This is a genomic window from Pseudoalteromonas agarivorans (assembly GCF_024518735.1).
In the GTDB taxonomy this organism is placed as follows: domain Bacteria; phylum Pseudomonadota; class Gammaproteobacteria; order Enterobacterales; family Alteromonadaceae; genus Pseudoalteromonas; species Pseudoalteromonas atlantica.
In genome coordinates, this window is record NZ_JANIGJ010000016.1 from 1 (window position 1) to 56781 (window position 56781).

The 56781-nt window shown below is 41.5% G+C and carries 54 protein-coding genes; 24 read left to right on the forward strand and 30 right to left on the reverse strand.

What is annotated here, in order from left to right:
- Positions 1-485 precede the first annotated feature (485 nt).
- The 21 genes from NQT65_RS19320 to rpmH form a co-directional block, all read right to left on the reverse strand.
- Positions 486-2279 carry a choice-of-anchor I family protein gene (locus NQT65_RS19320; RefSeq protein WP_256851879.1) on the reverse strand — a complete coding sequence of 598 codons (1794 nt, stop codon included), beginning with the start codon at positions 2277-2279 and terminating at the stop codon, positions 486-488.
- 134 nt (positions 2280-2413) lie between these two features.
- Positions 2414-3772: a bifunctional UDP-N-acetylglucosamine diphosphorylase/glucosamine-1-phosphate N-acetyltransferase GlmU gene (glmU, locus tag NQT65_RS19325; RefSeq protein ID WP_256851880.1), complete on the reverse strand. Its 1359-nt coding sequence runs from the start codon at positions 3770-3772 to the stop codon at positions 2414-2416.
- A gap of 248 nt (positions 3773-4020) precedes the next feature.
- Entirely contained in the window at positions 4021-4443 is a 423-nt protein-coding gene (locus tag NQT65_RS19330) for a F0F1 ATP synthase subunit epsilon (RefSeq protein WP_004588077.1), read from the reverse strand.
- Positions 4444-4456: 13 nt separating this feature from the next.
- On the reverse strand, positions 4457-5842 hold the full coding sequence (gene atpD / locus NQT65_RS19335; RefSeq protein WP_004588076.1) for a F0F1 ATP synthase subunit beta: 1386 nt from the start codon (positions 5840-5842) through the stop codon (positions 4457-4459).
- Positions 5843-5875: 33 nt separating this feature from the next.
- Complete coding sequence (atpG, locus tag NQT65_RS19340; RefSeq protein WP_004588075.1) at positions 5876-6736, reverse strand: F0F1 ATP synthase subunit gamma; 861 nt, start codon at positions 6734-6736, stop codon at positions 5876-5878.
- A gap of 60 nt (positions 6737-6796) precedes the next feature.
- Positions 6797-8338 carry a F0F1 ATP synthase subunit alpha gene (gene atpA, locus NQT65_RS19345; RefSeq protein ID WP_004588074.1) on the reverse strand — a complete coding sequence of 514 codons (1542 nt, stop codon included), beginning with the start codon at positions 8336-8338 and terminating at the stop codon, positions 6797-6799.
- A gap of 14 nt (positions 8339-8352) precedes the next feature.
- Positions 8353-8886, reverse strand: a complete 534-nt coding sequence (atpH, locus tag NQT65_RS19350) for a F0F1 ATP synthase subunit delta (RefSeq protein WP_004588073.1) — start codon at positions 8884-8886, stop codon at positions 8353-8355.
- Between the two features lie 16 nt (positions 8887-8902).
- Positions 8903-9373 (reverse strand): F0F1 ATP synthase subunit B, encoded by a 471-nt coding sequence (atpF, locus tag NQT65_RS19355; protein WP_004588072.1) that lies wholly within the window; start codon positions 9371-9373, stop codon positions 8903-8905.
- A gap of 42 nt (positions 9374-9415) precedes the next feature.
- Complete coding sequence (gene atpE / locus NQT65_RS19360; protein WP_004588071.1) at positions 9416-9649, reverse strand: F0F1 ATP synthase subunit C; 234 nt, start codon at positions 9647-9649, stop codon at positions 9416-9418.
- Between the two features lie 51 nt (positions 9650-9700).
- Complete coding sequence (gene atpB / locus NQT65_RS19365) at positions 9701-10558, reverse strand: F0F1 ATP synthase subunit A (protein WP_256851881.1); 858 nt, start codon at positions 10556-10558, stop codon at positions 9701-9703.
- Between the two features lie 15 nt (positions 10559-10573).
- On the reverse strand, positions 10574-10954 hold the full coding sequence (locus NQT65_RS19370; RefSeq protein ID WP_024032126.1) for an ATP synthase subunit I: 381 nt from the start codon (positions 10952-10954) through the stop codon (positions 10574-10576).
- Between the two features lie 142 nt (positions 10955-11096).
- A complete protein-coding gene (locus NQT65_RS19375) occupies positions 11097-12023 on the reverse strand; it encodes a ParB/RepB/Spo0J family partition protein (RefSeq protein WP_004588068.1) in 927 nt (308 codons plus the stop codon).
- A gap of 20 nt (positions 12024-12043) precedes the next feature.
- Complete coding sequence (locus NQT65_RS19380; protein WP_004588067.1) at positions 12044-12829, reverse strand: ParA family protein; 786 nt, start codon at positions 12827-12829, stop codon at positions 12044-12046.
- Between the two features lie 14 nt (positions 12830-12843).
- Complete coding sequence (gene rsmG, locus NQT65_RS19385) at positions 12844-13464, reverse strand: 16S rRNA (guanine(527)-N(7))-methyltransferase RsmG (protein WP_004588066.1); 621 nt, start codon at positions 13462-13464, stop codon at positions 12844-12846.
- Between the two features lie 15 nt (positions 13465-13479).
- The gene (gene mnmG / locus NQT65_RS19390) at positions 13480-15369 is read right to left on the reverse strand and encodes a tRNA uridine-5-carboxymethylaminomethyl(34) synthesis enzyme MnmG (protein WP_054983815.1); all 1890 of its coding nucleotides are present in this window, start codon (positions 15367-15369) and stop codon (positions 13480-13482) included.
- A 426-nt stretch (positions 15370-15795) separates the two neighbouring features.
- Positions 15796-16245 (reverse strand): FMN-binding protein MioC, encoded by a 450-nt coding sequence (mioC, locus tag NQT65_RS19395; protein ID WP_004588064.1) that lies wholly within the window; start codon positions 16243-16245, stop codon positions 15796-15798.
- 902 nt (positions 16246-17147) lie between these two features.
- Positions 17148-18512 (reverse strand): tRNA uridine-5-carboxymethylaminomethyl(34) synthesis GTPase MnmE, encoded by a 1365-nt coding sequence (mnmE, locus tag NQT65_RS19400; RefSeq protein WP_004588063.1) that lies wholly within the window; start codon positions 18510-18512, stop codon positions 17148-17150.
- Between the two features lie 139 nt (positions 18513-18651).
- Entirely contained in the window at positions 18652-20286 is a 1635-nt protein-coding gene (gene yidC, locus NQT65_RS19405; RefSeq protein ID WP_126008696.1) for a membrane protein insertase YidC, read from the reverse strand.
- Positions 20287-20294: 8 nt separating this feature from the next.
- Entirely contained in the window at positions 20295-20570 is a 276-nt protein-coding gene (gene yidD, locus NQT65_RS19410; protein WP_126008698.1) for a membrane protein insertion efficiency factor YidD, read from the reverse strand.
- A gap of 125 nt (positions 20571-20695) precedes the next feature.
- Positions 20696-21121, reverse strand: a complete 426-nt coding sequence (gene rnpA / locus NQT65_RS19415; RefSeq protein ID WP_029772813.1) for a ribonuclease P protein component — start codon at positions 21119-21121, stop codon at positions 20696-20698.
- Between the two features lie 7 nt (positions 21122-21128).
- Entirely contained in the window at positions 21129-21263 is a 135-nt protein-coding gene (gene rpmH / locus NQT65_RS19420) for a 50S ribosomal protein L34 (RefSeq protein ID WP_004335215.1), read from the reverse strand.
- Positions 21264-21879: 616 nt separating this feature from the next.
- Here rpmH and dnaA point away from each other — a divergent pair.
- The 8 genes from dnaA to NQT65_RS19460 all read left to right on the forward strand — a co-directional run bounded on the left by dnaA (position 21880) and on the right by NQT65_RS19460 (position 32825).
- Positions 21880-23271, forward strand: coding sequence for a chromosomal replication initiator protein DnaA (gene dnaA / locus NQT65_RS19425; RefSeq protein ID WP_004588059.1), 1392 nt, complete (start codon positions 21880-21882; stop codon positions 23269-23271).
- Positions 23272-23284: 13 nt separating this feature from the next.
- Complete coding sequence (dnaN, locus tag NQT65_RS19430) at positions 23285-24388, forward strand: DNA polymerase III subunit beta (RefSeq protein ID WP_029772814.1); 1104 nt, start codon at positions 23285-23287, stop codon at positions 24386-24388.
- Between the two features lie 14 nt (positions 24389-24402).
- Positions 24403-25497: a DNA replication/repair protein RecF gene (recF, locus tag NQT65_RS19435; protein ID WP_024032132.1), complete on the forward strand. Its 1095-nt coding sequence runs from the start codon at positions 24403-24405 to the stop codon at positions 25495-25497.
- A 12-nt stretch (positions 25498-25509) separates the two neighbouring features.
- The gene (gene gyrB, locus NQT65_RS19440) at positions 25510-27936 is read left to right on the forward strand and encodes a DNA topoisomerase (ATP-hydrolyzing) subunit B (protein ID WP_138685633.1); all 2427 of its coding nucleotides are present in this window, start codon (positions 25510-25512) and stop codon (positions 27934-27936) included.
- A gap of 140 nt (positions 27937-28076) precedes the next feature.
- Positions 28077-28979: a glycine--tRNA ligase subunit alpha gene (glyQ, locus tag NQT65_RS19445; protein ID WP_004588055.1), complete on the forward strand. Its 903-nt coding sequence runs from the start codon at positions 28077-28079 to the stop codon at positions 28977-28979.
- Positions 28980-28981: 2 nt separating this feature from the next.
- Positions 28982-31051, forward strand: a complete 2070-nt coding sequence (gene glyS / locus NQT65_RS19450; RefSeq protein ID WP_256851882.1) for a glycine--tRNA ligase subunit beta — start codon at positions 28982-28984, stop codon at positions 31049-31051.
- Between the two features lie 72 nt (positions 31052-31123).
- Positions 31124-31573: an early set domain-containing protein gene (locus NQT65_RS19455; RefSeq protein ID WP_121636762.1), complete on the forward strand. Its 450-nt coding sequence runs from the start codon at positions 31124-31126 to the stop codon at positions 31571-31573.
- Positions 31574-32300: 727 nt separating this feature from the next.
- Positions 32301-32825 (forward strand): REP-associated tyrosine transposase, encoded by a 525-nt coding sequence (locus NQT65_RS19460; RefSeq protein ID WP_126005373.1) that lies wholly within the window; start codon positions 32301-32303, stop codon positions 32823-32825.
- Positions 32826-32948: 123 nt separating this feature from the next.
- On the opposite strand, the gene tusA is transcribed toward NQT65_RS19460, so the two are convergent.
- The 3 genes from tusA to fadB all read right to left on the reverse strand — a co-directional run bounded on the left by tusA (position 32949) and on the right by fadB (position 36771).
- Positions 32949-33188 carry a sulfurtransferase TusA gene (gene tusA / locus NQT65_RS19465; protein ID WP_004588051.1) on the reverse strand — a complete coding sequence of 80 codons (240 nt, stop codon included), beginning with the start codon at positions 33186-33188 and terminating at the stop codon, positions 32949-32951.
- A gap of 249 nt (positions 33189-33437) precedes the next feature.
- The gene (gene fadA / locus NQT65_RS19470) at positions 33438-34607 is read right to left on the reverse strand and encodes an acetyl-CoA C-acyltransferase FadA (protein WP_004588050.1); all 1170 of its coding nucleotides are present in this window, start codon (positions 34605-34607) and stop codon (positions 33438-33440) included.
- Between the two features lie 4 nt (positions 34608-34611).
- On the reverse strand, positions 34612-36771 hold the full coding sequence (gene fadB, locus NQT65_RS19475) for a fatty acid oxidation complex subunit alpha FadB (RefSeq protein ID WP_256851883.1): 2160 nt from the start codon (positions 36769-36771) through the stop codon (positions 34612-34614).
- Between the two features lie 295 nt (positions 36772-37066).
- On the opposite strand from fadB, the gene NQT65_RS19480 reads away from it, so the two are divergent.
- The 8 genes from NQT65_RS19480 to NQT65_RS19515 all read left to right on the forward strand — a co-directional run bounded on the left by NQT65_RS19480 (position 37067) and on the right by NQT65_RS19515 (position 44766).
- Complete coding sequence (locus NQT65_RS19480; protein WP_126005377.1) at positions 37067-38953, forward strand: transglycosylase SLT domain-containing protein; 1887 nt, start codon at positions 37067-37069, stop codon at positions 38951-38953.
- A gap of 184 nt (positions 38954-39137) precedes the next feature.
- Positions 39138-40460, forward strand: a complete 1323-nt coding sequence (pepQ, locus tag NQT65_RS19485) for a Xaa-Pro dipeptidase (RefSeq protein WP_004588047.1) — start codon at positions 39138-39140, stop codon at positions 40458-40460.
- A gap of 86 nt (positions 40461-40546) precedes the next feature.
- Positions 40547-41161 carry a YigZ family protein gene (locus NQT65_RS19490; RefSeq protein ID WP_256851884.1) on the forward strand — a complete coding sequence of 205 codons (615 nt, stop codon included), beginning with the start codon at positions 40547-40549 and terminating at the stop codon, positions 41159-41161.
- A 50-nt stretch (positions 41162-41211) separates the two neighbouring features.
- Positions 41212-42663, forward strand: coding sequence for a TrkH family potassium uptake protein (locus tag NQT65_RS19495; RefSeq protein ID WP_256851885.1), 1452 nt, complete (start codon positions 41212-41214; stop codon positions 42661-42663).
- 29 nt (positions 42664-42692) lie between these two features.
- Positions 42693-43355, forward strand: a complete 663-nt coding sequence (locus NQT65_RS19500; RefSeq protein WP_256851886.1) for a flagellar brake domain-containing protein — start codon at positions 42693-42695, stop codon at positions 43353-43355.
- 462 nt (positions 43356-43817) lie between these two features.
- Positions 43818-44030, forward strand: coding sequence for an EF-hand domain-containing protein (locus tag NQT65_RS19505; RefSeq protein WP_004588043.1), 213 nt, complete (start codon positions 43818-43820; stop codon positions 44028-44030).
- Between the two features lie 129 nt (positions 44031-44159).
- A complete protein-coding gene (locus NQT65_RS19510) occupies positions 44160-44372 on the forward strand; it encodes an EF-hand domain-containing protein (RefSeq protein ID WP_004588042.1) in 213 nt (70 codons plus the stop codon).
- Between the two features lie 178 nt (positions 44373-44550).
- Positions 44551-44766, forward strand: coding sequence for an EF-hand domain-containing protein (locus NQT65_RS19515; protein ID WP_004588041.1), 216 nt, complete (start codon positions 44551-44553; stop codon positions 44764-44766).
- A gap of 86 nt (positions 44767-44852) precedes the next feature.
- On the opposite strand, the gene trkA is transcribed toward NQT65_RS19515, so the two are convergent.
- The 4 genes from trkA to def form a co-directional block, all read right to left on the reverse strand.
- On the reverse strand, positions 44853-46229 hold the full coding sequence (trkA, locus tag NQT65_RS19520) for a Trk system potassium transporter TrkA (RefSeq protein WP_004588040.1): 1377 nt from the start codon (positions 46227-46229) through the stop codon (positions 44853-44855).
- Positions 46230-46304: 75 nt separating this feature from the next.
- Positions 46305-47600, reverse strand: a complete 1296-nt coding sequence (rsmB, locus tag NQT65_RS19525; protein ID WP_256851887.1) for a 16S rRNA (cytosine(967)-C(5))-methyltransferase RsmB — start codon at positions 47598-47600, stop codon at positions 46305-46307.
- Positions 47593-48546 (reverse strand): methionyl-tRNA formyltransferase, encoded by a 954-nt coding sequence (gene fmt / locus NQT65_RS19530; RefSeq protein ID WP_256851888.1) that lies wholly within the window; start codon positions 48544-48546, stop codon positions 47593-47595. Before fmt ends, rsmB begins: the two co-directional genes overlap by 8 nt.
- A gap of 21 nt (positions 48547-48567) precedes the next feature.
- Positions 48568-49074 (reverse strand): peptide deformylase, encoded by a 507-nt coding sequence (def, locus tag NQT65_RS19535; RefSeq protein WP_004588037.1) that lies wholly within the window; start codon positions 49072-49074, stop codon positions 48568-48570.
- Between the two features lie 119 nt (positions 49075-49193).
- On the opposite strand from def, the gene NQT65_RS19540 reads away from it, so the two are divergent.
- From NQT65_RS19540 to hemF, 6 genes are all read left to right on the forward strand, one after another.
- Complete coding sequence (locus tag NQT65_RS19540; protein WP_004588036.1) at positions 49194-50315, forward strand: LysM peptidoglycan-binding domain-containing protein; 1122 nt, start codon at positions 49194-49196, stop codon at positions 50313-50315.
- A 31-nt stretch (positions 50316-50346) separates the two neighbouring features.
- The gene (dprA, locus tag NQT65_RS19545; RefSeq protein ID WP_004588035.1) at positions 50347-51438 is read left to right on the forward strand and encodes a DNA-processing protein DprA; all 1092 of its coding nucleotides are present in this window, start codon (positions 50347-50349) and stop codon (positions 51436-51438) included.
- A gap of 1 nt (position 51439) precedes the next feature.
- Positions 51440-51913: a DUF494 family protein gene (locus tag NQT65_RS19550; RefSeq protein WP_004588034.1), complete on the forward strand. Its 474-nt coding sequence runs from the start codon at positions 51440-51442 to the stop codon at positions 51911-51913.
- Between the two features lie 97 nt (positions 51914-52010).
- Complete coding sequence (locus NQT65_RS19555; protein ID WP_004588033.1) at positions 52011-52586, forward strand: DNA topoisomerase family protein; 576 nt, start codon at positions 52011-52013, stop codon at positions 52584-52586.
- Positions 52587-52607: 21 nt separating this feature from the next.
- Positions 52608-53171, forward strand: a complete 564-nt coding sequence (gene tsaC, locus NQT65_RS19560; protein ID WP_256851889.1) for an L-threonylcarbamoyladenylate synthase type 1 TsaC — start codon at positions 52608-52610, stop codon at positions 53169-53171.
- Position 53172: 1 nt separating this feature from the next.
- Positions 53173-54123, forward strand: coding sequence for an oxygen-dependent coproporphyrinogen oxidase (gene hemF, locus NQT65_RS19565; protein ID WP_256851890.1), 951 nt, complete (start codon positions 53173-53175; stop codon positions 54121-54123).
- 93 nt (positions 54124-54216) lie between these two features.
- Here the strand turns inward: hemF and NQT65_RS19570 are convergent, their stop codons facing one another.
- Positions 54217-54654: a group II truncated hemoglobin gene (locus NQT65_RS19570; RefSeq protein ID WP_029773006.1), complete on the reverse strand. Its 438-nt coding sequence runs from the start codon at positions 54652-54654 to the stop codon at positions 54217-54219.
- A 53-nt stretch (positions 54655-54707) separates the two neighbouring features.
- Here NQT65_RS19570 and aroE point away from each other — a divergent pair, with 53 nt between their 5' ends.
- Positions 54708-55532, forward strand: a complete 825-nt coding sequence (gene aroE, locus NQT65_RS19575) for a shikimate dehydrogenase (RefSeq protein WP_126005383.1) — start codon at positions 54708-54710, stop codon at positions 55530-55532.
- The gene (locus tag NQT65_RS19580; RefSeq protein ID WP_004588028.1) at positions 55529-55789 is read left to right on the forward strand and encodes a DUF1488 family protein; all 261 of its coding nucleotides are present in this window, start codon (positions 55529-55531) and stop codon (positions 55787-55789) included. The genes aroE and NQT65_RS19580 overlap by 4 nt, the downstream gene beginning before the upstream one ends.
- Here NQT65_RS19580 and NQT65_RS19585 read toward each other — a convergent pair.
- On the reverse strand, positions 55772-56308 hold the full coding sequence (locus NQT65_RS19585; RefSeq protein WP_126005385.1) for a gamma carbonic anhydrase family protein: 537 nt from the start codon (positions 56306-56308) through the stop codon (positions 55772-55774). The genes NQT65_RS19580 and NQT65_RS19585 overlap by 18 nt on opposite strands.
- Positions 56309-56781 lie beyond the last annotated feature (473 nt).

Here is a 56781-nt window from a genome sequence, read left to right on the forward strand (position 1 = left end):
CTCAGTTTCAATTGAGACTCTAAATTTGTTTGCCTCACTACCTAAGTAGCTTGGCTGTTAGAACTCAATCTGTACGAGTGCCCACACAGATGATTGCTTTATATTGTTAAAGAACGTTGCGACGTTGTCGCTAGGGATGCGTATAATACATCCTTTATTTTTCGAGTCAACACTTAATTTTAAACTTTCTTTTTAGAAGATTTAAAACCGAAGTTTTACTTAACTCTGTGAGCAGCTCCTGCCTCGCTATGCGCTGGCGTTCCCCGTCTCAGTGGGGTCGCATTATAGGGAGATTCGAGCGGGGGTCAATGTTTTATTTCAGCTTTTTGACAAATAAATGAATTTAGTATGAAACGCATACAAATAAAGGCCTACAGGCTGATTTTAGATTAAAAAACGCGCATGTTAAGTCGCTATTTTACAGCTAATATTTGCGCGTTAGAAAAAGCAGTACATTTAGTAATCGCTGTACTGCTTTGTTGGTTTTAATTTGCTGCAATTTGCCATACAGCTATAGAACCTGAGATCTCATTACCGATTATAAGCAGTGGCTCGCCTGTCGCACTTTGTTCGGCAGGTACAAACACCATGCCTTCGGGTGCAAGGTCGCCGGTTATATCTGCCCCTTCTATTACACCACGGTTATAAAAGTAATCTTCAAATTGCACATCGTAAGGGTTGGTAATATCGTAAACCATAATCCCGCCCATGCGCTCAAGACCTATAAAGGCAAAAGCGCGTTCGTCTATCGTACCTATTGTTAGCGCTTCGGGTTCTGCGCCTTTATCATCTGAGCGTGTGTCACCTTCGTTTTCATCTTCATTGTTATTAAAGGCTTCACCATGAACCGATGCGGTAATACGACCTATGTCATCGCCTGAGTCAAATACCACCAGCCCATTACTGTCCCAAATAGTAAATGAGCGTGCACCATAGGCATAAAGCGATTCGTATTGACCGTCGTCATTCGTATCACCTTTTACAGTGCTTACCTTCAAGCGGCCTATATCGTCATCGTCGTTATTTAAGTAGTCAAAATTAGCTGCAAGCGTTAAATCTTCAACGCGGCTTTCATCTATATAGGCAAGACAGCCATCATCTTCATCGTAATCTAGGCCGCCCTTTGCTGTGCAGTCTGCTTCATCTGTTACATCAAAGAAGTACTCGCGTGCATCACCTTCATTTGCCGATACTATAAAATTTGCGCCTTTCCAGCTAAAGCTTGAAATTGTATCTGGCTGATACATACCATAAAGCCCTGGGTACGATTTAAAATTAACACCGCCGTCTTTATCTGATGCATCTATTTGTAAATCTGACCAGTCTTTAAAGCCTAGCGCTTTTAGCTCTACGCTATTATCTTCTAGGTTAATAATAGCGAGACCGTTATTTTCTTGAATTGATACGTAGGCATATTTGTTATCTTTAGAAATGCTGACGTACTCAGGCTCTAAATCCATAGCTACTGTCGTATTTATTACATTTCCGTTAATAGTGCGCCCTGTAGGGTTAGCAAACACAAATCCATCAGATTCAAGCTCAGCTTGCTGACTATTGTAAGTAGTAAAGTCAATATTAGTTGCCGTATCAGCTACTACACCTTCTACTATATTAATTATGCTCACAGAGCCTTCTGGGTCGATACTGTAATCGCCATTAGGTTCACCTTCGTTGGCTACAACTACTTTTGTACCGTCGTGGTTAAAAGTCACCATGTCTGGTAAAAAGCCCGCTGGTACATTTTTTATGAAGGCGGGTGTATCGCCGCTTATGTCGTAAAATGCAATTTGACCCGCTTCGCCCACATTTTTAGCAGCCATAGCCACAGCTAGCATTTGGTTGTTTTCATCTATTGCTATGCTGTTGGCATCGCCTGGGGTGTTGTCGTTTAAGGTAAGGGTAATGGTTGATCTTAGGTTAGTTGTACTCACTATCCCTTCGTTATCTTGAACAAGGGCCGTCGTATCAAAAGTGTCGGCGGGTATAATATTAACAACGGCTTCATCACCAGAGCTGTTAATGGCGTAAATCCACTTTTTAGATGCTTGATATGCGACTATTTCGGATGCACCTTCGGGGCTTTGGGCATTAAGTACAGCGCGGCCTACTAAACTTATATTTAACGCAGAGTTTGCATTAGTACCGTTAGTACCATTTTGACCCGCTGTGCCTTGCTCCCCTTGGATACCTTGCGTGCCGTCTTGGCCGTCATCTCCATCTAGTGAGCAACCCGTTAATATTGATATGAGTGAAAGTGCTATAAGTGACCTTTTTAACATTGTTATTTTCCTTAGTGTGGTATTGAACAAAATAACAACACACAGGTATGACAAAGCTATGGCACTTTTATTTTCATTAGATTTCGGCAATAAAAAAGCGAGTGTTAAACTCGCTTCAAATAGGTATTAACTTATTATTTTTTAACCGGGCGTTTCCAGCCCGTTAAATTACGCTGTTTAGAGCGTGCTATTGCAAGCTGCTCATCTTCAACTGTACTGGTGATCACAGAGCCTGCACCTACAGTTGCTGTTGCACCAATGTGTACTGGGGCAACAAGTGATGAATTTGAACCAATAAAGGCGTTATCACCAATAATGGTTTTTGCTTTATTAACTCCATCGTAGTTACAGGTAATAGTACCTGCGCCTATATTCACTTTTTCGCCAATTTCAGCATCGCCTAAGTAACTTAAGTGGTTTGCTTTAGAGCCTTTACCTAAGCGGGTTTTTTTCATCTCTACAAAGTTACCAATGTGCGAGTCTTCTTCCATTACCGCACCAGGGCGCAGGCGAGCATAAGGCCCCAGCGTACATTTAGCCGCTACGCTTGCATCTTCAATTAGGGTATTCGCTTTTATTACAACGTTATCGCCTATGGTACAGTTTTTAAGTACGCAGTTAGGGCCAATTTGTACGTTATTGCCTAGGGTTACATTACCTTCAAAAATAACGTTTATATCAATTAATACGTCTTCGCCTGTTTTAACATTGCCACGTACATCAATACGAGCAGGGTCGGCTAGGGTGGCACCATTTAACATTAACTCTTCTGCTTGCCATGCTTGATAAGCACGCTCTAGGCCTGCAAGTTGTACGCGGTTGTTTGCGCCTTCAACTTCCATTGCATGTTCGGGCTGTGCTGAGGTGATTTCTACACCTTCACTGTGCGCCATAGCAACGATATCTGTAAGGTAGTATTCGCCTTGCGCATTATTGTTAGATAGATTGCCTAACCATGTTTTTAAAAGTTTGCCATTTACCGCCATAATGCCGGTGTTTACTTCGCTGATAAGTAGCTGCTCAGCGCTTGCATCTTTTTGCTCAATAATACCTACAAGCTTGCCCTCTTCTCGTAGCATGCGGCCGTAGCCATTTGGGTTAACCAAATTAACTGTGAGTACTGCTAAGCCATTTTCAGGGGTTGCGGCTAGTAAGCGCTCAAGTGTTGATTGCTTTGTAAGGGGTACATCGCCGTATAAAACAAGTACAGTGTCGTCATCATTAATATGAGGGTTTGCTTGTGCTACTGCGTGGCCAGTACCAAGTTGTTCTGCTTGCAGTACCCAGTTTACGTCGTTATCAGCAAGTTGTTGTTGTAATAGTTCGCCGCCGTGCCCGTAAACTAAGTTAGTGGTGGTTGCACCAAGTGCCTTTGCGTTATCTATAACATGCTGCACCATAGGTTTACCTGCCACTTTATGCAGTACTTTTGGTAGAGCAGAGCGCATACGAGTACCTTTACCCGCAGCAAGAATTACTGTTGTTAGAGCCATTAAAACAATTTCCTTTTTCCGTTGTTTTAGTGAGGAGTTAATGAAAGTAGCTTAACTAGATTACGCATGTCACTCCATGTATACATACTCAGCCGTATTATAAAAAATAATGGCTGAATCTATCATAAACAAACTATTCATAATAATTACACTTATTGTAACTAGCTTTGCTAACCGATATAAGTGTAAAGCCAAATTACAGGCACAAAAAAGCCCACATAACGTGGGCTTTTAAAAACCGGATAGGCTTACTTTTTACGTAATTGCTGAATTACGCGAAGTTGTGCAATAGCTTCTGCTAGTTGCATAGCTGCTTTTTGATAATCAAATTCAGCAGCTGACGCATTAGCCATTTGGCTTTCTGCGTCACGCTTAGCTTGCTCTGCGGCTTGCTCGTCTAGGTCTTCACCACGAACAGCTGTATCAGCAAGTACGGTTACTATGTTCGGTTGAACTTCTAGTGTACCGCCAGCAATGTAGATGAGTTCTTCTTCACCATGTTGCTTAACTAAACGTACCATACCAGGTTTAAGGGCAGTTAGTAGTGGGGCGTGACCGGCATTAACACCAAGCTCACCTTCACTACCAGATACTTGAATCGATTCAACTAGACCAGAGAACAAGCTCTGCTCTGCGCTTACTACGTCAAGATGTACAGTCATAGCTGCCATACTACCCTCCTAATTACATGCTTTTAGCTTTTTCTTGAGCTTCTTCGATAGAGCCAACCATGTAGAACGCTTGCTCTGGAAGGTCATCAAATTCACCGCTTAGAATGCCTTTAAAGCCAGCAATTGTGTCTTTTAGTGAAACGTATTTACCTGGCGCACCTGTAAATACCTCTGCCACGAAGAATGGCTGAGATAGGAAACGCTGGATTTTACGTGCACGAGATACAAGTTGCTTATCTTCGTCAGAAAGCTCGTCCATACCTAGGATAGCAATGATGTCTTTAAGTTCTTTGTAACGCTGAAGAACTGTTTGAACGCCACGTGCTGTATCGTAGTGCTCTTGACCAATTACTAATGGGTCAAGTTGACGTGAAGATGAATCAAGTGGGTCTACCGCTGGGTAGATACCAAGTGATGCGATATCACGTGAAAGTACGACTGTTGCATCTAAGTGAGCAAAGGTAGTTGCTGGAGATGGATCCGTTAAATCATCCGCAGGTACGTATACCGCTTGGATTGATGTAATTGAACCTGTCTTCGTTGAAGCGATACGCTCTTGAAGTACACCCATTTCTTCAGCAAGTGTAGGCTGATAACCTACCGCTGACGGCATACGACCAAGAAGTGCAGATACTTCTGTACCAGCAAGCGTGTAACGGTAGATGTTATCTACGAAGAAAAGTACATCGCGACCTTCGTCACGGAACTTCTCAGCCATAGTAAGACCAGTTAACGCTACGCGTAAACGGTTACCAGGAGGCTCGTTCATCTGACCGTATACAAGCGATACTTTATCAAGTACGTTTGAATCGTTCATCTCATGGTAGAAATCGTTACCCTCACGAGTACGCTCACCAACACCTGCGAATACTGAGTAGCCGCTGTGCTCGATTGCGATGTTACGGATAAGTTCCATCATGTTTACGGTTTTACCTACACCGGCACCACCGAATAAACCAACTTTACCACCTTTAGCAAATGGACATACAAGGTCGATTACCTTGATACCAGTTTCTAAAAGTTCTACTGAACTTGATTGCTCTTCGTATGAAGGCGCTGCACGGTGAATAGACATACGGTCTTCTTCGCCGATTGGGCCAGCTTCATCGATTGGCTCACCAAGTACGTTCATGATACGACCAAGCGTTGCTTTACCAACTGGAACTTGAATCGCTTCACCTGTATTTTCTACCGCTGCGCCACGACGTAAACCGTCAGTAGTACCTAGTGCGATAGTACGAACAACACCGCCACCTAGCTGTTGTTGAACTTCTAAAGTCAAACCAGCTAAATCGCCATCTGTTACTTTTAGCGCGTCATATACGGCTGGCACGTTGTCTTGAGAAAACTCAATATCCACAACGGCACCGATAATTTGGACGACCTTACCTAAACTCATGTCTATTCCTCTCGTTAATCTTTGCCTGAAGCATTAAACTGCGGCTGAACCAGAAACAATCTCACTAATTTCTTGTGTGATTGCCGCTTGGCGGGCCTTGTTATAAACAAGCTGTAACTCATCCATAAGGTCGCCGGCATTATCTGTTGCAGCTTTCATTGCAACCATACGGGCAGCCTGTTCAGAGGCAGCGTTCTCAACCACACCTTGGTATACCTGAGACTCAACAAAGCGTACAAGCAAAGACTCTAATATAGCGTCTGGGCCTGGCTCGTATAAGTAGTCCCATGTGTGGGCAGATACTTCTTCTTCAGCTTTTGGCAAAGGGAGTAACTGGTCAATTGTTGGTTCTTGCTTCATGGTATTAACGAAGTTGTTATATACCAGGAATAAACGGTCAATTTTACCTTCTGAGAATGCATCTAGCATAATTTTTACAGGACCAATAACGTCTTGTACTGAAGGCTTATCTCCAAGGCCTGCTTTTTTAGCAAGCACTTGACCGCCAAAACGTTGAAAGAAGCTAGCTGCTTTGCTACCTAAAGTTGCAAACTCAGCGTCCACACCTTTTTCTTTCCACGCTTTAATGTCTAATGCAACTTTTTTAAACTCATTTGAGTTTAAGCCGCCACATAGACCACGGTCTGTAGAGATAACAATATAACCAACTCGTTTTACTTCACGTTCTTCTAAGAACGGGTGAGTAAAATCAAGATTTGCTTGAGCAACACGACCAATTACTTTGCGTAATTTGTCAGCGTATGGACGGCTTGAAGCCACTCGTTCTTGCGCCTTTTTCATTTTAGACGCAGCAACCATTTCCATTGCGCTAGTGATCTTTTGAGTATTTTTAATACTCCCGATCTTGCTTTTAATCTCTTTTCCGCTGGCCATGACTCTCTCTCCGAATCAAGGTGTGCTTTAGTAAACTAAAGCGCACCATTAATAACTAAATTACCAAGTTTGCGTAGACTTGAACTTCTCAAGAAGTTCTTTAAGCTGCGCTTCGATCTCGGCGTTGTAGTTACCAGTTTCATTGATTTGAGCCACAAGCTCTGCGTATGTGCTACTTGCATAAGAAAGTAAAGCTGCTTCGAAATCCATAATTTTAGAGATTTCGATATCTTTAAGATAACCTTTCTCAGCTGCAAATAACGACAAAGACATTTCAGCAACAGACATTGGTGCGTACTGTTTCTGCTTCATTAGCTCTGTTACACGCTCACCATGCTCAAGTTGAGCACGAGTTGCATCATCAAGGTCAGACGCGAACTGCGAGAACGCAGCTAATTCACGGTACTGAGCTAGGGCTAGACGGATACCGCCACCTAGTTTCTTAACGATTTTAGTTTGTGCAGCACCACCAACACGCGATACCGAGATACCAGCATTTACTGCCGGACGGATACCTGAGTTGAATAAGTCAGTTTCTAAGAAGATCTGACCATCGGTGATAGAGATAACGTTTGTCGGTACGAACGCAGAAACGTCGCCGCCTTGAGTTTCAATGATTGGCAATGCCGTCAATGAACCAGTTTGTCCTTTCACTTCACCATTAGTGAACTTTTCAACGTAATCAGCGTTTACACGCGATGCACGCTCTAAAAGACGCGAGTGAAGGTAGAATACGTCACCTGGGTATGCTTCACGACCTGGTGGACGCTTAAGTAGTAATGAGATTTGACGGTAAGCAACAGCTTGCTTAGATAAATCATCATATACGATTAATGCGTTTTCACCACGGTCACGGAAGTATTCACCCATAGTACAGCCCGAGAACGGTGCTAAGTACTGAAGTGCCGCAGACTCAGAAGCAGATGCTACAACTACGATAGTATTTGCAAGTGCACCGTGCTCTTCTAATTTACGTACTACGTTAGCAATAGTAGATGCTTTTTGGCCAACCGCTACGTACACACACTTAACGCCTGTGTTCTTTTGGTTGATGATTGCATCGATTGCTAGTGCAGTTTTACCTGTTTGGCGGTCACCGATTACAAGCTCACGCTGACCACGACCAACTGGAATCATCGCATCAATAGATTTGTAACCAGTTTGAACTGGCTCATCTACAGATTGACGCTCGATTACACCTGGTGCAATTTTTTCTACAGGTTCAAAACCGTCGTTATCTAAAGCGCCTTTACCGTCGATAGGAGCACCTAGTGTGTTTACAACACGACCAAGTAAGCCAGCACCAACAGGAACTTCTAAGATACGACCAGTTGTGTATACTTTTACGCCTTCAGTAAGGTCAGCGTAAGGACCCATAACTACTGCACCAATTGAGTCACGCTCAAGGTTTAGTGCGATAGCATAACGGTTGCCTGGAAGCTCAATCATCTCACCTTGCATACAGTCAGCTAGACCGTGGATGCGGATGATACCGTCAGTAACAGATACGATAGTACCTTCGTTACGAGCTTCACTTACAACTTCGAACTGCTCAATACGTTGTTTGATCAGATCTGAAATTTCAGTGGAATTAAGTTGCATGCTCTTTTTCCCAATTACGATTGTAGTGTTGTGGCTAAGCGGTTTAATTTACCGCGTACTGAGCCGTCGATTACAGTGTCACCCGCCTTAATAATAAGGCCGCCAACAACTGCAGCGTCTTCACTACAATTCAGCTTAACTTTGCGTGCGAAACGTTTTTCAAGTGTCGCTACCAATGACTCTTGCTGCGCTGCAGCAAGAGGGGTTGCCGAAATCACATCTACGTCGATTTCTTTGTCATACTCTGCTTTAAACGCAGCGAATAACTGAGCAACCTCAGGCAGTGCAATCAAACGTCCATTTTCAGCCATCACCTTAACTAGGTTCTGACCTTGTTCGTTGAGCTGCTCAGCACATAAGTTAATAAATAACTCTGCTTGTGCTGTAGCAGTAGGCAATCCAGCTAGAATGGCTGATGCTTGTTCATTGCTGGCAACTTCGCCTGCAAAAAACAACATGTCATTCCAGCTTTCTATCGTGCCTTTTTCAACGGCAAGTTCAAAAGCCGCTTTAGCGTATGGGCGAGCGATAGTAGTCAATTCAGACATGCTCATACCCTCCTAATTACAGCTCAGCGACAAGTTTTTCAACGATGTCACTATGTGCGGCTTGATTGATTTCACGCTCTAAAATTCTTTCAGCGCCAACCACTGCCAGAGTTGCTACTTGCTTACGTAGCTCTTCTGTTACACGGTTACGCTCTGATTCAATTTCAGAGTGCCCTTGAGCAATAATTTTTTCACGCTCTTCTTGTCCACGAACAGTTTCTTCGTCAACAATAAGCACGGCACGCTTTTTAGCTTGTTCAATGATATCAGCCGCTTGAGCTTTTGCATCTTTAAGCTGTTCTGCAGCTTTTTGTTGCGCAAGTTCTAAGTCTTTTTCGGCTCTATCAGAGGCAGCTAAACCATCTTCAATTTTCTTCTGGCGAGACTCAATTGCATCATTAAGTGGTGGCCATACATATTTCATACAAAATAGTACAAACACCGTAAACGCAATTAATTCACCGATAAGAGTGGCTGTTATGTTCACGACCGCTCCTCCTTAAAATAGTAAGCTGTTCAAAAAATAAAATTAAAGTACGAACAGGATTACCATTGCGATACCAACACCGATCATTGCTACCGCATCGATTAGACCAGCTAGGATGAACATCTTAACTTGTAATGAAGGTGCAAGTTCAGGCTGACGCGCACATGCTTCTAGGAATTTACCACCCATGTTACCGAAGCCGATAGCAGTACCGATTGCACCGAAGCCGATAAGTAAAGCAACTGCGATGTACTTAAGACCTAATACTAGTTCCATTTTTTTCTCCAAAGTTTCAATTGTTAAAGTTAAATATAAAAAGTGTATAAATTAGTGATTGTCTGAACTTGCCATGCTTAGGTAAACAATGGTTAGCATCATAAATACGAATGCTTGTAACACGATTACTAAGATATGGAATACAGCCCAAACAAAGTGCAACGGAAGTTGCATAAAACCAACTGCGCCGATAAGTATGAATATCAATTCACCAGCGTATAAGTTACCGAATAAACGCAGTGCTAACGAGAAAGGCTTAGACACTAGAGCGATTGTTTCTAGTAATAAATTACAAGGAATTAAGAAAATCATAGCCACTTTGCTATTAGAGCTAAACGGGTGAAGTGTAAGCTCTTTAATGAAGCCACCAACCCCTTTAATTTTAATAGAGTAACCAATCATCAGAATAAACACACCCAGTGCTAACGCAGCGGTTAAGTTTATGTCTGTGGTAGGTACAATTTTCATGTAAACGTCGTGTGAGTCCATGCCAAAGGCTTGTTCACCAACAAAACCAGCAAGTGCAGGTAAGAAATCAACTGGGATTAAATCCATTAAGTTCATTAAGAACACCCAAACAAAAATTGTTAAGGCTAATGGAGCAATTAATTTGCTTTTACCGTGGTAAGTGTCACGTACGTTGTCACCAACGAACTCAATAATCATTTCAATAAAACATTGAAATTTACCCGGTACTCCGGTGTGTGCTTTCTTTGCGGCGCTTCGGAAGGTCCATAAAAATAATAGACCAAGTCCGATTGACCATGCGAGGGTATCTATATTCCATGTCCAGAAACCACTGTCTGCACACGCTTTGTTGAAGGCAAGACCTGAGTCGGTCATACACATCTTAGCGTTTGTTAAGTGATGCTGGATATGGCTTGATATAGTAACTTCTTCTGCAGCCATGTTATATCCCAAAAGTTAATGTTTAAAAAAAACGGGTGCAAACAATCCAGTAAAGAGCACAAATACGTAAACACAAAAAAACGGCACTAAAACGACCGTGGTTGACTTGAGTATCAGTGCAAACAATACGATTGTTAGCATAAATTTTAATCCGTTACCGCGTTTTAACGAGGTATACGCTTGATTTGCTTTGCTTGCACCCATATATCTGAATGCATAAAGCGCAAATACTAGGTGGGGAAGTATTGCTACGCTGCTACCGGCAAGTGCTGATACGCTGGCGTTTACTCCCCAACCAACAAAAATAATTACTGCAGCTACAAGTGCTACGATACCCTGAAGACAAATTAATTTAAATGCGGCAAGCCTATAAGGTCTTGCTAACTTATTAGTCACGTTTAGTTAACCTTTATGGCGTTCTAATTGTTAGGGTGTGAAAACTGGCGAAATTATACTTAATCCTACCAGTTTTGCAACTTGAGTAGACGCTTTGTAACACAAAATAGCTACAAATGTCTCTTATCGGACATGTAAAATTTTAATGGTCGGTATTGCTGTGATTTATACGATTTAAAATGCCATCAAGCTCATCTAAATTGGTGTAAGAAATAACCAACTTACCTTTGCCTTTCGCGTTATAATTTATTTCTACTTTAGCCCCTAAGTTGTCGGCTAATTTTTGCTCTAAACGCTTAACATCTGGGTCTTTTTCAGGTGCTTCTTTAGCAGCAACCGGCTCTAAAATTGAGCGTACTAACTTTTCGGTTTCGCGAACAGTTAGCGCTTTAGCAACGGCTAATCTTGCAGCGTCAGATTGTGCTTCACCTTCAAGTGCTAATAAACAGCGTGCGTGGCCCATTTCTATGTCGCCATGCTCTAACAGAATTTTAACATCACTATTTAAATTGTTTAATCGTAGTAAATTGGTCACGGTAGTGCGCGATTTACCCACCGCATCGGCAACTTGCTGGTGCGTTAATTCAAATTCATTCAATAATCTGTTTAAAGCGATAGCTTCTTCCATTGCGTTTAAATCTTCACGCTGAATATTTTCTATCAGCGCAATAGCAACGGCGGCTTCATCTGGCACATCTTTTACAATACAAGGTACGCTTTCAAGCTTTGCTATTTGTGCAGCACGCCAACGGCGCTCACCGGCTATTATTTCAAAGCTATTTTCTGCAACTGGGCGCACCACAATTGGCTGAATAATGCCTTGAGAGCGGATAGAGCTTGCTAACTCCTCAAGCGCTTCTTCAGACATATCTTTACGAGGCTGGTATTTTCCTGAGTGTAAAAACTCAATAGGCAGCTTTTGCAATTCATTCGCAACGGGCTGTGCTGCAGTTTGTACAGCTTCAGTCACATTTACTGTGTCTTGTTCCTTGCTTGAGCTCGGCGCTGGTTTTGATGAACTTAAAAGGGCATCGAGTCCTCGGCCTAAACCTCGTTTTTTAGCAGACATGTTATTTTTTTACCTTAAAGTTAGGCGACTACCGGCGCTGTTTTTTCTTTTCTGCGTAGCATTTCGCCCGCAAGTGCTAAGTAGGCTTTTGCGCCACTTGATGCGCGGTCGTAGTACATTGCTGGTGCACCAAAACTAGGTGCCTCGGCAAGACGCACATTACGTGGGATCACGGTGCGGTATACTTTATCGCCAAAATGTTGTTTTAATTGTTCTGATACATCATTTGCTAATCGATTGCGCGGATCGTACATAGTACGAAGAATGCCTTCAATTTGTAAGTTAGGGTTAACTAACTTTGCAAGTTGCGTAATAGTGTCCATTAATGCGGTTAACCCTTCAAGCGCATAATATTCACATTGCATAGGTACTAAAATAGAATCAGCAGCAGCCATGGCGTTTACTGTTAACATATTTAGTGAAGGCGGGCAGTCGATAAAAATAAATTCGTATTTATCTTGTATTTTTTCAAGCGCATTACGAAGGCGTACTTCGCGTGCAAACAATTCCATTAATTTTACTTCGGCTGCGGTTACATCGCCGTTGGCCGCTATCATATGATACTCACCCGAGGTTTCGGTGATTATCACCTCATCCATAGGTTTTTCTTCAATGAGTAAATCGTAAATGGTGGCGACATCGCCGTATTTGTCTACACCGCTACCCATCGTAGCGTTGCCTTGGGGGTCGAGATCTATTAACAGCACTTTACGCTTCGTTGCAGCCATAGATGCAGCGAGATTAACAGCCGTTGTTGTTTTACCAACGCCGCCTTTTTGATTTGCTAATGCGATGACTTTTGCCACTATGTCTCTGATCCCTAGTCTTTAGAAAGAATAATTAAATGTCGTTGTGCATCAAGTTCAGGCACTACTAGCGAGATTTTATCTTCAAATTTTACACCCTCAGGTAGCGACTCTAGCTCTTCGCTAGGAAACACACCTTTAAGCGCTATAAATTTGCCTGAGTGATCAATTAAGTGTGAACACCAATCAACCATATCTTGCAGTGAAGCAAACGCACGACTTAGTACGCCATCTAATTTAACACTTGGTTGATATTCTTCAACTCTTGACTGCACAGGGGTGACATTATTTAGCCCGAGCTCGTGTTTAACTTGCATTAAAAAGCGAACGCGTTTGCCTAAGCTATCAAGCAATACAAATTGCGTATCAGGTAGTGCAATAGCTAATACAATACCTGGTAAGCCAGGACCTGTGCCTACATCAATATAATGATGACCGGGTAAATGAGGTGCAACAACTAAGCTATCCATAATGTGCTTAATCATCATTTCTTCTGGTAAGCGTACAGACGTTAAATTATACGCTTTGTTCCATTTGTTTAGTAACTCAACGTATTTAACTAATTGCTGTTGTTGTTTTTCGGTTAGCGCAATATCAGTTTGCGCTAACAATGTTGTTAATTGTTGCTGTAACACAGTTTACCTTTACCATTACGCAGTTTTGCGTAATAAGCCTTGCTTCTTCAGATACACTAATAATAGCGAAATCGCCGCTGGGGTGATACCAGAAATACGAGAAGCTTGGCCAATAGTGTCTGGACGCGCATCCGTTAACTTAGCAACTACCTCGTTTGATAAACCCGATACCGTTGAGTAATCGAACTCTTTAGGCAAAATGGTTTCTTCATGACGAAGCTGTTTATTGATCTCATCTTGCTGGCGCGCAATGTAGCCTGCGTATTTAGTATGGATCTCAACTTGTTCAAGTGCAGCTTGGTTTGTAAACTCAGATCCAAGCCCATCAATAGCCATTAAATCGTCGTAACGAATTTCTGGACGACGAAGTAGATCCTCTAAACTTGCTTCACGAGTAAGCGGTGTTTTTAATAAGGCGTTTACTTGATCAACCACAGCATGATCTTTGTGGATCCAGGTTTCTTTAATACGCTGTTTCTCTTTTTCGATCACTTCCATTTTTTCGTTAAATGCCTGCCAGCGCTCATCGTTAACTAAACCAAGTTCACGGCCTTTTTCTGTTAAGCGAATATCAGCGTTATCTTCACGCAATAATAAACGGTATTCCGCACGGCTAGTAAACATACGGTACGGTTCTTTTGTACCAAGCGTTGCTAAGTCGTCTATTAGTACGCCCACGTACGCTTCATCACGACGTGGAGTCCATGCATCTTTGCCTTGTACTTGTAAAGCGGCGTTCATGCCGGCTATTAAACCTTGTGCACCGGCTTCTTCGTAACCAGTAGTACCATTTATTTGGCCTGCAAAAAATAATCCGTCGATAAATTTGGTTTCTAATGACTGTTTTAAATCACGTGGGTCAAAGAAATCATATTCAATAGCATAACCAGGGCGACAAATATGTGCGTTTTCAAAACCATCTATAGATTGCACAATTTGTAACTGCACATCAAAAGGTAAGCTGGTTGAAATACCGTTAGGGTAAAGCTCGTACGATGTTAAACCTTCAGGCTCTACAAATATTTGGTGCTTGTCTTTATCAGCAAAGCGCACAATTTTATCTTCTATTGAAGGGCAGTAACGTGGTCCTATACCTTCAATTACGCCAGAGTACATAGGCGAGCGATGTAAATTGTTACGAATAACCTCATGGGTTTTTTCGTTTGTGTAGGTGATATAGCACGGTATTTGCTGTGGGTGATCGCTTTGTTTACCAATAAACGAAAATACCGGTGTAGGCGCATCACCTGGTTGTTCTTGCATCTTGCTAAAATCAACTGTACGGGCATCAATACGTGGTGGAGTACCTGTTTTTAAACGGTCTACTCTAAAAGGTAATTCACGTAAACGATCAGCAAGTGCAATTGAAGGGGGATCGCCTGCACGACCACCTTTAAAATTCTCTAAACCAATATGTATTTGGCCACCTAAGAAAGTACCTACGGTTAATACAACACTAGGTGCGCTAAAACGTAGTCCCATTTGGGTTACTACGCCAACAACTTTGTCGTTTTCAACGATAAGATCATCACACGATTGTTGAAATATTTTTAGGTTTTCTTGGTTTTGTAATGTGTTTTGAATTGCTGCTTTGTATAAAGCGCGATCAGCTTGTGCTCGAGTTGCACGAACAGCAGGTCCCTTTGAAGAATTTAAGGTACGAAATTGAATACCGCCTTTATCAATAGCCTGTGCCATAGCACCGCCTAGCGCATCAATTTCTTTAACCAAATGGCCTTTGCCTATGCCACCAATTGCAGGGTTGCAAGACATTTGACCAAGTGTATCCATATTATGAGTTAGCAGCAGGGTATTCATCCCCATACGTGCAGCAGCCAATGAGGCTTCAGTGCCTGCATGTCCACCACCTACTACGATAACGTCAAACTTTTCGTGAAAAATCATTAATGGGATCCTACTTAATCAAACCAGTAAACTTCAAAAGGGAGCGTATTCTACCTAGAAATTAGCAGAAGATAAATGATTAAACAGTGGGCAAGATCTAAGTCACTGATCACTTATAATATAAAGGATCTTTTAAAGAGATCTTTTAATACTATTACTACTAGTGATCGGGTTTTCTGTTGATAAGCTCTATTTATTCATTTAAAACATAAAATTAGATCAGATCTAAAGGTGTTAATATGATCGGATCATCAGGCAAATAAGCTCTGATCAAAAAGGGGGTTTATACACAGCCCAATATCGATTGGATCTTATCCCATGGATAAGCATGCTTAAAAACGCAGTTTGATCAGCGGTTATCCACAAAAGCTATTAAATTATTAGTAAATTGTGGGTAACTTAGTTTATGCATTTTAATCGATCACATTACTTTAATTGTGTTTTCTCTATCCACGAATCTAACCACTCTAGGGCGGTATCTTCGGGTAATGCCTCATCAAGAATATTTAGTTCAAGCCTTGGTGCTATGCATGTTGCACCTTTGCTGGCCATTAAACTATTTATATTACGCCCAGCAAGGTTATAGGTGTCGTAGCTGGTATCGCCTAAGCCAATGACTGAATATTTAATTGCAGATAAGTCACTTTGCTGATTTAGCTGCTCAATAAATGGTAAAAGGTTGTCGGGGTAATCACCCGCGCCATAGGTCGATGTGCATATAAGCCAGATTGTATTGTGTTGATCAATATCAGATAAATTAGGTTGATCATGTAGTTCAGCACTTATACCTTGGTTATTTAACTCATCACATAGTTGTTCTGCTACATATTCTGCAGATCCCATTTGACTACCAACGATTATATTTACAGAACTCATATTTAAACTGATCACACATTACTTATTTGCCCGCTATGATAACTGAGTTAGGCTTGCAGTAAAGAAAACCTTTGTAATTTTGTATAACTATTTTTGAGTTGTTTTTACTCTTTGCTGTAATCGCTTGTATAAGTTATTGAATATTAATGAATTAACAAAAACTATTTAAATGTAATCTTCTGATCAAGTTGTTGATAAGGTTGGGGAAAGCTCTGCTTAACTAGTATGCTTTGTAGATCGAAATAAAGCTAAGTCATTGATTTTTTATTATAAGTGAGGCCACCAGCCCACGTTTTTATATAGCTAAGCTGTTGTTGATCATAATGTGGATAGTAATCTTGTTGATAACTTAAAAAGGCGATCAAAAATAATTTTTAAAAACGATCCGATTAAGCAGATCTGCCCTAAAAAAGTGAAAATAAGTGTAATAAACCACGCTTTTTTATAGATCGTGACGGTTTAAGCTTATAAATGTGCCGCTATTTTTGTTTTATTAGCCATAAAGTAGGCGATTGTGGATAACCTTTTTTAATTAGTCTTATTATTTTTCAAGTTCAGCGAGGAGTTTTGCTGGTGGATCAATTAAAAACGAGGGCGTAGGCCTTAATAGTACCGGTTACTTTTGCTTATAAATTCACAAACCGTAGTTAAAACGATCTACTTAAGGATGCTTTTTAGCGTCATATTGGTACTTTTTTAAGCTATATCGAGCGCCAATTACGCGCTTAACGTGGTGTATTTTTATACTGTAAGAGATTAAACAGGTGAGTTGAATACGCTAAAATCAGGCGCGTTTTTATTTAATTTTAGCTCCATTTTAGCTTTTTAAATTTTTATACCGGGCATAAAAAAGGGCACTAATGTGCCCTAAAGTAAGTGTTATTTTATGCTGCTTTAGCGAGTTATTTACCAATACAGAACGAGCTAAATATTTTGCCTAGTAGGTCGTCTGAGGTAAATTCACCGGTTATTTCGTTTAAGTACTGCTGCGTTAAGCGTAGCTCTTCGGCTAATATTTCGCCGGCGACGTGCATTTCTAACTGCGTTTTACCAGTATCTAAGTGATAGGCCGCATGTTCAAGTGCATCTAAATGGCGGCGACGCGCCATAAATCCACCTTCTGTTGCGCCCTGAAAGCCAATACAGGCTTTTAAGTGGTCGCGTACGAGCTCAATACCTTGCGCATTTTTAGCGCTTAAACTAATTACTGGGTATTGTTGGTTTTCATCCATACCTACTGCATCGCCCGATAAATCGGCTTTATTTCTGATAACGGTAACACCCATACCTTGCGGTAATTTTGCCATAAACTCAGGCCAAATTGCGTGTGGGTCGGTGTCGGTGGTGTCGGTGCCATCAAGCATAAACAACACGCGGTCAGCTTGGTTTATTTCATCCCACGCGCGCTCTATACCTATTTGTTCAACGCGGTCTGGGCTTTCACGTAGACCTGCGGTATCGATAATATGCAGTGGCATGCCATCAATATGAATGTGCTCACGTAGTACGTCGCGAGTAGTACCGGCTATTTCGGTTACTATGGCAGCTTCGCGTCCTGCTAGGGCATTAAGTAGGCTTGATTTACCCGCATTAGGGCGCCCTGCGATAACAACGCGCATACCTTCGCGCATAATACTGCCTTGCTTAGCTTGGCTCGTTACTGTGTGTAATTGGCTGATAATGGCATCTAAATCGCCCGATACTTTGCCATCGGATAAAAAATCAATTTCCTCATCAGGGAAGTCAATGGCTGCCTCTACATACATACGTAAATGAATAACTTTTTCTACTAGGGTTTCAATGTGTTTAGAAAACTCACCTTGTAGCGACTGTAGGGCGCTTTTAGCAGCTTGCTCTGAGGTTGCATTAATTAAATCGCTGATAGCCTCTGCTTGGGTTAAATCAAGCTTGTCGTTCATAAAAGCGCGCTCAGAAAACTCACCAGGCTTAGCTAAGCGAACGCCTTCTATTTGGCTAATTTCTTTTAATAGCATGTCGAGTACAACAGGGCCGCCGTGACCTTGCAGCTCAAGTACGTCTTCGCCGGTAAATGAATTTGGCCCTGCAAAATAAATAGCGATACCTTGGTCGAGTTGCTCGCCGCTTAAACTTTTAAAAGGGACGTAGTCGGCATAGCGAAGCTTAGGTACTTTACCTATTATTTTTTCGGCCACGCTTTTAGCAAGGCTGCCAGAAACCCGAATTATACCTACGCCACCACGCCCAGGAGCGGTCGCTTGTGCTGCAATTGTGTCTTGATTGATCATGCTATTTATTTGCCAACGAGAGTAACTTTAATGGCGCTATTGTAACCTATGCATTTATTGGTAGCGAATAGCTGTGGTAAAAAATAGGCAATAAAAAAGGCGACCTAAGTCGCCTTTATATATATGAGTAGCCGTTAAGCTAGCCTCTTACTTTTATACCTTGCTTTTCCATGCCACGGTAGATGATAAGCATCTGGACAATAGAAATAAGGTTAGACACTAACCAGTAAAGTACTAAACCAGATGGGAACCATAAGAAGAATACAGAGAAGATAACCGGCATAAAGGTCATCATTTTTTGCTGCATTGGATCGGTAACCGTCATTGGTTGTAGTTTTTGCGTCACAAACATACTTGCACCAAATAATATTGGTAATACGTAGTATGGGTCTTTTGTAGAAAGGTCAGTTAGCCAAAGAATGAACTCTGCATGGCGCAGCTCTGTTGATTCTAAGAATACGTAAAATAGCGCTAAGAAAATTGGCATTTGTAGCAAAATAGGGAAACAGCCACCCATAGGGTTAACTTTTTCTTTTTTGTACATTTCCATAGTAGCTTGGCCGAACTTTTGACGGTCATCACCATATTTTTCTTTTAGGGCAGCCATTTTAGGCTGAAGGGCACGCATTTTAGCCATTGACGTGTATTGCGCTTTAGTCAGTGGGTACATTAATGATTTAACGATAATAGTGATGGCAATAATAGCGACACCCCAGTTACCTAAAATGCTGTGTAACCATTTAAGAAGTACAAATAAAGGCTGCGAAATAAACCATAACCAACCGTAATCTACAGTTAAGTCTAAATCTGGGTGAATCGCTTCAAGAATATCTGACTCTTTAGGACCCATGTAGTAAGTCGCATTAAGAGTTTGCTCGCTGCCGGCTTGTACATTTATAGGCGCTGCTTTTGTACCAATAATAGCGGCATTACTTTTAGTAATTAAGCTGTAAAGCGTGTGTGTTTCGTCTTGCTTAGGTACCCATGCACTTACAAAGTAATGCTGAATAAATGCAACGTAACCGCCTTGGGTGTTTTTATTTAGGTTTTTGTCAGCCATATCTGAAAAGCTGTATTTTTCGTACGACTCTTCATCAGTACCGTAAGCTGCACCTAAATAGTTTTGATCTACTAAGCTGCCTTTTTCTTGTACGGTACGCTTAATTTGCGTGTATAGCTGTACTTGCACTGGCGCACTTGTCGCATTATTTATTGTGTACTCTAGGCCTACATCGTATTGACCTTTTTTAAATACGTATGTTTTAGTGAAGCTAACGCCATTACTATCAACATAGGTAAGTGGTACACGTAGCTCATCACCGCTTAGCGTGTAGGCTTTTTGCGTTGCTTGGTAAGTAGGGCGACCATTCGCTGATGCGTCTGGGCCATTTAAACCAATTAAACCACTTTGTGAGAAGTATTGATTGCCATCAAACTCGCCTAGAAGCATAAATGGTGTTTCTTCACCTTTTACTTCCTCATATTGGAGTAAGTCTGCTTCAACAATGTCACCGCCTTTGGTGTCTATTTTTACTTTGAAAACGTCAGTCGTAATGTCAATAACTGAACGCTTAGCAGCGGTAGCCGAAGCAGGTAAACCTGAATCTGACGATGACGGTATGTAATCATCTGACTCTGGTGACGTTGTGTTTAGTGTTTGTGTAGTGGCACTAGGATCGGCTTTAGGAGTGTTGTAGTCATTATTCCATTCTTGAAATAATAAAAACGACACTAACATTAAACCGATTAATAAAAACGTGCGTTGCGATTCCATAACAGCTCTTATTTCTCGTGTTGGTGGTTAATACGGGTTAATTTTTCAGGAACGGGGTCTTCTCCGCCTGAATGTAAAGGATGGCATTTTAATATGCGTTTAAGTGCTAACCAACTCCCTTTTACAAATCCATGCAAATTAATTGCGTGAATAGCGTAATGAGAGCAGCTTGGATTAAAACGACAATGCGGGCCTAGTAGTGGGCTTATCCACATTTGATAACCGCGGATAAATAACACTAAACAACGCTTTGGAATAGCAACAAGTGGTTTAAGTAACCTCATGGTGTTTATACCCCTGCGTATATTTAGTGAATAGATACCATGTATTTAAAGGCTCAATTAGAGATTTTAAACGCATGATTAAAAGGTGAGCTAAAGATACCCTAATTAACCCTGCAATTCTATTGCTATCGGGTTTGTTTATTAGATTTAGCTGATTTGTTTGGGCGTTTTTTAAAAGGTGGTGGTTTAGGTGCACCAGGTTTGCAGCGTTCATTTATTTTACGCCACAGCTTTGTAAGTTGTTTGGTTATTTCTTCGTTAGACTGCTCATCAATACCACTTTTTACCATAAGCACAATATCGATATTATCGATGGTGTGTTGATTTAAACGAAAACTTTCGCGAGCGAGTCGTTTAATACGGTTACGTTGGCATGCCTTTTTTACACGTTTTTTAGCAACAGTGAGTCCTAACCTAGGTTTATCTTGGTCATTAGGTTTAGCTAAAAGAGTAAATAAAGGAGTTGCAGCCCGAGCGGGTTCGTTAAATATGCGAGAGTAATGCGAGGGAGTTAACAGACGTAACTCCCTGCCAAAGCTAAAGTCTTCCACTTATATATTAAGCAGAAAGAACTTTGCGGCCTTTAGCGCGGCGACGTGCTAATACTTTACGGCCATTTACAGTTGCCATGCGAGCACGGAAGCCGTGTGCACGTTTGCGTTTTAAAACGCTAGGTTGAAAAGTTCTTTTCATAACAATCTCATCCGATCGGTTAAAGTTAAAACATCCTATGCAGGTCGCGATCCTGGCACAGGTGCCATTGCGAGCGCGAGATATTATAGATTAAGCACTTTAAAGTCAATCATAATTGCGCTGCAAACACCGTGTTTATTACATTTTTTGTACGCTGGCTTGATATTTATGGATTAATTTTAAAGCAAAATGGTCTGCTTTTGCGCAAAAAGGCGAATTAATGGCCGAGTGTGACTAAAAGAATGTGGATCGTAATAAAGTAGGGTGATCAACTAGGATCATCATAATTAAGAAGTTTTCCACAGCTGGTGTTTAAAAAGTGAATAAAAGCATGGGAAAACTCATTTAGATCGTAAAATTGGTTCGCGATCTCAGTGTGTTTTTGTTATGATCTGTTATCAGGCTTTAAAATAAAAGTCGCTATAAATCAGTCTGTTAAGATATTTATACACTGATATCAACAATTTTATAAAAATCAATCTTTTACTTGTGGATAAAGTGCCTTCATAATACCCGGTCTTGGGTCGGGTAGCTGGCCAATTGAACGCAATAAATGCATGATTTTTAATCATTATTGATGTGCGGGAATAAAAATTATACCTCTGGGAGTTTAACTGTGTATCTGTCGGTTTGGCAAAGTTGTTTATATGTATTGCAAGATGAGTTGCCTTCGCAACAATTCAGTATGTGGGTAAGACCACTACAAGCAGAAAGTACCGAAGATACCTTAACGATTTACGCACCTAATCGCTTTGTTCTTGATTGGGTAAGAGAAAAGTATTTAAACCGTATTAATGAGTTACTGGTAGAAATTTGTGGTGATGAAGCGCCCGAATTACGTTTTGATGTAGGTAGTAAACCACTACTAAATACTCAAGCGGCGGCGCCAAGTGTTGAAGCCCCTGCATCACCTAGTTCACAGGCACCTGCTAAACAGCAACCTGTAGAACAAAAAGCAGCAGTAGAGCCTGCGCCTAAATCAGGCTATAAATCTAATATAAAAGATAACTATACCTTTGACAGCTTTGTTGAGGGTAAATCTAACCAGCTAGCAAAAGCGGCTGCAACACAAGTTGCAGATAACCCTGGCTCTGCCTTTAACCCAGTATTTATTTACGGCGGCACAGGCTTAGGTAAAACTCACTTATTACATGCAGTAGGTAATGGCATTATGGCTAACAAGCCCGATGCTAAAATTGTTTACATGCATTCTGAGCGTTTTGTGCAAGACATGGTAAAAGCACTACAAAATAACGCCATTGAAGAATTTAAACGTTATTACCGTAGTGTAGATGCGCTAATGATTGATGATATTCAATTTTTTGCTAATAAAGAGCGCTCACAAGAAGAGTTTTTTCATACCTTTAATGCATTATTAGAAGGTAATCAGCAAATTATTTTAACCTCTGACCGCTACCCAAAAGAAATTGAGGGCGTAGAAGACAGGCTTAAATCACGATTTGGTTGGGGTTTAACGATTGCTATAGAGCCGCCAGAGCTTGAAACGCGCGTTGCCATTTTGATGAAAAAAGCGCAGCAGAGTAAAATTAATTTACCGCACGAAGTCGCTTTTTTTATCGCTAAAAAATTACGCTCAAACGTACGTGAATTAGAAGGCGCGCTTAACCGTGTAATAGCTAATGCTAATTTTACCGGGCGTCCAATTTCTATCGACTTTGTAAAAGAAGCACTGCGCGATTTATTGGCACTACAAGATAAACTTGTCACTATAGACAACATACAGCGCACTGTGGCTGAGTATTACAGAATACGTGTGTCAGATCTGTTATCTAAGCGCCGTAGCCGCTCTATCGCGAGGCCGCGTCAGGTAGCTATGGCATTATCAAAAGAATTAACTAATCACAGCTTACCTGAGATTGGTGACGCATTTGGTGGACGTGACCACACCACGGTATTACATGCGTGTAGAAAGGTTAAATCACTTCGTGATGAAAGCCACGAAATAAAAGAAGATTATCAAAATTTAATAAGAACGTTGTCATCTTAGGGCTGACTTTATTATGCAAATAACCATTTCAAGAGAACAATTTTTAAAGCCATTAGTGCAAGTATCGGGTGCGATTGAACGTAAACATACGTTACCTATATTATCTAATGTATTGTTAGTGGTAGAAAACGGGCAACTTTCAATGACAGGCACAGACCTTGAAATTGAACTAGTTGCAGGTGTTTTTGTTGGTGATGATATTGCCGATACAAAGTTAACGCTACCTGCTAAAAAATTACTCGATATTTGTAAAAGCCTGCCTGATGGTTCTGAGCTTACATTGAGCTTACAAGAGCACCAACTGCTTTTAACCAGTGGTAAAAGCCGCTTTTCACTTACTACGCTTGCCGCGGAAGACTTTCCTAATTTAGAGCAGTGGGATGGCGAGGTTGAGTTTCAGCTAACGCGTTTAGAGTTACGTAAATTACTTGAAAGCACGCATTTTTCAATGGCTAACCAAGACGTTCGCTATTACTTAAATGGCATGTCGTTTGAAGTAGATAATAGCGACATTAAAACAGTGGCCACCGATGGCCACCGTTTGGCAATAGCGCAAAAAGAATTAGGCCAATCGTTAAATACGCAGCGCCAATTAATAATACCGCGCAAAGGTGTGCAAGAAATTATGCGCCTTATGGTTGCCGATGAAGAATTAGTTACTATTCAATTTGGCGCTAACCATATTCGTATTATCGATGTGGAATTTACTTTTACAAGTAAGTTAGTAGATGGCCGCTTCCCTGATTATCGCCGCGTATTACCGCGTGGTGGAGATAAAGTAATTACCGCTAACCGTGAATGGTTACGTAATGCGTTTCAACGTGTGTCTATTTTATCTAACGAAAAATTTAGAGGTGTGCGTTTAAACCTTGCCAATGGCTTACTTAAAATTACGGCTAATAACCCTGAGCAAGAAGAGGCTGAGGAAATAGTAGAAGTAATGTATGAGGGTGATGAGCTAGAAATTGGTTTTAATGTATCGTATGTATTAGATGTACTAAATACATTAAAAACAGAAGATGTACTATTTACATTAGCAGATTCAAACAGCAGTGCACTTATTGAAGGTGCGGGCGATGAAGAAGCAATGTACGTGGTTATGCCTATGCGATTATAAGATACCCATTATAAATGAGTTTAAGTCACTTGAGCCTCAAGTATTTTCGTAATATTGAGGCACTGACGCTAGAACCAGTCAACGGCGTTAATATAATTTATGGTGAAAACGGCAGCGGAAAAACCAGCCTTTTAGAGGCTATTTATTACCTTTCTCACGGCAAATCTTTTCGAACACCTAAACATAAAAGTATTATTCAACATCAGCAAGATCAGTTTGTAATACATGGCCGCAAAGCGCTACACGACTTGTCTATTCCTATTGGAATTAGTAAAACCCAAAGTGGTGAAACTAATTTAAAAATACAAGGCAAAGCCAGTAGAAAAATCTCTGAACTTGCACAGTTAATGCCTGTGCAAATTATTACACCCGAAAGCTATTCATTGTTTTTTGGTGGCCCGAAAGAGCGACGTAAGTTTTTAGATTTGGGTTTGTTCCACGTGGAACATGAGTTTTTTTATTTATGGCAATCGTTTAATAAAGTGCTTAAACAACGCAATGCATTATTAAAAAGTAAGCCAAAGAATTATTTTGACCAAATTAGGTTTTGGGACAAAGAATTTGTTAGACTGGCAGAACAAATAAATAAATTAAGAATGGCGTATATAAGTAGGTTTAAGCAGCAGTTTTTTGATAAAATGTGTGCAGAATTAACGCTTATACGCGATTTAGAAATCAACTTTAATGCAGGCTGGAAAGACAGTGAGTCTTTGAGTGATGCATTAGAGCAAAACTTTGAGCGAGACGCTCGCCAAGGTTTTACAAGTAAAGGCCCTCATAAGGCCGATTTTAGTTTTAGTGTCGCTGGCAACAGTGTAGAGAATACGTTTTCACGCGGTCAATTGAAGTTATTGCTTTATGCGTTAAAAGTAACGCAAAATAGTTTAATTGAGTCAGAGACAGATAAGCAATCTATATTGCTAATAGATGATCTACCTTCAGAGTTAGGCGAAGATACAAAAGAGAAAGTGGGACAATTATTGGCTCATTGCAGTTCTCAAATTTTTATTTCTTCAATTTTGTCTGAAAGTATTTCTGCTGTGGTGGAACCCATGCAACGAGAACTACAAATGTTCCACGTGAAACATGGCAACCTAATAACAAGATAAGTGGGATTAACCATGTCTGAGAATTATGATTCGTCGAGTATTAAAGTACTTAAAGGATTAGACGCAGTAAGAAAGCGTCCTGGAATGTATATAGGGGACACCGATGATGGCACAGGCTTACACCACATGGTGTTTGAGGTCGTTGATAACTCTATCGATGAAGCCCTAGCAGGTCATTGTGATGATATTTATGTAACGATTCACTTAGACGGTTCAGTCTCTGTAAGAGATAACGGTCGTGGTATCCCAACTTCTATCCATGAAGAAGAAGGTGTGTCTGCCGCCGAGGTTATCATGACGGTACTTCATGCTGGTGGTAAGTTTGATGATAACTCTTATAAAGTATCAGGTGGCTTACACGGTGTTGGTGTATCGGTAGTAAATGCATTATCAGAAAAACTAACCCTTACTATTCGTCGTGAAGGCAAATTGCACGAGCAAACTTACAGCATGGGCGTACCTAACGCTCCATTAGCTGTTATTGGCGATGCTGACACTACGGGTACTGAACTGCGTTTTTGGCCAAGTGGCGAAACATTTACAAACCTTGATTTTCATTACGATATTTTAGCCAAGCGTTTACGTGAGCTATCGTTTTTGAACTCTGGTGTAAGCATCATCTTATCTGATGAACGCGAAGAAAATAAAACCGACCACTTTAAATATGATGGCGGTATTCAAGCGTTTGTTGAATACTTAAACCGCAATAAAACACCTGTACATAAAGGTGTATTCCATTTTACTCACGAGCGTGAAGAAGATGGTATTAGCGTTGAAGTTTCAATGCAGTGGAACGATGGCTTCCAAGAAAACATTTACTGTTTTACTAATAACATTCCACAACGTGATGGTGGTACTCACTTAGCCGGCTTTAGATCTGCGCTAACACGTACACTTAATAACTACATGGAAAAAGAAGGCTTTAACAAAAAAGCTAAAACAACCAGTAATGCAACGGGCGATGATGCGCGTGAAGGCTTAACTGCGGTTGTAAGTGTTAAAGTACCTGATCCTAAGTTCTCATCACAAACTAAAGACAAGCTAGTATCAAGCGAAGTTAAATCTGCGGTTGAGCAAGCAATGGCTGAAAAGTTTTCTGATTTCTTATTAGAAAACCCAATGGATGCCAAAATTGTTGTTGGTAAAATTATTGATGCAGCACGAGCACGTGAAGCGGCCCGTAAAGCCCGCGAAATGACTCGTCGTAAAGGCGCTATGGATTTAGCAGGTTTACCTGGTAAATTAGCTGACTGCCAAGAAAAAGACCCATCATTATCTGAACTATACATAGTGGAGGGTGACTCAGCTGGCGGTTCAGCCAAGCAGGGTCGTAATCGTAAAAACCAAGCAATTTTGCCACTTAAAGGTAAAATCTTGAACGTAGAGAAAGCACGCTTTGATAAGATGCTTTCTTCACAAGAAGTAGCAACGCTAATAACAGCCCTAGGTTGTGGTATTGGCCGTGATGAATATGACCCAGAAAAACTACGTTACCACAGCATCATTATCATGACCGATGCGGACGTGGATGGTTCTCACATTCGTACATTGCTACTAACATTCTTCTATCGCCAAATGCCAGAAATTGTTGAGCGTGGTTATATTTACATTGCACAACCGCCACTTTATAAAGTGAAAAAAGGTAAGCAAGAGCGTTATATTAAAGACGATCCTGCACTTGTAGAGTACCTAACATCACTTGCACTAAATAATGCAGCGCTTTACACAAGCGAAGATGCAAGTGCAATTGAAGGTGAAGCGCTTGAGCAAATAGTACAAGATTACCAAAACACAGTTAAAGTCATTGAGCGCTTAAAACGTAAATACCCTAATACGGTAATGGAACGTTTGATTTACCAAAGCGAGTTAAAAGTAGAAGACTTATCTAACGAAGCTAAGGTAATTGAGTGGACTAAAGAGCTTGTTGATGACTTAGTTGAACGTGATGAAGATGCGACAATTTTCCACGCTGGAACAGAGCATGATGCAGAGCGCAACTTGTACTTCCCGGTTGTGAATATTCGTCAGCACGGTGTGGATAAAGCACACGTATTACACTACGACTTTATTGCATCACGTGACTACCAACGCATTGCTGTTACTGGCACGAAGATCGCAAACATCTTAAAAGAAGGCGCATATGTTCAACGTGGTGAGAAAACAAAACCTGTTGATAACTTTGTGGATGCTTTGGAATGGTTGATCGCAGAATCTAAGCGCGGGATCTATATTCAGCGCTATAAAGGATTAGGCGAAATGAACCCTAGCCAACTGTGGGAAACCACAATGGATCCTAGCGCTCGTCGTATGTTACAAGTAACAATTGAAGATGCTGTAGCGGCAGATCAATTGTTTGCAACATTAATGGGCGATCAAGTTGAGCCTCGTCGTGAGTTTATAGAAACCAACGCACTTCGTGTAGTTAACTTAGACGTGTAAAAAATTATACTTACATCTTAAAAGGAGCCTAATGGCTCCTTTTTTATTTTAACAACCGCACAAACTGCTTAAAACCTGCGTGTGCACAAGGTATACTGAGGGTAATTTTCACGCTACTTTCAGATAGTAAAAAGCCAAATATGCAAAAATATGACGTTAAAACCTTTCAAGGTTTGATCCTGGCTTTACAGGATTATTGGGCGCAGCAAGGCTGTGTCATTATTCAACCACTTGATATGGAAGTGGGCGCAGGGACATTTCACCCGCAAACATTCTTAAAATCTATTGGCCCTGAGCCAATGTCGAGCGCATACGTACAACCGTGTCGCCGTCCTACCGATGGCCGCTACGGCGAAAACCCAAACCGCTTACAGCATTACTACCAATTTCAGGTAGTTTTAAAGCCATCACCAGATAACATTCAAGAGCTTTACTTAGGCTCACTAGAAGCGATGGGAATTGATACCCTAACGCACGAAGTACGCTTTGTAGAAGATAACTGGGAATCGCCAACACTAGGCGCATGGGGCTTAGGTTGGGAGATTTGGCTAAACGGTATGGAAGTAACGCAGTTTACTTACTTTCAACAAGTCGGGGGCTTAGAATGCTCTCCTGTAACCGGTGAAATTACTTACGGCCTAGAGCGTTTAGCAATGTACATTCAAGGTGTAGACAGTATATACGACCTAGTATGGGCAGACGGTCCATTAGGGCGTGTAACTTACGGCGATGTATTCCATCAAAATGAAGTAGAACAATCTACTTACAACTTTGAACACGCAAACGTAGATGACTTATTTGCACAGTTTGATAAGTGTGAAGCTGAGAGCCAAAAGCTAATAGAAGCAAATTTACCACTACCTGCTTACGAGCAAGTAATGAAAGCATCGCACGCGTTTAACTTACTCGATGCGCGTCATGCAATCTCAGTAACCGAACGTCAGCGTTATATTTTACGCGTTCGAGCGTTATCAAAAGCGTGTGCACAAAGCTATTACGATGCACGTGAAGCGCTTGGTTTCCCGCTGTGTAAGGATAAGTAAGCATGTCAGCACAAAATTTATTAGTAGAAATTGGCACCGAAGAGCTGCCACCAAAAGCACTGCGCAAATTAGCAGAAGCCTTTGCCGCAAACTTAACAGCAGAGCTTGAAACACTAGAGCTTGAGCATGAAGGCGTAAGCTGGTATGCATCGCCTCGTCGTTTAGGTTTACAAGTAAAAGCGCTTGAAGCAAAGCAGCAAGATAAAGAAGTAGAAAAGCGTGGCCCTGCAACTAAAGCAGCGTTCGATAGTGAAGGTAACCCAACTAAAGCAGCAATGGGCTGGGCACGTGGTTGTGGTATTGACGTAAGTGAAGCACAAACTCTTGAAACCGACAAAGGTGCTTGGCTTTTACATATTGCTAAAGTAGCAGGACAAGAAACCAAAACGCTGATGAGCGATGCCATTGCAAAGTCGTTAGCAAAGCTGCCAATACCTAAGCCAATGCGTTGGGGCGCGAATAAAACACAATTTATTCGCCCAGTTCATACCGTAACTATTTTATTTGGTGATGAACTTATTGAAGGCGAAATTTTAGGTAAGCAAGTAACTAATCAGTTACAAGGCCACCGTTTTCATCATCCAGAAAAAATCACTATTAAGCATGCAGATGACGTGTTCGACGTATTAAAATCAGCCTACGTTATTGCTGATTACGAACAACGTAAAGCGCAAATCCGTGCACAAATAGAAGAAGCGGCAAGCGCAGTGAATGCGGTTGTTGCAATGGATGAAGATTTACTAGAAGAAGTTACTTCATTAGTAGAGTGGCCAGTAACGTTAACGGCAACATTTGAAGAAGCATTTTTAGATGTACCTGCCGAAGCACTAATTTACACCATGAAGGACGATCAAAAATACTTCCCGCTATTAGATCAAAACGGCAAACTTTTAAATAAGTTTTTGTTTGTATCTAACATCGAAAGTAAAGATCCAAGTGTGGTTATATCTGGTAACGAAAAAGTAGTGCGCCCACGTTTAGCTGATGCGCAGTTCTTCTTTGAAACAGATAAAAAGAAAACCCTAGAAAGTCGCTTAGAGTCACTTGATACTGTTTTATTCCAAAAGCAATTAGGTACGCTTAAAGATAAATCTGTACGTATTAGCGAACTTGCCGGCTACATTGCAGAGCAACTAGGCGCCGACAAAGACCTTGCAAAACGTGCTGGCCTATTAAGTAAAACAGACTTAATGACCGAAATGGTAATGGAATTTACCGACGTGCAAGGTGTAATGGGTATGCACTATGCACGCTTTGATGGCGAAGCAGAAGATGTAGCTATTGCACAAAACGAGCAATACATGCCGCGTTTTGCAGGTGACAATTTACCTACAAACCTAATCAGCTGTGCAGTAGCAATTGCAGATAAGTTTGATACGCTGGTGGGTATTTTTGGTATAGGCCAAGCACCAAAAGGTGACAAAGACCCATTTGCACTTCGTCGTGCTGCCATTGGTGCACTGCGTATCATGGTAGAAAAAGAGCTACCGCTTGATATTTTAGACCTAGTAGCAAAAGCACAAACACTGTTTGGCGAAAAGCTTACTAACCTAAATGTATCAACCGACGTATTTGACTTTATGCTAGGGCGCTTCCGCGCATGGTACCAAGACGAAGGCATTGAAGTAGATGTTATTCAAGCAGTACTGGCACGTCGTCCTACTAAACCTACTGACTTTGACCGTCGTGTTAAAGCAGTAAGCCACTTCCGTACGTTAGACGCCGCAGAAGCGCTTGCAGCAGCGAATAAGCGTGTAGGTAACATACTAGCTAAAAATAACATTACCACCGAAGGTGATGTTGATGAGAGCCTATTAAGCGACGACGCTGAAAAAGTATTAGCATCACAAGTAGCAAAATTTGCGACTGAGCTTGCACCACTTTACGCTGATGGAAACTACCAAGAGGCATTAAGCCAATTGGCAGGTATTCGCCAAAGTGTTGATAACTTTTTTGACAACGTCATGGTTATGGCCGACGATGAAGCTGTAAAGCAAAATCGCCTCGCACTATTAAGCCAGTTAAGCCGCTTATTTTTAGATATTGCAGATATATCTGTACTACAAAAATAACACCGCTTAAGCCAATAAAAAGCCAGCGTATTGCTGGCTTTTTAGTTTTAACAGAACGAAGGAAACCCATTAATGATGCCAATGAAACGAATTCTTACGCTTGCCATAGCCGGCTTACTCACAGCGTGTACTAGCCAAGTGTCTATTAACGACGTACTGCCACAGCAAGAGCTGGATAAAACAATTTACCTAAGAGGCGATTTTACGCTTTGGGATGCAGAGCCTCAGTACCAGTTTATGCCTGTGGGCGGCGCGCTTTACCAAGCAGAAGTTAAATTTAGCACCCCAGGTAAAGTGTACGAATTTAAAATAGCCGATGCAGATTTTAGTGAAGGCTACAACTGCGGCTACAGCGATGCCCAACCTGCAGGGCAAAAACTAACGCTCGGCCAACCCGTACTTGCAGACTGTAATACTATTTATAATTACTTCAGTTACTCACCTGCAATAAAAGGCACATACATAGTAAGTATTGATTACAGTGACTACGATAAGCCGAAAGTGACGATTACTAAGAAATAGCTGTCAGTTGGGAGCTGTCAGCTTTTAGCTGCCCGAGTGGGCTTATAGATTTGCGACAAGGACGTTGTAGGTTGGGTAGAGTGAAACGAAACCCAACATGTACGGCAAATAAAACTGATCTGCTGGTTATCAAATACGTTGGGTTTCGAAAACTCAACCCAACCTACATCAATAATAATTTTTATTGATTGCTATAAATATCCAATCAAATTAATGAACTTAGTTAGTCTTAATTACAGTCGTAAATCAAAAGCGCGATAAAAGATAAGTAGATTTTAAGTAGGTTGGGTAGAGTGAAACGAAACCCAACATGTGCGGCGAATAAAACTGTTCTGCTGGTTATCAAATACGTTGGGTTTCGTAAAACTCAACCCAACGTACATCAATAATAATTTTTATTGAATGCTATAAATATACAATCAAATTAATGAGCTTAGTTAGTATTAATTACAGTCGTAAATCAAAAGCGCGATAATGGATAAGTAGATTTTAAGTAGGTTGGGTAAAGTGAAACGAAACCCAACACATGCGGCGAATAGAACTGTGCTGGTGGTTATCAAATACGTTGGGTTTCGAAAATTCAACCCAACCTACGCCAGGAATACGCTTTTGTGGTTGCTAGAGTATGCAACAATATCGTGGATAAGCTTGGCTTAAACTTGTCTTGATTATAATTAACAAAACTAATCTATACTCTTATTTATCTGTTTATTTTATGGATAAAAATATGCGTTATAAACGTATGTTAGAGGCGGGCGCATGTTATTTTTTTACGGTAAATTTAGAAGATAGATCTCAGCCTTTGCTTGTGGAAAATATAGAGTTATTACGCCGTGTATATTCAAAGGTGGCAAAAAAGCATCCAATAAAGACGATTGCAATTGTTATCATGCCCGATCACCTTCATGCTATTTGGCAATTACCTAAAGGTGATAGTAATTACGCAATGCGTTGGCGACTTATAAAATCAGGTTTTTCTCGAGAGCTGCCAGCAACAGAGTTTTGTAATAAAAGTCGTATAGCGAAAGGAGAGCGCGGGATTTGGCAGCGTCGCTATTGGGAACATAAAATTAGAGATGAAGAAGACTTAAATAATCATATTAATTATATTCACTACAACCCGGTGAAACATAACCATGTTATTAAAGTGAGTGATTGGCCATTTTCAAGCTTTCATCAATACGTTAAAAATTCAAAACTAAGCCAAGATTGGGAGTGCAATAATGATTCAACCACTTTGTATGATGAATAAAATTTCGGTGTTATAAAACAAGTTGGGTTTCGTAAAACTCAACCCAACCTACATCTGGTTTAAGTTCTTAACGATGCGTTAAATATTCAAAAATAACCCAACTTACTAAACCAACTTTCAAACCTATAAACCTTTCTTCACCACATACCTATACGGTGCTTCATCGGCGTCTGTGGCCACCAGCGTGTGATCCATAAATGTACAAAAACTTGGAATATCGCGAGTGGTTGATGGGTCATCAGCGGTAATTAATAACGTTTCACCGTCGTTCATCTTACGAATTGCAGCGCGTAACATCATTACAGGTTCTGGGCAGCGTAGGCCCATGGCGTCTAATTGGTGATCGGGATTATCAAAGCTCATAAAAAGTTACCTGTAAAAATAGTCGCGGCTTGGTTTGGTCGGGTAGTTTAGCGCAATTAATCTGTTTGGTTAACTGTTTTGCATATAACGGGTAAGCGTAATACAGTAAAAAATAATCTGGTTTAAATTTAATACACCCGATCACATTATTCATATCAGCAATAAGCTGGTGGCATAAAAAAAGGCGAACTAACTTGCGCTAGTTCGCCTTTTTAATCACCAAGATGGTTTACATGTTGAAGTTAATACTTAGTCTTGAACACGTTCAAATACAGTCGCGATGCCTTGGCCTAAACCAATACACATAGTGGCTAGACCATATTTTGCATTTTTATCTTCCATTAAGTGAATAAGCGAGGTGCTAATACGCGAACCTGAACAACCTAGTGGGTGACCAAGTGCGATTGCGCCGCCGTTTAAATTCACTTTTTCATCAACCACGTCTGCTAAACCTAAGTCTTTAAGTACAGGCAGTGATTGTGCTGCAAATGCTTCGTTAAGCTCTGCTACGTCAATGTCATCAATAGTAATACCAGCTTGTGCAAGTGCTTTTTTACTTGCTGGTACTGGGCCGTAACCCATGATTGATGGATCGCAACCGGCAACAGCCATTGCTTTAACGCGTGCACGAATTGGTAAGCCAAGCTCTTTCGCTTTTTCTTCGCTCATTACTAACATGGCTGATGCGCCATCAGAAAGAGCAGAAGACGTACCCGCAGTAACCGAGCCAGAAGCCGGGTTAAATACTGGGCGAAGCTGAGATAAACCTTCAACCGTTGTTTCAGGGCGAATTACTTCATCATCTTCAACTAAAATTAAAGAGCCATCAGCTGCGTGACCTTCCATTGCTAAAATTTCGCGGCGGAAACGGCCTTCAACTGTTGCAGCATGTGCACGTTGATGTGAGCGGTATGCAAATTCGTCTTGCTGCTGGCGGCTAATTCCGTGAATAGTAGCAAGGTATTCAGCTGTTAAGCCCATAGAACCAGATGCTTGTGCAATTGATGTAGCTAAGCCTGGGTGAAAATCGTTACCGTGAGTCATTGGAACGTGACCCATGTGCTCAACACCACCAATAAGGTAAGTGTCGCCAGCGCCTGTCATAATAGCGCGTGCTGCGTCATGCAATGCTTGCATTGACGAGCCACATAAACGGTTAACGGTTGTAGCAGGTACTGAGTGTGGAATACCTGCAAGTAACGATGCGTTACGTGCAACGTTAAAGCCTTGCTCTAATGTTTGCTGTACACAGCCCCAATAAATATCGTCAATTGATGCAGGGTCAACTGCTGGGTTGCGCTCTAATAACCCTTTCATAAGGTGAGCACTTAAATCTTCTGCACGCTTGTTTTTAAATACGCCGCCTTTTGAGCGACCCATTGGTGTGCGGATACAATCTACAATTACTGGATTATTCATGATATTAACCTTCCACCTTATAGAAAACACGACCTTCTTCGGCCCATTTGCGAGTTTGCTCTGATACTTGGTAAATCGCACCTAGGTGAGCATATTTGTCTGCTGCTGCAACAAAGTTAGCTAAACCTGTTTGATCTAAGTAACGGAACGCGCCGCCTCTAAATGGAGGGAAACCAACGCCGTATACAAGGGCCATATCAGCTTCTTGAGGAGAAGCAACAATGCCTTCTTGTAAACAAAGAAGCACTTCGTTGATCATTGGGATCATACAACGGTCGATAATTTCTTGTTTATCAAATTCTTTCGGTGCATCAGTAATTGGCGCTAGTAGCTCAACTGCTGTTGCATCGGTTGATTTTTTAAGACGACCACGACGGTCTGTTTCGTACTTGTAAAAACCTGCTTTGTTCTTTTGACCAAAACGTTTTTCGTTAGCAAAAACAGTCACCGGATCTTTTTCTGCGCGTGCCATACGCTCAGGGAAACCGTCTGCCATTACGCCAGTACAATGGTAAGCCGTATCAATACCTACAACATCAAGTAGGTAAGCTGGGCCCATTGGCCAGCCAAATACGTTTTCCATTACTTTATCTACTTTTGCAAAGTTAGCGCCTTCAACAACTAATTTGCTAAAGCCTGCAAAGTAAGGGAATAAAACTCGGTTTACAAAAAAGCCAGGGCAATCGTTAACAACGATAGGTGACTTGCCAAGTTTAAGGGCGTAATCAACTACCGCGTTAATTGTTTTATCAGAAGTTTTTGCACCACGGATAATTTCTACTAATGGCATTTTTGGCACTGGATTGAAAAAGTGCATACCACAGAAATTTTCTGGTTTATCTAACGCTTCTGCAAGTAAGTCTATGCAAATAGTCGATGTGTTTGATGTAAGTACCGTGCCTTCTGGCATGTTCTTTTCAAGGTCAGCTAATACCGCTTGCTTAACTTTAGGGTTTTCTACAACCGCTTCAACAATAATGTTGGCGCTTTGTAGGTCTGCATCGTTAAGCGTTGGCTTAATTTTGCTAAGCGTTGCCAGCATTTTTTCCATTGGCATGTGGCCGCGTTTAACTTTTGCACCCAGTAGTTTAGACGCTTCGCCCATACCTAAATCTAGCGCATCCTGTTGGATGTCTTTCATTACAATTGGTGTGCCTTTATAAGCTGACTGGTATGCAATACCGCCGCCCATAATACCTGCGCCTAATACAGCCGCTTGTTTAATTTCAACATCGCTGTGCTTAGCAAGTTTACGTGCTTTGCCTTTAATAAACTGGTCATTTAAGAAAATACCGGTTTGTGCAGCTGCTTCGTTAGTGCGCGCAAGTTTTGCAAAGTTAGCATTTTCGATTGCCATTGCTTCATCGCGAGTACAGTTGGCCGCTGCTTTAATAGTGCGAACTGCCATAACCGGAGCAGGATAGTGGCCTTTGGTTTTACCCATTACCATACCTTCTGCCATCGCAAAGCTCATGCCTTGCTCAACACGGTTTAATTTAAGTGGCTGAAGTTTAATATCGCGTTTTGCTTGCCAATCTAGTTTGCCGGCAATTGCTAATTCAAGTGTTGCTAGGCTTGACTCTAAAAGTTTGTCAGCACTAACTACCGCGTCAAACGCACCTACTTTTAGGGCATCAGTGGCACGGTTTTCTTTGCCTGAGGTAATCCAAAGCATGGCGTTATCTGCGCCAATAATGCGTGGTAAGCGCACTGTGCCACCAAAACCAGGCATTATACCTAGTTTAACTTCTGGTAAGCCCATTTTAGCAGTTTCGCTTGCAACGCGATAATCGGTAGCAAGTGCCCACTCACAGCCGCCGCCAAGTGCCAAGCCATTTATAGCGCTAAGAGTAGGGAATGGTAAATCTTCGATTGCGTCAAAAACGTCGGTTGCGTTTTTGATCCACGTTACTAATTCTTCTTCTGGTTTAGTAAATGTTGGTAAAAATTCGAAGATATCTGCACCAATAATAAAGTGATCTTTATCACTGGTGAAAATCATGCCTTTGATATCAGAATTAGACGCTAATTCTTTTAATGCTGCTGCACAATCTGAAAGAGTTTGCTGAGATAGTGTGTTTACAGAACCTGCAACACAAAACTTAAACTCGGCGATGTTTTCCTTTAGGAAGCTAACTTCAAAGGAATCGCTTTTATATAACATTATTATTCTCCCTAGTTGACGAACTAAGACTGGTACGATGAGTTTGCATTTCGACCAGTGTGCTTGCTTTAAAATTAAAATGCAACGAAAAATTTAACTCGGTTACAAACGGTTGGTTAAAATATAGCTGGTTTGGTGCTAAGGTGTACTGGAATGTGCTAAAGGTACTCATTAATTATTATGAGTGCGTAAATTAAATGTTGTTCATACTTTATTAAAGGCACTCTCATTATTGTTTTAGTGTCTCAAACTGGAAATTATTAACCCTGACAGGTCGTTAAACCTAAAGGATATTATGAAAAAATTTTTATTAAGCGCTGTGGCAGCTGCCTTTATTCTTCCTTTTAGTTCTGCCCAAGCGAGTATCGATAATGACGCGTTTTTAGATGCTGAAAAAAAAGTGCGCTATGGAAGCTACCAAGACTTTAAAGAAGCAATAAACGGGTTAGACCACCCGCTAAAGCCGTATGTCGAAAAAACATATTGGCAACACCATCCCAATTTTAAATACCAAAGCGAAATTGAAGATTACCTAACCATTTATGAACATACCCCGCTTGAGTGGCCGGTACGCAAAGCGTGGTTAGAGTATCTTGAAAAAAACAATAAAAAAGCGGCTTATATAAAAAACTACCGAGAAACGTCTAACGCGGCGCTAACATGCACGTTTTTAGATTTTCAGCTTGATTTAGGGGCGCCAGAAAAAGCCATTTTTAATCAGGTTACCGATTTATGGACGGTGGGTAAGTCGCAACCGAATGAATGCGACCCGCTATTTTCGCTTTGGCGCAAAAAAGGTTATTTAAATAATGAGCTTGTATGGAAGCGCATAACGCTTGCAGCGCAGGGCGGTACGCAAAGTTTACTCCCTTATTTAAAAACGTTGTTACCTAAAAACGAGCGTTACTTAGCCGATTTATACTTAAAAGTACGCCGCGACCCTAGTGCGGCCGCAGGCTTGTATCGTTATAAAACTAAGTCGGCAAAAGAAGCGCAAATAGCCATTTATGGTGTTAAGCGTTTAATTTGGCGCGATAAAGCGCTGGCTTTAAGAGCCTGGCAAAAGCTAGAAAAAATGTTTACCTACAGCGATGAAGAAAAAGCAGATTTATATTACACGTTTGCTTTATCGCTTGCTTCAAGTGGGCATAAGCAGGCTAGTTTTTGGCTTAATAAGGTGCCAAAGGCGCGACAAGACCGAAAGTTAATTCAGTGGCAACTTGGTAATATGCTTAAAACTCAAGACTGGGAAGGCATAGCGGCTTTTTTTACAGGTAAAGACGATTTAAGTTTAGGCCAGCAATATTGGCTTGCTTATAGCTATGCTAAGCGAGGCGAGCAACAAAAAGCAGACGAAATTTGGACTAAAGTGGCCGCTAACCGCGATTACTATGGCTTTTTAGCGGCGGCACGATTAGGGCTGCCGGTTGATTTAAACAATCAGCCTTTGCAGGTTGATCAAAAATTAGTAGAGAAGGTGAAGAATGCGCCGGGCTTTAAACGTGCAAAAGCACTTTACGAACTCGAGCGTTTTACCTCTGCTCGCAGAGAATGGAATTACTTAACGAACACCTCTACTGATGAAGAAAAACTAGCTGCCTCAAAGGTTGCAGCGCAAAACAATTGGCACGATAACGTTATTTTCACGTTAGCTAAAATTAAAGCATGGGATTATGTTGAACTGCGTTTTCCGTTTGCATTTCAAGATATATTTGAGCGCTACAGTAAACGCAGCAAAATAGACCCCGCGTGGAGTATTGCAATTGCACGGCGCGAAAGCTCGTTTGCACCAGATGCGCGTTCGCATGCAAATGCGCGTGGTTTAATGCAATTACTCCCTAGTACGGCAGAATACGTTAACAAAGCAAGGGTATCGAGTACGCGTTTGTACCAACCTAAAACCAATATACGCTTAGGTACTAGTTACTTGCAGTACTTAAAAAAGAAAAACAAAGGGAATGAAATACTTGCTACGGCTTCTTACAACGCAGGGTATCATCGTATTAAACGCTGGTTACCTGACGAAGCCATACCTGCAGAGCTATGGGTTGAGCTGATCCCGTATAGAGAAACGCGAGATTACGTAAAAAATGTGTTTGCTTATCGCCAGGTTTATCACACCCGGATGGGCCGAGAAGGAAACGTGCTCGCGCCGTTACTCAACATGAAAATGGGCGGGTAAATTATGTAATACCAATTGCCTAAAATATTTAGCCATTCTAGCGTGCTAAATAAAGGGCTAATAACGTAACACGATGGGTATAAGTATTAGGGGGATATTTACATGTTAAATATCCCCCTTTTTTGAGCGCTTTACGTTTAAGTGGTAGACTCAAAGCAAGTTAAATTTAACAGATGGATTAACAATGGATAAATTAGCCGTTTTATATGCAGAGCATATTGCCACATTACAACAACGTACGCGTACAATTTGTGACCGTGAAGGGCTCGAGGGTTTAGTTATTCACTCAGGCCAAGCTAAGCGCCAGTTTTTAGACGACATGTATTACCCATTTAAAGTTAATCCACACTTTAAAGCATGGCTTCCTGTTATTGATAATCCACATTGTTGGATTGTGGTAAATGGTAGCGATAAACCGAAGCTTATTTTTTACCGCCCAGTTGATTTTTGGCACAAAGTACCAGATGAGCCGCGTGATTTTTGGGCTGAGTACTTTGATATAGAATTATTGCTACAGCCTGATCAAGTTGAAAAACTATTACCTTACGATAAAGCTAAATACGCTTACATGGGCGAATACCTAGAGGTAGCGCAAGCGCTTGGCTTTAGTATTATGAACCCTGAGCCGGTACTTAACTATTTTCATTATAACCGCGCTTATAAAACGCAGTACGAGCTTGAATGTTTACGCCAAGCAAACCGCATCGCGGTAGATGGACATAAAGCAGCACGCGATACGTTTTATAATGGTGGTAGCGAATTTGATATTCAGCAAGCGTACCTTATGGCTACACGCCAAAGCGAAAACGAAATGCCGTATGGCAACATAGTAGCGCTTAACGAAAACTGCGCTATTTTGCATTACACACATTTTGAGCCAAAAGCACCGCTTACTCATAATTCGTTTTTAATCGATGCTGGCGCAAACTTTAATGGGTATGCCGCAGATATAACCCGTACGTACGATTTTAAAAAACAGGGCGAGTTTGCTGAACTAGTACAAACTATGACGGCAATACAAATTGAGCTAGGCAACGCATTAAAGCCTGGCATGTTATATGGCGATTTACACGTTGATTGTCATAACCGTATTGCGCAAATTCTTAGCGACTTCAATATTGTAAACTTACCCGCAACAGAAATTGTGGAACGTAAAATTACCTCAACATTTTTCCCTCATGGCTTGGGCCATCACCTTGGCTTACAAGTGCACGATATGGGCGGCTTTATGCGTGATGATAAAGGCACCCACCAGCCATCGCCAGAAGGGCACCCATTCTTGCGTTGTACTCGTAAAATAGAGAAAAACCAAGTATTTACTATTGAGCCAGGGCTTTACTTTATAGACTCATTATTAGGTGATTTAGCGCAAACCGACAGTAAGCAGTTTATTAACTGGGAAAAAATCGAGTCGTTAAAACCATACGGCGGTATTCGTATTGAAGACAATATTATTGTTCACGAAGACAGCCTAGAAAATATGACTCGTGATTTAGCGCTCGATTAAGCTAATAAAGACGAGCTCGCCAATACGCGCTAAAATACGCGAATGCAAAGGGGCCTTTTGGCCCCATTTTTAATTGAGCTTTAATTATGTCTGAATATAAATTCCCCGCCGATGATATGTTTCATCAAGAAGAAATTAAAAAAAGCACCTTTATAGTTCATATCGCGCATACGCCAGACCTACAGGCTGCTAAAGCATTTATTAAAAGCATTGAAGAAAAGTACCCAGATGCTCGCCATAATTGTTGGGCGCACGTAGCGGGTAACCCAGGCGGAAGCCATGTTTATGGTTTTTCTGATGATGGCGAGCCAAATGGTACCGCAGGAAAGCCCATGCTTAATGTGCTGGTGGGTTCTGGACTTGGCGAAATTACTGCGGTTGTCACCCGTTATTTTGGCGGTATAAAGCTGGGCACCGGTGGGTTAGTGCGTGCCTATGGTGGGTCGCTTAATAATGCACTTTCGCAGCTAAAAACGGTGACTAAAGTACCGAGTATCGAGATTGTAGGCCAGAGTGAATACAGCATGCAGGGCGCAATAGAGCAATTGTTAAAAACCAATTATCAAGTACTTAATATAGAAAAACAATTTACTGCTAATATTGAATGGGTTATTACTATTGATAGCCGCCAAGCAAAACAGGCCATTAAAGATATTTTTGATTTAAGCCATGGCGCAGTTGAGTTAACTATCAAAGAGTAAGACAATAACTTACACACTTATATTTACTAATAATAAAAGCGATAAGCTACATGCAATTTCGTACCATCATAAAAATCCTTGGCCAACTTGTTGCGCTGTTTAGTATTACCATGGTGCCGCCTGCGGTGGTGTCTTTATTTTATAAAGATGGTGGTGGTGTTCCTTTTGTATTAGCGTTTATATTTAGTGTGGTTATTGGTTTAACAGCTTATTACCCAAACAGGCATGAAAACGGCGACTTAAAAGCACGCGAAGGCTTTTTAATTGTTGTACTGTTTTGGCTGGTACTAGGGGCGTTTGCATCGTTACCGCTGATTTTTTTGCAAGAACCTAATTTGTCTATGGCCGATGCAGTATTTGAGGCCTTCTCTGGCCTTACAACCACTGGGGCCACTGTACTTACCGGAATTGAATACCTGCCTAAGTCTGTTTTGTTTTATCGCCAGCAATTACAGTGGTTTGGCGGTATGGGTATCATTGTACTTGCTGTTGCTATACTGCCCATGCTTGGGGTCGGTGGCATGCAGTTATACCGAGCTGAGATCCCAGGCCCGGTAAAAGATTCAAAAATGACCCCCCGTATTGCCGATACCGCAAAGCACCTTTGGTACATTTATGTGTCGTTAACGGTAACCTGTATGTTGGCGTATTGGGCGGCAGGTATGGAGTGGTTTGATGCTATATGCCATGCGTTTTCTACAGTGGCGATTGGCGGTTTTTCTACTTACGATGCCTCAATAGGGCACTTTGATAGCCCTGTCATTAACTTTATATGTGTTTTCTTTTTAATTATTGCTGCGGTTAACTTTTCACTGCATTACGCGGCGGTAGCGAGTCGTAATATTCAGGTATACATTCGCGACCCTGAATTTAAAGTTTTTTTACTGGTACAGTTAGCGCTGGTGGTTATTTGTTTTACGGTGCTCTCATCTAACGAAATATTTGCCGATGGCGATGAAACCCTCGATCAGGCCTTATTTCAGGCGGTTTCTATGAGTACCACAGCCGGTTTTGCCACCGATAACTTTTCTACTTGGCCGCTGTTTTTACCTATATTGCTTATTTTTTCGAGCTTTATAGGTGGCTGTGCAGGTTCAACCGGTGGCGGTATGAAAGTTGTACGCGTGTTTTTACTTTACCTACAAGGCATACGTGAGCTTAACCGCTTAGTGCACCCACGTGCTATATACTCTATTAAGCTTGGTCGTAAAGCCCTGCCCGATAAAGTAGTTGAAGCGGTTTGGGGGTTTTTCTCAGCGTACGCGTTGGTGTTTATTATTATAATGCTGGCACTAATGGGAACCGGCATGGACAACATTACCGCGTTCTCTGCTACGGCGGCGTGTTTAAATAATTTAGGCCCAGGCTTAGGTGATGTTGCCTCGCATTATGGGGCGGTGAGCGATGGTGCCAAATGGCTATTAACCATTGCCATGGTATTTGGTCGCTTAGAAATATTCACCTTACTCGTGCTATTTACGCCGACCTTTTGGCGTGGGTAATAATATATAAATGATGCTTAGGAACAGGCATGCCACATTCTAATTTAGATAAATTACACCAGTTAACAACAGGGCGATTGGTCGACTTGGAAATTGTTACGCCTACCAGTAGTAAACGCGTAAAAACAGAGTTTATTGGCTTGCTAGAAAATAAATTTATTATTTTAAATTACCCAAGTTCAAAGCGTTTACCTGCTGCAAGTGATTACCTACGTGATGGTGTAATGGTGGTGGTAAGAGCGGTTATAGAAGGCAGTGGCGGACAAGTAATAGCATTTAGGCAGCAGCTTATGTCGGTTGCCTCACACCCTGCTAGGCTCATTTTTATTAATTACCCTACGCAAGTGCAGTTATTTGCACTGCGCGCGCAAACACGCATACCTACCTTATTACCTGCAAAATTAACTCTCAGTGACGATAGAGTACTTGAAGGGGTGATTAAAGACATCTCGCTTACCGGGGTGATGTTTGATGTACGCGGCGATCAAAACGATGAAAATATTAAAGATATGCAATGCACGGTGACGGTTGATACCAACAATAAATCATTTACTGGCGAAATATGCAGTGTAAAAGAACACGCCGCGGGAGTTAATTGTGGTATTAAACTTCTAGCCAGTGAAGATGAAATGAAGGCATTTATGAAAGAGCACTTTATCGATCCCGCGATGCTTGAGCTGCCATTAGAATAAGCACTTTCGCTTAATAGCAACAAATGGCCATTTTTTACTTGAGTGGCAGTCATATTTTTTAAAACTTCAAAAAATAATTTTTATTTTCTATAAAAATCAGTTGTATAGATTAGTTTTACGAGTGAGTTATTTTAATGCGTTAGCTCCCCTCATGGCTAAAATTTAGTCTCTTTTTTCGATAAAACTTCATTCTTACAATTTACGCCGAAAATTGTAGCTTTTTTCTCTTATGTAACTAGCTGTTTTTATTGTATTTAAAAACTTAGCTTTACCCTTTGTTGCTAGTTTGCAACATAAAACCCCGCAAATTTATCAAAAATAGCCAAGTGCTCTTTTAACTAATTGAAATTAATGAGCTTTTAAAACTTGGCATTCAAGTTGTAATAGTCTGGCTGTACTGAACAATAACGTGATTTAAAGTAAAACACTTAATCGCACACATATACTTGAAGGAATTATATTATGAAAAGCATTAATAAAACTTTAGCACTTATCGCCCTTGCTTCATCATCAGCGGCATTTGCAGCAACCGATTTTGATACGTTAGATGTAGATGGCAGCGGCACGATTAGCAAATCAGAGGCATCAATTGATGCAAAACTGATGAGCATGTTCTCAGAATTAGATACTGACCAAGATGGTGAGCTATCAAAAGAAGAATTTTCAGAAGCTTAAAGTGTGGTAACAATCCTGAGTTGCCAATGACAACCTAAGTAGGCAAGGGAGCTTACGAAAAAGGATTACAAGGATTGCGTACACCACGTAGTGAACTTAACTAATTTGTTTATATTGAAGGATTAAATTATGAAGCATTTAAATAAAGCACTCGCATTTATGGCTATTGCCTCTTCTTCTGCTGCCTTTGCAGGGACTGATTTTGACACGCTAGATGTAGATGGCAATGGCGCCATCAGCCAAGCTGAAGCATCGGTTGATGCGGATTTAATGGCTGAGTTTGTTGAGCTTGATACCGACGGAAATGGTGAGCTTTCAAAGCAAGAGTTCTCTAAATACTAGGGTGTGATGATCTTTGCCAATTGAGCGCAGGGCAGCGCATGTTCACTTAGCAAAGAGTCATTTGCTCTAATCCAATGTGCATTAAAACTTAATAATGCACATTGGCAAAAGCACTTTTTAGTTAATTTTTAAACCCATGGATCTTAGAAAAGGATTTCCTCTTAATTAGGACACAACTATGAAAACATTAAATACAGCACTTGCCGTTATCGTATTAGCTTCTTCATCAGCGGCGTATGCTGCAGTCGACTTTGCCTCGTTTGATGCCGATGGTGATGGTGCAATTTCAAAGCAAGAAGCGCAGGTAAATTCACAGCTAGTGAAGATTTTTGACCAGCTAGATACTGATGGTAATGGTGAAATTTCTGAGCAAGAGTTTTCAAAAGTACAGTAATTAGTAAGCTGCTAAGCAGGGTTGCCTAGCATTAAAAAAACATACTCCACTAAAGCCGCCTTAGTCAGCGGCTTTTTTGTGTTTAACTATAAAAATATAGCGCTAACTTGGAATAGCTTTTCTACTACGTTGATATGCTTTTTATCGATTAAAAACATAATAACGTGATCACCAGACATAATAACCGTGTCGTCGTGGGCAATCAGTACGTCGTCATTACGTACAATAGCGCCAATCGTTGTACCTGCAGGTAGCTTGATATCGGCAATCGCACGGCCAACTACTTTTGATGTGTTTTCATCGCCATGGGCAACGGCTTCAATGGCCTCTGCCGCGCCTTTACGTAACGAGTACACATTAACAATATCGCCACGGCGTACGTGTGTAAGTAGCGCCGAAATAGTTGCTTGTTGTGGTGATATAGCAATATCTATTTCACCCCCTTGCACTAAATCTACATACGCACCACGCTGAATAAGCACCATGGTTTTTTGTGCGCCCATGCGTTTTGCAAGCATAGCCGACATTATATTTGCTTCATCGTCGTTGGTTACGGCAATAAACACATCAACTTGCTCTATGTGCTCTTCAGATAGTAGTTCTTGGTCTGAGGCGTCTCCACAAAACACGACGGTGTTATCTAGCATTTCAGAGAGTTGCTCAGCACGCTCTTTACTGCGCTCTAGTAACTTAACGCTGTGGTTTTTTTCCAGTGAGCGAGCAAGGCCTGCACCAATGTTACCACCACCGGCTATCATAATTTTTTTGTAAGAACGCTCAAGTTTTTGTAGCTCGTTCATAACTGCGCGAATATGCTTAGTGGCAGCAATGAAAAATACTTCATCGTCCGCTTCTATTACCGTGGTGCCCAGTGGCTTTATAGCTTTACCTTGGCGATAAATTGCTGCTACACGGGTTTCTACATTCGGAATATGCTCTTTTAAAGCAGAAAGCGCATAACCCACTAATAAGCCACCGTAGTAAGCTTTTACAGCCACAAGAGAGAGCATGCCATCGGCAAATTGCAGCACTTGCAACGCGCCCGGGTAATCTATTAAACGGCGAATATATTTGGTAACAAGTGCTTCGGGGGCAATATAGTGATCAACCGGGAGGTCATCGTTATGAAATAGCTTTTCGCGGTATTTTAAATATTGCTCTGATCGGATACGGGCTATTTTAGTTGGCGTATTAAAAATACTATACGCGACTTGGCACGCCACCATATTAACTTCATCTGAGCTGGTTACCGCAATAATCATGTCGGCGTCTTCAGCACCTGCACGTCTGAGCACATCTGGGTGTGCACTGTGCCCCGTGACCCCTTGTAAGTCGTACTTATCTTGTAGCTCTCGTAAGCGGTTGCCGTCTATATCAACAACGGTTATTTCGTTTTGTTCGCCAACTAAGTTTTCAGCAAGCGTACCACCGACTTGTCCGGCACCGAGTATGATTATTTTCATTATTTACCCGAATTACTGTTTAATTAAAAAAATAGCCATTTACTGTTTAATAAATGGCTATTGAGTGTACGGCTATTAGGCTTTTTTAACTAGCTTAGCGTAATAAAATCCGTCGCTTTCACCTGGTAGTAATTGTAAACCAGGGTTGGTAACTGTGTCGTTGTCGTGCAGTGGTATATGCTCAACGTCACTATTATTAGCTAAAAATTTAGCGACTTGCTGTTGGTTCTCTTGCGGCAGTACCGAACAGGTTGCGTATATCATTGTGCCGCCTGGTTTAAGTAGCGGCCAAATGCTATTGAGTATATCGCTTTGTAGTGTGGCTAAATCTTCAATGTCGGATGCGCGGCGAAGCCATTTAATATCTGGGTGGCGGCGTATAACACCGGTTGCCGAACAAGGGACATCTAATAAAATGCGGTCAAACTGTTGCTCATCCCACCAGGTGTGTGGCTGCGAAGCGTCTGCACATTGTAGGTCTGCGCCTAAACCGATACGGGTTAAATTTTGTTTAACACGTTCTAGGCGAGTGGCGTCACTATCAAGTGCTAATACTTCTGCATCAGCAAGCTCTAATATATGACATGTTTTACCGCCAGGTGCTGCACAGGCATCTAAAATGTATTCATCAGCTTGAGGTGCTAAAAAGCGTGCGGCTAATTGCGCTGCGGCGTCTTGTACTGAGCAGGCGCCCACATCAAATTCTGGCAACGAAAATACATCACGCGGCTTAGCTAGTTTAATACCATCAACAAACTCAGGGTTTAACGTGTGCTCTATATCGTTAGCCGTTAACATTTCGCTGTATTGTTGCGTGCTGTATTGGGCTTGATTGACACGTAACCACATAGGGGCTTGTTGTTGGTTTTCTTCAAGAAGCGCTTCCCAGTTGCCTGGGTAGGCAGCTTGCACTTGTTTAATAAACCAATTTGGATGGTTATATAAACACACTGGTATTTGCTTGGCTTTTTCTTCAAGCTCGCTTTGTTGGCGCTGAAAACTACGCAAAATAGCGTTGATTAAGCCTTTTAAGCCTAATGCACGCATTTGGCCAAGGGCATTAACGGTTTCAGAGATGGCGGCATGCGGTGGCACGCGCATATGCTGCAGCTGATAGATACCGACATACAACAAAAACTGAAAAATACGACGCTTACCTTTAAGTGGCTGTTCTACTAAATGTTGGCAGTAGTTTTCAAGGCTAGGTAGGTAGCGCAACACGCCGTAACAAATTTGCTGTAATAGCGCTTTGTCTTTAGGGGGCAGCCCTTGGCTGGCAAATGGTAGCTCTTGATTTAGCGAAGCGCCTTTATCAACCACGTTATATAAAGTTTCAGCGGCAAGCGCACGTACGTTTTGAACATTACTCATTGTTTTCGCCTAATACGGTGCCAGGAGTTACCCAGTCACTGCGACCGTTTAAAAAGTCGCTAATTGCCATTGGTTTTTTACCTTGGGGTTGCAGCTGTGTAATACTTAATGCCTGCTTGCCACACGCCACTACAATGCCGTTTTTATCGCTTGATAAAACAACGCCCGCACGGCCTGTTTGCTCAACGACTGAGGCTTGGTAAATTTTTACGCTGTGCTCACCCATTTGAGTAAAACACACTGGCCATGGATTAAATGCACGAATATTACGCTCAATTTGTACGGCATCCATCGTCCAATCAATATTTGCTTCCTCTTTTGAAAGCTTTTTAGCGTAATTTGCCAGCTCGTCGTTTTGCGGCTCTGCTATAAGCTCGCCATTGGCTAACTTATTAATGGTTTGAACAAGTGCTCCGGGACCAAGTTCAGCCAGTTTAGTGTATAAACTGGCACTGGTTTCATCCGCAGCAATAGGGCAGCGGCTAATGTGCAGCATGTCGCCGGTATCAAGCCCTTCATCCATTTGCATTATGGTTACGCCGGTATCTTCATCGCCAGCCCAAATTGCGCGCTGTATAGGCGCAGCACCGCGCCAGCGCGGTAAAATAGAGCCATGCACATTTAAGCACCCTAAGCGTGGCGCCTCTAAAATGGCTTTTGGTAAAATTAACCCATAAGCCACCACAATCATGATATCGGCATTTAAGCTTTTAAGCTCAGTGAGTGCGTCTTCATTTTTTAATGATTGTGGCTGAAAAACAGGTAGTTCATGTTCAAGCGCAAGCGCTTTTACTTCACTGGCTTTTAATTTTTTACCACGCCCAGCAGGGCGATCTGGTTGGCTGTAAACACCAACAATTTGGTGTTCGCTTTGAATTAACGCTTGTAGGTGACGAGCGGCAAAGTCCGGCGTACCGGCAAATATAATGCGTAGTGGTTTTGTCACTGAGTTTTCCTAAGGTGCTTATTACTTCGCGGCAAATTTAGCTTCTTTTTCAAGCTTTTTGCGAATACGTTGACGCTTTAATGGCGATAGGTAATCGATAAATAGTTTACCTTGTAAGTGATCTAGTTCGTGTTGAATACAAATAGCTAATAGCTCATCTGCATCTAGTACAAATTCTTCACCATTTTCGTTAAGAGCAGCAACGGTTACGGTTTCAGCACGGTCTACTTTTGCGTAAGAGTTAGGCACTGATAAACAGCCTTCTTCGCTAATTGTTGCACCATCTTTTTTAATAATTTGTGGGTTAATTAAAACCAGTGGTTCGTCGCGTTCTTCTGATACGTCGATCACCACAATACGTTGATGAATATCAACCTGTGTAGCAGCTAGCCCAATGCCGTTTTCATCGTACATTGTCTCTAGCATGTCTTTTACAATTTGGCGAACGTTGTCATCAACCTGTGCAACTTCTTTTGCTACCGTACGTAAACGCTCATCTGGAAATCTTAAAACTTCTAACCTAGCCATAGTTACCTTTTTACACTTGTGCTTAATTTAGGGTATTGTATGCTCTTATTTTAGCCATTCGCGTTCCCCTTTAACAGGTTTTGGTCAATAATAATGAAAAAACAATACAAGGAAGCCCAATGAAATCTCAATTGGCTGCAATTATGTTTGCACTAAGTACTGCTTTTCCTGCAGTCGCTGATGTTTTACAAATAAAAAAAGATGCTCCAAAACAATATGTTGTAAAAAAAGGCGATACCCTTTGGGATATTTCCGGCATTTATTTAGAAGAACCATGGCTGTGGCCAGAGTTGTGGCAAATGAACCCGCAAATAGATAACCCGCATCTAATTTACCCAGGCGATGCACTCGCGTTAGTGTACGACGCCGACGGTAACCCGCGTTTGGTGATTAATAAAGCGTACAGAAAGTTATCGCCGCAAGGGCGTATTACACCAAAAGGTAATAACGCCATCACCACTTTGCCACTTGAAATAATTAAACCTTATTTAAGTTATGAGCAAGCGATTAACAGCGATGACATAGATGATAAGCCGTATATTTTAGGGGCAAACGAAAATACTAAAACGCAAACTCTCGGGCATATTTTATACGTTAAGGGCGATTTAAAAGTACATAAAGCGTATGCTATTTATCACAAAGGCGAACCTTACATAGATACACAAACCGGTGAAGAGCTAGCTACTCGCGCTACTTATGTCGGTATGGCTCGTGCATTTAGAACGGGCGATGAAAGCAATGGCGTACCATCGTCTTTACGGGTTGAGTCAGTTAAACAAGAAATACAACAAGGCGATTTTTTACTCCCTGCTATGCAAGGCCAAATGTTACCAGCGTACTTTAATATGCATCGTCCTAAGCAAAGTGTATCAGGCAGTGTTATTGACTCGCCGCGCCAAGTAAGAGAATTCAGCACAATGGATGTAGTGGTGCTAAACTTAGGTGCTGAGCAACAAATTGAAGTTGGTCATATCCTCGATTTAGAACGCCAATCACCCACCGTTATTGATGGCCCACGAGGACCGCGTTATCCAGAGGATTCGAGCAAATTTGAAAAGCTTTTATCTGATGCAGGTGAATTATTTGGCAGCGAGCCAGATGAAGACACCACAACATGGACAATGCCACACGAAAAAGTGGGTGAGTTAATTGTATTTAAAGTGTATGACAAAGTGAGTTATGCATTAATAACAAAAAATCAGCACCCAATTCGCGTTGGAGATAGTGTAGTAATTCATTAAGTTGTAGCGAGTCGGTGCTCTAGGAGAGAGCATGGATCAGTCATCTGGCAAGCTAGCCCACTGGCTTGCCTTTTATATGTGTAAAGGCTTAGGTATTAAAACACTGTTAGCCTTATCACATACTCACCCCCTCGAATCATTATTTGATTTAAACCAAAGTGAATTACAACAGCTTGGCCTTACCCAAAACCAAGCCTGCAACTTACTCAATACCAATTGGCAGCAAGTAAACCATTACGAGCAACAAATACAGCAGCTTAATATTACAGTGGTGTGTATTTTTGATGCGCTATACCCAAACGAGCTAAAACACATAGCCAGTGCCCCTTTACTGTTATTTTGTAAAGGTGATATATCGCTGTTATCTAGCCCGCAAGTGGCCATTGTTGGTAGTAGAAACGCGACCCCTACGGGGCTTGAAATAGCTTCGGAGCTTGCTTATCAGCTTACTTTAGCCGGTATTACTGTTACCTCGGGCATGGCGCGAGGTATTGATGGTGCCGCGCACAAAGGCGCATTGGCCAATAATGGCAAAACAATTGGTGTATTAGGGACTGGGGTTGATATTTACTACCCCAAACGCCATAAATTATTAACAGACCAAGTATTAGAGCATGGCTTATTAATAAGCGAGTTTTTACCGGGTACCGCTGCTAATGCGCATAACTTTCCACGCAGAAACCGTATTATATCTGGGCTGTCTTTAGGCGTGGTTATTGTAGAGGCTGAAATTAAAAGCGGTTCATTGATCACGGTACGTTACGCTATTGAACAAAATAAAGAAGTGTTTGCAGTACCTGGCTCTATTAAAAACCCTTTATCGCAAGCGAGTCATTTTTTAATAAAGCAGGGCGCTAAGTTAGTCGAAAATGTAACAGATATTTTGGATGAGGTGAGCTTTTCTTATCAAAGCGGTCTATATAATAAAGAGGAGCCTGTAAACAAACAGTCACAGTGTGAGGTGTTAAATAGTATAGGGTATGAGGTAACCAGTGTTGATGAAATTGTACGTCGCGCCAAGTGGCCAATTGATAAAGTGCTGGCAAGGTTGCTCGATTTAGAGTTAGACGACGAAATAGAGCGAGTGTTAGACGGGTATATAAAGCTAAGCACAGGAAGGTAATATGTTTGATATTCTCATGTATCTTTTTGAAAACTACATTCACAGTGAAGCCGATATTTATATTGAAGAAAACGAGCTTACCGATGAATTACTTCGCGCGGGCTTTAATAAGACCGAAATTTTTAAAGCGTTAAACTGGCTTGAACAATTGGCCGATTTACAACGCAGCGACGAGTCGCCCTACTTAATTACAAAGCCTCACCAAGCAATGCGCATTTTTACCGATAGCGAATGCAAAATGTTAAACGTTGAATGCCGTGGCTTTTTGATGTTTTTAGAGCAAATAAGGGTCGTTAACAGTGTAACCCGTGAAATGGTTATGGACCGCCTAGCCGCATTAGATAAACCTTATATTTCGCTCGATGACTTAAAGTGGGTGGTGCTTATGGTGTTATTTAACGTACCTGGCTCAGAAGAGGCTTACGAGCAGATGGAAGACCTTATATTTGACGAACCCACCGAACTTCTACATTAAAATTGTATGCCAAACCACTTAAAGATATATGCACAGCTTGTATCTTTAAGTGGTTTGGGTATATTAGGCGAAAATTCAGCAACCCGTTAGGAACCTCATGAGTAAAATCGACCATTCGCTTTTCTCGGCGGATAAACACGCCTTAGAAAAAGAATACGAAGTCTGCCCACAATGTGGTTCTGAATTAGTGATCCGTAACTCTAAAACAGGTCCGTTTTTGGGTTGTGCTAGTTACCCTAAATGCGACTTTATTCGTCCATTAGCGCATCACGACAGCAACGAAATAAAGGTTCTTGAAGATTCAGCCTGCCCACAGTGCACAAAACCGCTGGTGGTTAAAAACGGCCGTTATGGTATGTTTATTGGGTGTACAGGGTACCCTGAGTGTCATTATATCGCCCACGATGACGAACCTAATAATAACGATGATGAATTACCTGGGTGTCCTAAATGCAAAAAAGGGCAGCTAGTTGCACGCAGCAATAAATTTGGTAAAACGTTTTACTCATGCGATTGTTACCCAAGCTGTAAATATACTCTAAATAACAAACCCATAGCCAAGCCATGCCCTAAGTGCGATTGGCCGCTTGTTATTGAGAAAAAAATGGCCAATGGTACTGTGCTACAGTGCCCACAAAAAAGTTGCCTGCATAAACTTACCACTACTGATTAATATAAATTTCTGGAGCATATTTTGTCAGACCTTTCTACATTGCCTACGGCTATATCTTGCTTAGAACAAGGTGAAGTTATTTTATATCCTACTGAAGCTGTCTATGGTTTAGGGTGTGATCCAGATAATCAGCAAGCTGTTGAGAAGTTGCTAGAAATAAAACAGCGTCCCGTTGAAAAGGGCCTTATTCTAATCGCCGATAACTACGGCCAGTTATTAAAGTATGTTGACGATGTAAAGCTGCCAATGGACAAACGCGCTGATATTTTTTCTAGTTGGCCCGGTGCTATTACCTGGGTAATGCCTGCAGCTAAAAATACGCCTAAATGGTTAACAGGGCAGTTTGATACGATTGCCGTTCGGGTTACTGATCATCCAAGTGTTAAGCGCTTATGCCAGCTATTAGGCAAGCCTCTTGTCTCTACTAGTGCTAATTTAACCGGACAGCCAACGGTAACAAGTATTGAACAAGCCAAGCAGCAATTTGCAGATAAGGTAGGCTGTTACATTGATGAGCCCTTAGGGGGCAACATGCAGCCAAGCACAATTAAAGACGCCATGACTGGCAAAGTATTTAGAGGTTAATATGCAAAGCGAATTATTAGAACAAGTAAAAGCGTATTTTATGGCTTTGCAAGACACCATTTGCCAAGGTTTAGAGCAGGCCGATGGCAGTGCAAAATTTGTAGAAGATAGCTGGCAACGTGCCGAAGGTGGCGGCGGGCGTACGCGTGTTACCACTAACGGCAATGTAATAGAGCAAGGCGGCGTTAACTACTCGCATGTTTTTGGTGCATCTATGCCGGGCTCTGCGACCGCTCATAGGCCAGAGCTTGCAGGGCGAAGCTTTCATGCATGTGGTGTTTCATTAGTTATTCATCCAAAAAACCCACATGTTCCTACAAGTCATGCCAATGTACGCTTTTTTATAGCTGAAAAAGAAGGCGAAGAGCCTATTTGGTGGTTTGGCGGAGGGTTTGACTTAACGCCTTTTTACCCCGTTTTTGAAGATGTACAGCATTGGCACCAAGTCGCACACAACATTTGTGCACCATTTGGTGAACAAGTGTATCCAAAATACAAAACGTGGTGTGATGAATATTTTTACCTAAAACATCGCGACGAAACACGCGGTGTAGGCGGCTTATTTTTTGATGACTTAAACGAGCTAGGGTTTGAGCAGAGCTTTGCATTTATGCAATCGGTTGGTAATGGTTTTTTAGATGCGTACTTACCTATTATTGAGCGTCGTAAAAATGATGAATACACGCAACAGCAGCGTGACTTTCAATTGTATCGCCGCGGTCGTTACGTAGAATTTAACCTTGTGTGGGATAGAGGCACTTTATTTGGTTTACAAAGCGGTGGGCGCACAGAGTCTATATTAATGTCGATGCCACCACTGGCGCGTTGGGAGTACAATTATAAGCCCGCGCCCGACAGCGCAGAGGCTAATTTGTATCAATACTATTTACGTCCACAAGAGTGGCTAAGCACTAAACCCACTGATTTGATAGCCAGAGAGTGGCAGTTATAAATATTAAATTAAGGTAGGGGCTGTTCAATCCGCAAAGGTCAATAAACCCTAATAAAAGGCGCTAAACAGCGCCTTTTTGCTAAGTAGTTACAATTAGTGTTCATTAATCATATGGGTGGCAAGTTGTCCAAAAGACTGCTTTAACCCTTCGCGCAGTAGGGGGTTGTCTACTTCTATATCGAGGGTTTTATTCATGCAATACATCCACTGATCGCGCAGGTCTTTATTTATAGTAAAAGGCATATGGCGTTTGCGCAGCATAGGTTGGCCATGTTTTTCAGTAAATAGGTTAGGGCCGCCTAACCAACCCGATAAAAACTCAAAAAACACTTGGCGAATTCTATCTAATGGCAGAGGATGCATATCATATAATGGTTTGGCGTATTCATCGCTGGCCATTATGTCGTAGAATCTATTAGCAATAGCACGGGTACCTGCTTCTCCACCAATTATTTCATATGGTGTTTTCTCAGGAGTGGGCGCTGGTTGCTCAGGAGCTGGTTTAGATTTTGAAAAAAGTCGTTTAATCATATTACTTATCATCGTTAATAGGCAGTGTATAGCTGCAAAGAGGTTGCTTTAAAATGGACAAATATGCGGTTTTTGGAAATCCAATCAAACATTCAAAATCCCCCGCGATACATAAACAATTTGCTGTATCTTTGGGTGAGCAAATCGACTACCGCGCAATATTAGCACCTATCGATCACTTTGAAAAAACAGTAACCACCTTTTTTGAGCAAGGCGGAATAGGTGCCAACGTTACTATGCCATTTAAAGAGCAAGCGTATGCCATGGCTGATGAACTCACCCCACTTGCTAAAATTGTTGGTGCAGTTAACACACTTAAAAAACGCGATGATGGCACTTTATTAGGCGATAACACCGATGGCGTGGGCTTTGTTAATGATTTACTTGCCAATGAAGTGACAATTACCAATAAGCGTATTTTAATTATTGGTGCTGGTGGCGCAGCAAGAGGGGTAATACTACCGCTACTTGAGCATAACCCAGCTGAAATAACGATTGTTAATCGCACGGCAAAAAAAGCGCAAGACTTAGCGCAACTATTTGCTGAATATGGCAAGGTAACAGGCTATGGGTTTGATACATTACCTGTAAGCAATTACTCACTTATCGTAAATTCTACCTCTAGCAGTATGAACAACGAGTTACCAGCACTTGACGAAAAACACCTAAGTCAGTGCGCAGTGGCATACGATATGTTTTACTCCCAGCAAAATACCGTATTTATGAACTGGGTTGCAGAGCATAATAACCACGCTAAGCTGTTAGATGGCAGCGGTATGTTGGTAGGCCAAGCCGCACAGGCATATTATGTATGGCGTAATAAAATGCCCGCTATACTTCCTGTTGTTAAAGCACTAAAACAAGGCATGCTTAAATGAATCAAGCCATACAGTTTATAGATAGACTCGAGTTTAGAGAACCTTCCCACCAACTAGTCTTTTTTGCACAAGTAACAGGGATGCTGGTGGAGTGTATTATAGATTTACGAAAGCTAGGGCTTCAAGATGAAAGCCATGCAACGCAGCATTTTGATAAATACCGATTTGATTACGAAGAATGTGCCGAGCAACTTATAGAAAATGAAAGTTATAACTCGGCAGGGCAGATAGAAGTGAATCTAGTTGATCTCTGCTAAATACTCGTCTTTTAATTGCACATAGTTATCTGCCGATACTTTTAAAAAGGCAAGCTCTTGCTCTGTTAATGGGCGGGCTTGCTTTACTGGACTACCAACATATAAATAACCAGACTCCAATCGTTTATTTGGCGGTACTAATGAACCCCCACCAATAATAACGTCGTCCTCTACTATTACATTATCCATTACAATAGCGCCCATACCGACAAGTATACGATTTCCAAGCGTACATCCATGCAGCATCACCTTGTGTCCTACTGTCACATCATCACCAATAACAAGTGGGTAACCATCTGGGTTGCTTTTAGTCGCGCGTGATAAATGAAGAACACTACCATCTTGTATATTTGTACGTTCACCAATACGTATATAGTTAACATCTCCTCGCGCTGCCACTAATGGCCATACGCTACTGTGGTCACCAATAGTAATATCTCCTACCAAAACAGACGATTCATCAACATAAACAGACGAATTAAAAGAGGGAGTCACACCTTTATAAGAACGGATAGCCATATATATACCTTTTAAATACCAGTTATAGTCGCTTGAGTGTAACAGCAACACTTAAATATAGGCCAGAAAAGGCCTGTTTTGATTATAAAACTACCAGCTATAGAGGGTTTAGTTCACATATTGACCGAACAGTGCTTTTTTTTGGTTTTTCTTTAAAAAAGTGCTTGCGTAAAAATCTGTTCTCCCTATAATGCGACCCCACTGAGACGGGGAACGCCAACGCATAGCGAGGCAGGAGCTGCTCACAGAGTTAAGTAAAACTTCAATTTTAAATCTTCTAAAAAGAAAGTTTAAAATTAAGTGTTGACTCGAAAAATAAAGGGTGTATTATACGCATCCCTAGCGGCAACGTCGCAACGTTCTTTAACAATATAAAGCAATCATCTGTGTGGGCACTCGTACAGATTGAGTTCTAACAGCCAAGCTACTTAGGTAGTGAGGCAAACAAATTTAGAGTCTCAATTGAAACTGAG

Coding starts and splice junctions, on each gene's coding strand:
- dprA (WP_004588035.1), top strand. CDS start 50,347: ATGGATCAGTCATCTGGCAAGCTAGCCCACTGGCTTGCCTTTTATATG.
- yidD (WP_126008698.1), bottom strand. CDS start 20,570: ATGAGGTTACTTAAACCACTTGTTGCTATTCCAAAGCGTTGTTTAGTG.
- NQT65_RS19555 (WP_004588033.1), top strand. CDS start 52,011: ATGAGTAAAATCGACCATTCGCTTTTCTCGGCGGATAAACACGCCTTA.
- recF (WP_024032132.1), top strand. CDS start 24,403: ATGAGTTTAAGTCACTTGAGCCTCAAGTATTTTCGTAATATTGAGGCA.
- atpA (WP_004588074.1), bottom strand. CDS start 8,338: ATGCAACTTAATTCCACTGAAATTTCAGATCTGATCAAACAACGTATT.
- glyQ (WP_004588055.1), top strand. CDS start 28,077: ATGCAAAAATATGACGTTAAAACCTTTCAAGGTTTGATCCTGGCTTTA.
- glyS (WP_256851882.1), top strand. CDS start 28,982: ATGTCAGCACAAAATTTATTAGTAGAAATTGGCACCGAAGAGCTGCCA.
- def (WP_004588037.1), bottom strand. CDS start 49,074: ATGGCTAGGTTAGAAGTTTTAAGATTTCCAGATGAGCGTTTACGTACG.
- mioC (WP_004588064.1), bottom strand. CDS start 16,245: ATGAGTTCTGTAAATATAATCGTTGGTAGTCAAATGGGATCTGCAGAA.
- NQT65_RS19550 (WP_004588034.1), top strand. CDS start 51,440: ATGTTTGATATTCTCATGTATCTTTTTGAAAACTACATTCACAGTGAA.
- dnaN (WP_029772814.1), top strand. CDS start 23,285: ATGCAAATAACCATTTCAAGAGAACAATTTTTAAAGCCATTAGTGCAA.
- NQT65_RS19320 (WP_256851879.1), bottom strand. CDS start 2,279: ATGTTAAAAAGGTCACTTATAGCACTTTCACTCATATCAATATTAACG.
- atpD (WP_004588076.1), bottom strand. CDS start 5,842: ATGAGTTTAGGTAAGGTCGTCCAAATTATCGGTGCCGTTGTGGATATT.
- tusA (WP_004588051.1), bottom strand. CDS start 33,188: ATGAGCTTTGATAATCCCGATCACCAATTAGACGCCATGGGCCTACGC.
- NQT65_RS19480 (WP_126005377.1), top strand. CDS start 37,067: ATGAAAAAATTTTTATTAAGCGCTGTGGCAGCTGCCTTTATTCTTCCT.
- NQT65_RS19455 (WP_121636762.1), top strand. CDS start 31,124: ATGATGCCAATGAAACGAATTCTTACGCTTGCCATAGCCGGCTTACTC.
- aroE (WP_126005383.1), top strand. CDS start 54,708: ATGGACAAATATGCGGTTTTTGGAAATCCAATCAAACATTCAAAATCC.
- NQT65_RS19500 (WP_256851886.1), top strand. CDS start 42,693: ATGCCACATTCTAATTTAGATAAATTACACCAGTTAACAACAGGGCGA.
- mnmG (WP_054983815.1), bottom strand. CDS start 15,369: ATGATTTTTCACGAAAAGTTTGACGTTATCGTAGTAGGTGGTGGACAT.
- atpH (WP_004588073.1), bottom strand. CDS start 8,886: ATGTCTGAATTGACTACTATCGCTCGCCCATACGCTAAAGCGGCTTTT.
- atpB (WP_256851881.1), bottom strand. CDS start 10,558: ATGGCTGCAGAAGAAGTTACTATATCAAGCCATATCCAGCATCACTTA.
- NQT65_RS19495 (WP_256851885.1), top strand. CDS start 41,212: ATGCAATTTCGTACCATCATAAAAATCCTTGGCCAACTTGTTGCGCTG.
- NQT65_RS19540 (WP_004588036.1), top strand. CDS start 49,194: ATGAAATCTCAATTGGCTGCAATTATGTTTGCACTAAGTACTGCTTTT.
- atpG (WP_004588075.1), bottom strand. CDS start 6,736: ATGGCCAGCGGAAAAGAGATTAAAAGCAAGATCGGGAGTATTAAAAAT.
- NQT65_RS19375 (WP_004588068.1), bottom strand. CDS start 12,023: ATGTCTGCTAAAAAACGAGGTTTAGGCCGAGGACTCGATGCCCTTTTA.
- fadA (WP_004588050.1), bottom strand. CDS start 34,607: ATGAATAATCCAGTAATTGTAGATTGTATCCGCACACCAATGGGTCGC.
- pepQ (WP_004588047.1), top strand. CDS start 39,138: ATGGATAAATTAGCCGTTTTATATGCAGAGCATATTGCCACATTACAA.
- NQT65_RS19330 (WP_004588077.1), bottom strand. CDS start 4,443: ATGGCAGCTATGACTGTACATCTTGACGTAGTAAGCGCAGAGCAGAGC.
- NQT65_RS19580 (WP_004588028.1), top strand. CDS start 55,529: ATGAATCAAGCCATACAGTTTATAGATAGACTCGAGTTTAGAGAACCT.
- NQT65_RS19490 (WP_256851884.1), top strand. CDS start 40,547: ATGTCTGAATATAAATTCCCCGCCGATGATATGTTTCATCAAGAAGAA.
- NQT65_RS19505 (WP_004588043.1), top strand. CDS start 43,818: ATGAAAAGCATTAATAAAACTTTAGCACTTATCGCCCTTGCTTCATCA.
- trkA (WP_004588040.1), bottom strand. CDS start 46,229: ATGAAAATAATCATACTCGGTGCCGGACAAGTCGGTGGTACGCTTGCT.
- NQT65_RS19585 (WP_126005385.1), bottom strand. CDS start 56,308: ATGGCTATCCGTTCTTATAAAGGTGTGACTCCCTCTTTTAATTCGTCT.
- rpmH (WP_004335215.1), bottom strand. CDS start 21,263: ATGAAAAGAACTTTTCAACCTAGCGTTTTAAAACGCAAACGTGCACAC.
- NQT65_RS19460 (WP_126005373.1), top strand. CDS start 32,301: ATGCGTTATAAACGTATGTTAGAGGCGGGCGCATGTTATTTTTTTACG.
- mnmE (WP_004588063.1), bottom strand. CDS start 18,512: ATGATCAATCAAGACACAATTGCAGCACAAGCGACCGCTCCTGGGCGT.
- glmU (WP_256851880.1), bottom strand. CDS start 3,772: ATGGCTCTAACAACAGTAATTCTTGCTGCGGGTAAAGGTACTCGTATG.
- NQT65_RS19510 (WP_004588042.1), top strand. CDS start 44,160: ATGAAGCATTTAAATAAAGCACTCGCATTTATGGCTATTGCCTCTTCT.
- NQT65_RS19515 (WP_004588041.1), top strand. CDS start 44,551: ATGAAAACATTAAATACAGCACTTGCCGTTATCGTATTAGCTTCTTCA.
- gyrB (WP_138685633.1), top strand. CDS start 25,510: ATGTCTGAGAATTATGATTCGTCGAGTATTAAAGTACTTAAAGGATTA.
- hemF (WP_256851890.1), top strand. CDS start 53,173: ATGCAAAGCGAATTATTAGAACAAGTAAAAGCGTATTTTATGGCTTTG.
- fadB (WP_256851883.1), bottom strand. CDS start 36,771: ATGTTATATAAAAGCGATTCCTTTGAAGTTAGCTTCCTAAAGGAAAAC.
- NQT65_RS19570 (WP_029773006.1), bottom strand. CDS start 54,654: ATGATTAAACGACTTTTTTCAAAATCTAAACCAGCTCCTGAGCAACCA.
- yidC (WP_126008696.1), bottom strand. CDS start 20,286: ATGGAATCGCAACGCACGTTTTTATTAATCGGTTTAATGTTAGTGTCG.
- rsmB (WP_256851887.1), bottom strand. CDS start 47,600: ATGAGTAATGTTCAAAACGTACGTGCGCTTGCCGCTGAAACTTTATAT.
- atpE (WP_004588071.1), bottom strand. CDS start 9,649: ATGGAACTAGTATTAGGTCTTAAGTACATCGCAGTTGCTTTACTTATC.